This window comes from Arthrobacter sp. TWP1-1, from assembly GCF_049897845.1.
Taxonomy (GTDB): Bacteria; Actinomycetota; Actinomycetes; order Actinomycetales; family Micrococcaceae; genus Specibacter.
This window is the reverse complement of sequence record NZ_JAFCXC010000004.1, coordinates 57672-114395: the sequence shown is the minus strand read 5'-3', so window position 1 is coordinate 114395 and position 56724 is coordinate 57672. Positions and strand designations below refer to the sequence as shown.

50 protein-coding genes, 2 tRNA genes and 1 riboswitch (2 of these 53 running past the window's edge) are annotated in these 56724 nt (G+C 61.7%); of the genes, 22 read left to right on the top strand and 30 right to left on the bottom strand.

Translation table 11 applies throughout. The features are described 5' to 3' along the window. Together ACP7B9_RS09240 and ACP7B9_RS09235 are read right to left on the bottom strand one after the other, a co-directional pair. Positions 1–496, bottom strand: the 5' portion of a protein-coding gene (locus ACP7B9_RS09240; RefSeq protein ID WP_425862707.1) for a GNAT family N-acetyltransferase. 47 nt of this gene lie to the left of the window's left edge; only the first 496 of its 543 coding nucleotides appear in the window; it begins with the start codon at positions 494–496; its stop codon lies beyond the left edge, outside the window. Between the two features lie 9 nt (positions 497–505). Continuing rightward, positions 506–916: a hypothetical protein gene (locus tag ACP7B9_RS09235; RefSeq protein WP_425862706.1), complete on the bottom strand. Its 411-nt coding sequence runs from the start codon at positions 914–916 to the stop codon at positions 506–508. 146 nt (positions 917–1062) lie between these two features. Between ACP7B9_RS09235 and ACP7B9_RS09230 the strand changes: the two genes are divergently transcribed. After that, positions 1063–1422 carry a VOC family protein gene (locus ACP7B9_RS09230; protein WP_425862704.1) on the top strand — a complete coding sequence of 120 codons (360 nt, stop codon included), beginning with the start codon at positions 1063–1065 and terminating at the stop codon, positions 1420–1422. Here ACP7B9_RS09230 and ACP7B9_RS09225 read toward each other — a convergent pair. Both ACP7B9_RS09225 and ACP7B9_RS09220 read right to left on the bottom strand, forming a co-directional pair. Next, positions 1419–2228, bottom strand: a complete 810-nt coding sequence (locus tag ACP7B9_RS09225; protein WP_425862702.1) for a DNA-formamidopyrimidine glycosylase family protein — start codon at positions 2226–2228, stop codon at positions 1419–1421. The genes ACP7B9_RS09230 and ACP7B9_RS09225 overlap by 4 nt on opposite strands. After that, positions 2221–7098 carry an ATP-dependent helicase gene (locus ACP7B9_RS09220; RefSeq protein ID WP_425862701.1) on the bottom strand — a complete coding sequence of 1626 codons (4878 nt, stop codon included), beginning with the start codon at positions 7096–7098 and terminating at the stop codon, positions 2221–2223. The genes ACP7B9_RS09225 and ACP7B9_RS09220 overlap by 8 nt, the downstream gene beginning before the upstream one ends. Positions 7099–7317: 219 nt before the next feature. On the opposite strand from ACP7B9_RS09220, the gene ACP7B9_RS09215 reads away from it, so the two are divergent. Beyond that, complete coding sequence (locus tag ACP7B9_RS09215) at positions 7318–7842, top strand: hypothetical protein (RefSeq protein ID WP_425862699.1); 525 nt, start codon at positions 7318–7320, stop codon at positions 7840–7842. A 13-nt stretch (positions 7843–7855) separates the two neighbouring features. Here the strand turns inward: ACP7B9_RS09215 and ACP7B9_RS09210 are convergent, their stop codons facing one another. From ACP7B9_RS09210 to ACP7B9_RS09190, 5 genes are all read right to left on the bottom strand, one after another. Next, positions 7856–8527, bottom strand: coding sequence for a DUF4232 domain-containing protein (locus tag ACP7B9_RS09210; RefSeq protein ID WP_425862698.1), 672 nt, complete (start codon positions 8525–8527; stop codon positions 7856–7858). A 97-nt stretch (positions 8528–8624) separates the two neighbouring features. Continuing rightward, positions 8625–9341 (bottom strand): YcnI family protein, encoded by a 717-nt coding sequence (locus tag ACP7B9_RS09205; RefSeq protein WP_425862696.1) that lies wholly within the window; start codon positions 9339–9341, stop codon positions 8625–8627. Positions 9342–9409: 68 nt separating this feature from the next. Next, the gene (locus tag ACP7B9_RS09200; RefSeq protein ID WP_425862695.1) at positions 9410–10087 is read right to left on the bottom strand and encodes a hypothetical protein; all 678 of its coding nucleotides are present in this window, start codon (positions 10085–10087) and stop codon (positions 9410–9412) included. Between the two features lie 148 nt (positions 10088–10235). Beyond that, positions 10236–11726: an ATP-binding protein gene (locus ACP7B9_RS09195; protein ID WP_425862693.1), complete on the bottom strand. Its 1491-nt coding sequence runs from the start codon at positions 11724–11726 to the stop codon at positions 10236–10238. Beyond that, complete coding sequence (locus ACP7B9_RS09190) at positions 11717–12454, bottom strand: response regulator transcription factor (RefSeq protein ID WP_425862692.1); 738 nt, start codon at positions 12452–12454, stop codon at positions 11717–11719. The genes ACP7B9_RS09195 and ACP7B9_RS09190 overlap by 10 nt, the downstream gene beginning before the upstream one ends. Positions 12455–12584: 130 nt before the next feature. On the opposite strand from ACP7B9_RS09190, the gene ACP7B9_RS09185 reads away from it, so the two are divergent. Continuing rightward, positions 12585–13388 (top strand): excalibur calcium-binding domain-containing protein, encoded by an 804-nt coding sequence (locus ACP7B9_RS09185; RefSeq protein ID WP_425862690.1) that lies wholly within the window; start codon positions 12585–12587, stop codon positions 13386–13388. Between the two features lie 218 nt (positions 13389–13606). On the opposite strand, the gene ACP7B9_RS09180 is transcribed toward ACP7B9_RS09185, so the two are convergent. Next, positions 13607–13696: transfer RNA gene (locus tag ACP7B9_RS09180), tRNA-Ser, on the bottom strand. 81 nt (positions 13697–13777) lie between these two features. Here ACP7B9_RS09180 and ACP7B9_RS09175 point away from each other — a divergent pair. After that, on the top strand, positions 13778–14965 hold the full coding sequence (locus ACP7B9_RS09175; RefSeq protein ID WP_425862688.1) for a DNA glycosylase AlkZ-like family protein: 1188 nt from the start codon (positions 13778–13780) through the stop codon (positions 14963–14965). A gap of 92 nt (positions 14966–15057) precedes the next feature. Beyond that, on the top strand, positions 15058–15429 hold the full coding sequence (locus ACP7B9_RS09170) for a hypothetical protein (RefSeq protein WP_425862686.1): 372 nt from the start codon (positions 15058–15060) through the stop codon (positions 15427–15429). On the opposite strand, the gene tadA is transcribed toward ACP7B9_RS09170, so the two are convergent. Continuing rightward, entirely contained in the window at positions 15426–15920 is a 495-nt protein-coding gene (tadA, locus tag ACP7B9_RS09165) for a tRNA adenosine(34) deaminase TadA (RefSeq protein ID WP_425862685.1), read from the bottom strand. The two genes, ACP7B9_RS09170 and tadA, sit on opposite strands and share 4 nt — an antisense overlap. Positions 15921–15942: 22 nt before the next feature. Between tadA and upp the strand changes: the two genes are divergently transcribed. Then, complete coding sequence (gene upp / locus ACP7B9_RS09160; RefSeq protein ID WP_425862684.1) at positions 15943–16581, top strand: uracil phosphoribosyltransferase; 639 nt, start codon at positions 15943–15945, stop codon at positions 16579–16581. Between the two features lie 91 nt (positions 16582–16672). On the opposite strand, the gene ACP7B9_RS09155 is transcribed toward upp, so the two are convergent. Next, a complete protein-coding gene (locus ACP7B9_RS09155; protein ID WP_425862683.1) occupies positions 16673–17446 on the bottom strand; it encodes a formylglycine-generating enzyme family protein in 774 nt (257 codons plus the stop codon). A gap of 15 nt (positions 17447–17461) precedes the next feature. Next, the gene (locus tag ACP7B9_RS09150; RefSeq protein WP_425862682.1) at positions 17462–18214 is read right to left on the bottom strand and encodes a hypothetical protein; all 753 of its coding nucleotides are present in this window, start codon (positions 18212–18214) and stop codon (positions 17462–17464) included. A gap of 4 nt (positions 18215–18218) precedes the next feature. After that, a riboswitch (cyclic di-AMP (ydaO/yuaA leader) is annotated at positions 18219–18412 on the bottom strand. A gap of 200 nt (positions 18413–18612) precedes the next feature. Here ACP7B9_RS09150 and ACP7B9_RS09145 point away from each other — a divergent pair. From ACP7B9_RS09145 to ACP7B9_RS09130, 4 genes are all read left to right on the top strand, one after another. Beyond that, positions 18613–19128 (top strand): MarR family winged helix-turn-helix transcriptional regulator, encoded by a 516-nt coding sequence (locus ACP7B9_RS09145; protein ID WP_425862680.1) that lies wholly within the window; start codon positions 18613–18615, stop codon positions 19126–19128. Positions 19129–19137: 9 nt separating this feature from the next. Continuing rightward, positions 19138–20403: an MFS transporter gene (locus ACP7B9_RS09140; RefSeq protein WP_425863129.1), complete on the top strand. Its 1266-nt coding sequence runs from the start codon at positions 19138–19140 to the stop codon at positions 20401–20403. Positions 20404–20994: 591 nt separating this feature from the next. Next, on the top strand, positions 20995–21831 hold the full coding sequence (locus tag ACP7B9_RS09135) for a winged helix-turn-helix domain-containing protein (RefSeq protein ID WP_425862678.1): 837 nt from the start codon (positions 20995–20997) through the stop codon (positions 21829–21831). Between the two features lie 99 nt (positions 21832–21930). Next, positions 21931–22452 carry a SixA phosphatase family protein gene (locus ACP7B9_RS09130; protein ID WP_425862677.1) on the top strand — a complete coding sequence of 174 codons (522 nt, stop codon included), beginning with the start codon at positions 21931–21933 and terminating at the stop codon, positions 22450–22452. Between the two features lie 30 nt (positions 22453–22482). Here the strand turns inward: ACP7B9_RS09130 and ACP7B9_RS09125 are convergent, their stop codons facing one another. The 9 genes from ACP7B9_RS09125 to ACP7B9_RS09085 all read right to left on the bottom strand — a co-directional run bounded on the left by ACP7B9_RS09125 (position 22483) and on the right by ACP7B9_RS09085 (position 33969). Then, positions 22483–24519 carry a YhgE/Pip family protein gene (locus ACP7B9_RS09125; RefSeq protein ID WP_425862676.1) on the bottom strand — a complete coding sequence of 679 codons (2037 nt, stop codon included), beginning with the start codon at positions 24517–24519 and terminating at the stop codon, positions 22483–22485. After that, positions 24516–25412 (bottom strand): ABC transporter ATP-binding protein, encoded by an 897-nt coding sequence (locus ACP7B9_RS09120; RefSeq protein ID WP_425862675.1) that lies wholly within the window; start codon positions 25410–25412, stop codon positions 24516–24518. The genes ACP7B9_RS09125 and ACP7B9_RS09120 overlap by 4 nt, the downstream gene beginning before the upstream one ends. A 205-nt stretch (positions 25413–25617) precedes the next feature. Next, a complete protein-coding gene (locus tag ACP7B9_RS09115; RefSeq protein WP_425862674.1) occupies positions 25618–26304 on the bottom strand; it encodes an N-acetylmannosamine-6-phosphate 2-epimerase in 687 nt (228 codons plus the stop codon). Between the two features lie 27 nt (positions 26305–26331). After that, positions 26332–27264: an ROK family protein gene (locus ACP7B9_RS09110; protein ID WP_425862673.1), complete on the bottom strand. Its 933-nt coding sequence runs from the start codon at positions 27262–27264 to the stop codon at positions 26332–26334. Between the two features lie 89 nt (positions 27265–27353). Then, positions 27354–28283: a dihydrodipicolinate synthase family protein gene (locus tag ACP7B9_RS09105; RefSeq protein WP_425862672.1), complete on the bottom strand. Its 930-nt coding sequence runs from the start codon at positions 28281–28283 to the stop codon at positions 27354–27356. A 79-nt stretch (positions 28284–28362) separates the two neighbouring features. Beyond that, positions 28363–29190 carry an ATP-binding cassette domain-containing protein gene (locus ACP7B9_RS09100; RefSeq protein WP_425862670.1) on the bottom strand — a complete coding sequence of 276 codons (828 nt, stop codon included), beginning with the start codon at positions 29188–29190 and terminating at the stop codon, positions 28363–28365. Beyond that, on the bottom strand, positions 29187–31226 hold the full coding sequence (locus tag ACP7B9_RS09095; protein WP_425862668.1) for a dipeptide/oligopeptide/nickel ABC transporter permease/ATP-binding protein: 2040 nt from the start codon (positions 31224–31226) through the stop codon (positions 29187–29189). Before ACP7B9_RS09095 ends, ACP7B9_RS09100 begins: the two co-directional genes overlap by 4 nt. A 3-nt stretch (positions 31227–31229) precedes the next feature. Continuing rightward, entirely contained in the window at positions 31230–32186 is a 957-nt protein-coding gene (locus tag ACP7B9_RS09090) for an ABC transporter permease (RefSeq protein WP_425862667.1), read from the bottom strand. A gap of 160 nt (positions 32187–32346) precedes the next feature. Continuing rightward, the gene (locus ACP7B9_RS09085; protein WP_425862665.1) at positions 32347–33969 is read right to left on the bottom strand and encodes an ABC transporter substrate-binding protein; all 1623 of its coding nucleotides are present in this window, start codon (positions 33967–33969) and stop codon (positions 32347–32349) included. A 398-nt stretch (positions 33970–34367) separates the two neighbouring features. On the opposite strand from ACP7B9_RS09085, the gene ACP7B9_RS09080 reads away from it, so the two are divergent. Both ACP7B9_RS09080 and ACP7B9_RS09075 read left to right on the top strand, forming a co-directional pair. After that, positions 34368–35120, top strand: a complete 753-nt coding sequence (locus tag ACP7B9_RS09080) for a FadR/GntR family transcriptional regulator (RefSeq protein WP_425862663.1) — start codon at positions 34368–34370, stop codon at positions 35118–35120. Positions 35121–35198: 78 nt separating this feature from the next. Then, positions 35199–35936, top strand: a complete 738-nt coding sequence (locus ACP7B9_RS09075) for an alpha/beta fold hydrolase (RefSeq protein WP_425862662.1) — start codon at positions 35199–35201, stop codon at positions 35934–35936. A gap of 120 nt (positions 35937–36056) precedes the next feature. Here the strand turns inward: ACP7B9_RS09075 and ACP7B9_RS09070 are convergent, their stop codons facing one another. Next, complete coding sequence (locus ACP7B9_RS09070; RefSeq protein ID WP_425862660.1) at positions 36057–37673, bottom strand: glycoside hydrolase family 16 protein; 1617 nt, start codon at positions 37671–37673, stop codon at positions 36057–36059. 477 nt (positions 37674–38150) lie between these two features. Then, positions 38151–38223 (bottom strand) — tRNA-Arg (locus ACP7B9_RS09065). Positions 38224–38520: 297 nt separating this feature from the next. On the opposite strand from ACP7B9_RS09065, the gene ACP7B9_RS09060 reads away from it, so the two are divergent. Beyond that, entirely contained in the window at positions 38521–40350 is a 1830-nt protein-coding gene (locus tag ACP7B9_RS09060) for a phosphoenolpyruvate carboxykinase (GTP) (protein WP_425862658.1), read from the top strand. Positions 40351–40553: 203 nt separating this feature from the next. Here the strand turns inward: ACP7B9_RS09060 and ACP7B9_RS09055 are convergent, their stop codons facing one another. The 4 genes from ACP7B9_RS09055 to ACP7B9_RS09040 form a co-directional block, all read right to left on the bottom strand. Further along, a complete protein-coding gene (locus ACP7B9_RS09055; protein ID WP_425862657.1) occupies positions 40554–41723 on the bottom strand; it encodes a globin domain-containing protein in 1170 nt (389 codons plus the stop codon). Between the two features lie 120 nt (positions 41724–41843). Next, complete coding sequence (locus tag ACP7B9_RS09050; protein WP_425862655.1) at positions 41844–42293, bottom strand: RrF2 family transcriptional regulator; 450 nt, start codon at positions 42291–42293, stop codon at positions 41844–41846. Further along, positions 42293–42784: a hypothetical protein gene (locus tag ACP7B9_RS09045; protein WP_425862653.1), complete on the bottom strand. Its 492-nt coding sequence runs from the start codon at positions 42782–42784 to the stop codon at positions 42293–42295. Before ACP7B9_RS09045 ends, ACP7B9_RS09050 begins: the two co-directional genes overlap by 1 nt. Before the next feature lie 17 nt (positions 42785–42801). Beyond that, entirely contained in the window at positions 42802–44220 is a 1419-nt protein-coding gene (locus tag ACP7B9_RS09040) for a phosphomannomutase/phosphoglucomutase (protein WP_425862652.1), read from the bottom strand. A gap of 137 nt (positions 44221–44357) precedes the next feature. On the opposite strand from ACP7B9_RS09040, the gene ACP7B9_RS09035 reads away from it, so the two are divergent. Continuing rightward, on the top strand, positions 44358–46538 hold the full coding sequence (locus ACP7B9_RS09035; protein ID WP_425863127.1) for a RecQ family ATP-dependent DNA helicase: 2181 nt from the start codon (positions 44358–44360) through the stop codon (positions 46536–46538). 174 nt (positions 46539–46712) lie between these two features. Here ACP7B9_RS09035 and ACP7B9_RS09030 read toward each other — a convergent pair whose 3' ends face one another. Both ACP7B9_RS09030 and ACP7B9_RS09025 read right to left on the bottom strand, forming a co-directional pair. Continuing rightward, a complete protein-coding gene (locus ACP7B9_RS09030; RefSeq protein WP_425862651.1) occupies positions 46713–47468 on the bottom strand; it encodes an SDR family NAD(P)-dependent oxidoreductase in 756 nt (251 codons plus the stop codon). Further along, positions 47469–48368 (bottom strand): fumarylacetoacetate hydrolase family protein, encoded by a 900-nt coding sequence (locus tag ACP7B9_RS09025; protein ID WP_425862649.1) that lies wholly within the window; start codon positions 48366–48368, stop codon positions 47469–47471. Positions 48369–48564: 196 nt separating this feature from the next. On the opposite strand from ACP7B9_RS09025, the gene ACP7B9_RS09020 reads away from it, so the two are divergent. The 8 genes from ACP7B9_RS09020 to ACP7B9_RS08985 all read left to right on the top strand — a co-directional run. Next, entirely contained in the window at positions 48565–49944 is a 1380-nt protein-coding gene (locus ACP7B9_RS09020) for an L-fuconate dehydratase (RefSeq protein WP_425862647.1), read from the top strand. 4 nt (positions 49945–49948) lie between these two features. Beyond that, complete coding sequence (locus tag ACP7B9_RS09015; RefSeq protein WP_425862646.1) at positions 49949–51286, top strand: alpha-L-fucosidase; 1338 nt, start codon at positions 49949–49951, stop codon at positions 51284–51286. Further along, entirely contained in the window at positions 51283–51597 is a 315-nt protein-coding gene (locus ACP7B9_RS09010) for an L-rhamnose mutarotase (protein WP_425862645.1), read from the top strand. Before ACP7B9_RS09015 ends, ACP7B9_RS09010 begins: the two co-directional genes overlap by 4 nt. Then, complete coding sequence (locus tag ACP7B9_RS09005; RefSeq protein ID WP_425862644.1) at positions 51594–52562, top strand: aldo/keto reductase; 969 nt, start codon at positions 51594–51596, stop codon at positions 52560–52562. Before ACP7B9_RS09010 ends, ACP7B9_RS09005 begins: the two co-directional genes overlap by 4 nt. After that, the gene (locus ACP7B9_RS09000; protein ID WP_425862642.1) at positions 52549–53403 is read left to right on the top strand and encodes an amidohydrolase family protein; all 855 of its coding nucleotides are present in this window, start codon (positions 52549–52551) and stop codon (positions 53401–53403) included. The genes ACP7B9_RS09005 and ACP7B9_RS09000 overlap by 14 nt, the downstream gene beginning before the upstream one ends. A 219-nt stretch (positions 53404–53622) precedes the next feature. Further along, entirely contained in the window at positions 53623–55164 is a 1542-nt protein-coding gene (locus ACP7B9_RS08995) for a sugar ABC transporter ATP-binding protein (protein WP_425862640.1), read from the top strand. A 17-nt stretch (positions 55165–55181) separates the two neighbouring features. Further along, positions 55182–56204 carry an ABC transporter permease gene (locus ACP7B9_RS08990; protein ID WP_425862638.1) on the top strand — a complete coding sequence of 341 codons (1023 nt, stop codon included), beginning with the start codon at positions 55182–55184 and terminating at the stop codon, positions 56202–56204. 50 nt (positions 56205–56254) lie between these two features. After that, positions 56255–56724 carry the 5' portion of an ABC transporter substrate-binding protein gene (locus tag ACP7B9_RS08985; RefSeq protein ID WP_425862636.1) on the top strand. The gene runs 499 nt beyond the window's last position, so 470 of the gene's 969 nt are visible here — the first part of the coding sequence; it begins with the start codon at positions 56255–56257; its stop codon lies off the right edge, out of view.

Genomic DNA, 56724 nt, shown 5'->3' with positions numbered 1-56724 from the left:
CCCAATCCTGCCGCAGGATGGCGTACGCGATCGAGGCGACGTGGCCGCCGTCGTTAGTTGGCCAAGCCAAACGGTAATGGGCCTCCTTGAGGAAGCCGGCCCGGATGAAGGTTTTACGCATCGCGATATTGTCTTCACGCGTTTGACCCTCCAAACGCATGGCCTCGGGCATGGAGGTGAAGACCAGGTTGCACAGTGCGCGGACCACAGCCAAGCCAATGCCCTTGCCCCGGGAAGACTCCTCTAGGCGGAGGTCAAAGAGTGGGGCCCCTTCGTCTTGGAGATCTTCCAGGGCGGCCAGCCCAATCCTGATTCCGCCATCCACGACCCAATAGCCCTGGGTGTCCGCGTTCCAGAACCGGCCGTCCTCGATGCTTTTACGAATATCCCGAGCTTCCGGCGCCGCCTGAACATGGAAAGGGAACCGGTTGCTGGATAGGAAAGTAACGACGTCGTCGGTGTCGGCGGGCGTCATGGAGACGAATTCGATGGCCATGTTCGCAGCCTAACTTACGGCCTTCTTCAGCAGCGCAACCACTTCCTTCTGATCGTCGGCAGTCAGCTTGGTGACGGCAAAGGAACTCGGCCAAAAATTGCCCTCGTCAAGATTTGCGTCCGGCTTGAAACCGATGGTTGCGTAGCGAACCTTGAACTTGGCGGCACTTTGAAAGAACACCACGACCTTGCCGTCAGCTTTGGTGTACGCCGGCATTCCATACCAAGTTTTCGCACCCAAACTGGTGTGCTCCTTGACTAGCCCGTGGAGGGTCTCGGCCAGTTCCTTGTCGGTGCCACTCATCTCGGCGATTGCAGCGAGGCATGCTTCCTCGAGATCCGCACCCAACTTTGCCGCCTTGGCTTCGGCAGCGGCTGCGCGCATTGCAGCCTTTTCCTCTTTACTGAAGGTCGTAGTCATGGACTTACCCTTTCGATTCCTTTAGATGAATTGCTCTTGATCACTCACTCTAGGTGGATCCAGAGAAGCGTGCTTCTTTGATCCTGCTCGGCTTGCTCCCTATGACAGGAACAGCTCTGTGACCGGGACACCGGTAGGCTCGCAGAATGATTGGACACGTTGATGAAGTGGTGGTGAATTGCCAGGACCCATCTGGACTGGCGAAGTTCTGGTCAGGGGTTCTTGGTGGCGAACCGGTAGACCGAAATGATGCATGGTCCTACCTGGATGCGCCGGGGTGGACGCGGTTGGCCTTTCAGAAAGTGCCCGAGCCCAAGGTTGGGAGGAATCGTCTCCACATCGATGTCCTGGTGGCCGACGTGCAGGCAGCCACCGTCGCCGCTGTTGCCCTCGGAGCCAGCCAGGTTGGGGCGATCCACGTCGACGCCGTTGGCACTTTTCAGGTCCTCTTGGATCCGGAGGGAAACGAGTGGTGCGTCGTGCGCCCTGCCGAGATGATTCCCTAGGCGCCCTGGCAGTGCGGGCACCAATATATGTCCCGTGGCGCATGTGTTGGGAACGCCGGATCTCCCAAGGTGTCGTGGCGAATCAAGGACCCGCAGCGTTTGCACGGCTTCCTGGCGAGCCCGTACACCCAGGATGCCGCCTCGCCTCGCGCAGGCCCGCCGGTTGTTGACCGGGCGGCCCTGTCCTTGTTCGCCTCGAGGAGACGCTTGGCCAGCCCAATCATCCGTGGCAGTTCTGGAACATCCCGAACCGCCGTGGCTGGATGGACTCCGCCCAGAAAACACAGCTCATTGCGGTAAATATTGCCGATTCCCGCAAGGTTCCGCTGGTCCAGCAACGCCACACCAATGGTGCGCCCGGGCTCGGCCAGCAGCCGGCGTAATGCTTCTTCGGCGTCCCAATCGGGTCCCAGTAAGTCAGGCCCAAGATGTCCGACGGCGTCACCTACCAACGCTTCAGGCAGGACTTCCAGCTTGCCCAAGGAAAACCCGACTGCGGTTGCCAGCTCGGTTTGCAGGACAACCCTGGCCGTGAAAGCGGGGCGCCGCCAGCGTGCCGGCCGTCCGCCAGCCGGTGAAGGGTAAATATCCCAGTGGCCTTCCATGGACAAGTGCGAATGGATGACGTGCCCACCGACGAATATCAGGAGATGCTTCCCTCGCGATTGGACTGATGTCACCCGCTGTCCGCTGAAATCGACGGTGGCATGCGCGGGCACCCGGAAATCACTCGAGGTCAACGTTTTTCCTTCGAGGACAGCGCGCAAGTCCCGGGCTTGGCGCCAAACGGTATCTCCTTCAGGCACGGATCCGTACTCCCCGTGGAGAGCTGTACGCACCGGAGGCCAACAAGGCAGCTGCCAGGGGAGTGGTCAGCACTTCCACGCCGTTGACCTTTTCGATGGCCATCTTGTCGATGGCGCCGCGCTTGACCACCTGGACCAGAGCAGCCGCGGCCAGGGCAACGGCGGTCTCTTCGTCGCTGAAGCACAACAGGGTGCGTCCGCCACGCTCCACATACAGAACCAGAACGCCGTCGACCATCACCACCAAGGCCCCGGCCTTGCGACCAGGCCTGTGCCCGGAATCCAGCGGCGGCCAAGGGAGCGCGGCACCGTAAGGGTTGGCGGGATCGGTGGCCGCCAACGCCAGGGCCTGCGGCGCACGTACCTGCAAGGCGGCGTCCTCGCTAAAGGTTCGCAGACGGTCGACGGTGGCCGACACCGCAAATTGTGCCGCGCCAAGATGCTCGATGAAGTAGCCGCGGCGGCACTTTCCGCCTTCTTCAAGCCGTGCCAGCACCTTGTACATGAGCCCGAATCCGCCTTGAATTCCTTGATTCATGACGGAACCGCGCGTCACCACACCATATCTGTCAAGGAACAGTTCGGCCAAGGCATGGCTGCGCAAGGTGGCCTGTGTGCTCGAAACCGCGTCCGCAGGATCGAGCGGCAGTAGGCTCCAACGCCCTGCCCCCATGGGCGGTGCGCCGCGTTGCACACCAGCTGCACGACCCGCCAAACGGCCGTAGCGCCCCGCACGAGCCGGACGCAGCCTCGAAGGAGGAGCCTTTTGCTTGTGCGCCGTGTGGCCACCCGCCAATAGTGCGCGGACGGGTGAGAACGTGTCATTGCTGACCCGTCCGGCCCACAGCAGGTCCCACAAGGCGGTGGTCAGTTCGTCATCGGAGGCCAGAAGATCGGGCCCATCGGCTGTCATTTCACGCAGCTGATGGAAGAAGTAGGCACCTCCGGTTTCTAGGGCAGAGAGCACCCGTTGGTGGAGTTCGCCCGGCGTGAAGTCAACGGATGGTTGAAGTGTCAGGTCAGCCGAATCCGCAATGTGCAGGCTCAGCCAACCGTCGTTGGAACCCAGAGATCCGGAACCGGAAACCAGTACCTCGCCCGTCGCCGTGAGTTCATCCAGCATGGCAGGGGAGTAATCGGCCACGCGCGCAGCCAACACCAGCGGTTCCCACGCCGACGCCGGAATGGGCACTCCAGCCAACTGGTCAACCACTGTCAGTACGCCGTCCAAACCGCGCAGTGCAGGCGCGTTGGAAGCCGCGGTGATGTGTTGCCATGCGGGTAGGAATCGCCCAAACGTTGCGGCATCCACGGGCTCCACCTCGGCCCGCAGCGCCGCCAGCGACCGGCTGCGCAACTGCCGCAGAACCTGAACATCACACCATTCCGTAGCGCCGTTTTCCGCGCGCTGAGGCAAAAACTCGCCTTCGGTAACGCGCCTGTCTGCGGCCAGCCGTGCCAACCCTGAAAGTACGACGGCGACACCCAGTCCCAGCCGCACGGCGGCTTCCGGCGCGGTGAAGGGGCCGTGGGTTCGGGCATATCGGCCCAGCAGATCGCCCAGTGGATCGGCTACGGGTTCGATGAATGCCAATGGCACCCCCATGGGCAGCGGAATGCCGAGAGCGTCACGCAGGCGGGCCGCATCCTCAATGGCAGCGAAGCGTTCCTCACCGCCCATGTTCACCCGTAGGGCACGGTTCGCCGCCACCAGCTCGGCCAGATGTGCGGCTGTCTCTGCCACATGTTGAGGTGAGGCAACGGCGTCAGGTGCGTGTCCGGCGTCGTCCGGTTCAAGGGCCGCGGAAGGCGCGACGGCGGGGACCAACCTAGCGGCGGCCTCTGAAACCGTGAGGGGCCCCAGCAGGCGCAGCAAATCCGCTACGCCCTCCATTCCGCGGGCGCGACGGTCGGGTGCCAGTCGCTGCAGCTGGGCCTCGGTGGTGGCGATGACGTTGGGGTCAAGGAGCTCGCGGAGCTCTGCCCGGCCCAGCAACTCGTCGAGCAGTGCGGGGTCCAGCGACAGTGCGGCGGCCCGGCGTTCGGCCAGCGGGGAATCGCCCTCGTAGAGGAAACTCGCCACGTAGCCAAAGAGCAGAGAACGGGCAAAGGGAGATGGTTCGCTAGTGGTGGTTTCCACGATGCGCAGCTCGCGCCGCTCAATCGAGGCGGCAATGCCCTTCAGTGCGGGCAGGTCATAGACGTCCTGCAGGCATTCGCGCACCGTCTCCAAGACGATGGGGAACTGCGGGTACTTCCGGGCGACATCCAGCAGCTGGGCCGAGCGCTGGCGCTGCTGCCACAAGGGCGAACGCTTGCCCGGATTCTGCCGGGGAAGCAGCAGTGCCCGGGCAGCGCATTCGCGGAAACGGCTGGCAAAGAGCGCCGATCCGCCCACCTCCGCGGTGACGATGCCGTCCAGCTCGTCCGGATCAAAGAGGAACAGATCCGCGCCGGGAGGTTCATCGTCCATGAGGGGAACGCGCAACACAATGCCGTCGTCGGAGGCCATGGCCGAGCCATCCAGCCCATAGCGTTCGTGCAAGCGTGCGGCAACGGCGAGTGCCCACGGCGCGTGGACCGGCATGCCGAAGGGGCTATGCAACACCACTCGCCAGTCACCCAGCTCATCGTGGAAGCGTTCCACCATGAGCGTCTTGTCATCGGGGACCTGCGTGGTGGCTGCCTTTTGATCATCGAGGTAGCTGAGCAGGTTGTTGGCCGCCCACTCATCCAGTCCAGTGGCCGTGCAACGGGCCAATGCCTTTTTGCGCGGGGCAGCGCTGACTTCACGGATGAAAGCGCCGAGTGCGCGGCCCAGTTCCACGGGGCGGCCCAGGGAATCGCCCTTCCAGAACGGCAGTTTTCCGGGTTGACCGAAGGCGGGGGACACCAGAACTCGGTCAAAGGTGATGTCCTCGATTTTCCAGCTCGTGGCGCCCAAGGCAAAGACGTCGCCCACGCGAGATTCGTAGACCATCTCTTCGTCGAGCTCGCCCACACGCCGGCCACCCTTGTTGGCGGTGCCGGCCGCACCTGGTTCTTCTGAGCCAACGATGAAGACGCCGAACAGTCCCCGGTCAGGAATGGTCCCTCCGGAGGTAACGGCCAAGCGCTGTGCTCCCGGACGGCCCGCGATGGTTCCGGCCGTCCTGTCCCAAATGATGCGCGGGCGCAGTTCGGCGAACTCGTCCGAGGGGTACCGGCCGGCCAGCAAATCAAGGGTGGCGTCAAAGGCCGAGCGCGGCAGCGCCAAAAAGGGTGCACTGCGCCGGACTGTATCAAACCATTCGTCAACGTCCAACGGTTCCAGCGCCGTCGCCGCCACGGTTTGCTGGGCCAAGATGTCCAAGGGATTCGCGGGGATAGACAGCGGCTCAATCTGACCGGCCAGCATGCGTTCAACCGTCACCGCTGAATGCAGCAGATCCGCGCGGTGCTTGGGGAAGAGTAGGCCCTGTGAAATCTCGCCCACCTGGTGTCCGGCACGGCCTACGCGTTGCAGGCCGCTGGCCACCGACGGTGGCGACTCCACCTGGATCACCAGGTCAACGGCCCCCATATCGATGCCCAACTCCAGGCTGGAGGTGGCCACCACGGCACGCAGCCGCCCGGATTTCAGGTCGTCTTCAATGAGCGCCCGCTGCTCCTTTGACACCGAACCGTGGTGTGCCTTGGCGAGCACGTTCGGAGCCCCGGCCGTAGCGCCCGCCTGTGCCATCATCTCGGCGGGGAGCCGATTGACCTTGTTGACAGCGGTCGCCTTGGTCTCGACAAGCTCGACCAGCGGTTGCGACTCGACCAGCGCATTCTCCTCGACCAGCGCGTATTGTTCCAGCCGCTCGAGGTAAATCTCGTTGAGTCGGCCCGTCAGCCGCTCGGCCAGGCGTCGGGAGTTGGCGAAGATGATGGTGGATTTCTTGGCCAGCACCGCGTCAACGATTTTTTCCTCAACATGCGGCCAGATGGAGGCGTTGGGCGCCAGCCCAGAGGCCGGGCCGAGATCGTGTGCGGAGGCGAGCGCGGGCAGTTCCGTCATGTCGGCGACAGGTACCGTGACGGCCAGGTTCCAGGTTTTGGTGCTGGCGGGAGCAACGATGGTGACCGGGGCGTTGCCGCCAAGGAAGCGGGCCACGGTGGAATGGGGCTCAACGGTTGCCGAGAGCCCGATGCGCTGGGCCGGGGTTTCCAGCAGGGCATCGAGCCGTTCCAGCGAGAGCGCCAAATGGGCGCCGCGCTTGGTGCCGGCAACGGCGTGGACCTCGTCGATGATGATGGTATGGACGTCACTGAGGGTCTCGCGCGCCTTGGAGGTCAGCATCAGGTACAGCGATTCGGGCGTGGTGATCAGGATGTCCGGCGGGTGGGTCAGCAACCGGCGGCGTTCATTGGCAGGGGTATCACCAGAACGGACTCCCACACTGACATGCGGCGCCGCGACACCCAGCAGCGCCGCCGTCTGCGTGATGCCAATCAAGGGCGCGCGCAGGTTGCGCTCAACATCCACGCCTAGGGCCTTCAACGGCGAAATGTAGAGGACCCGCGTGCGGGTTTTTGGCGTGCTGGTTTTTGGGCGGGGGCCGGTGGTGAGGCCCGGCAACTGGACAGGATCCGGCGTCGTACCAGAAAGGGATGGGTTGGCCTTGGCGATGAGACCATCAAGGGCCCAGAGGAAGGCGGCCAACGTTTTTCCGGAGCCGGTGGGGGCCACCACCAGTGAGTGTGCACCGCCGGCGATCGCTTCCCAAGCGCCGACTTGAGCGGGGGTGGCGGAGCCGAACGCGCCAAGGAACCATTCGCGCGTGGGTGCGGCGAATTGGCTCATTGCGGTTGCTGGCATTGTTCCCTCCACGGCTCCATCATGCCGCATGCCCCCGACATTGTTGCGACGCGGCGAGGACGACACCGTCTTCGGTCGGTGAGTGTCAGTGGCAGGCGGTAATCTAACGGTAGGAGCGGCAATGGTTGCCGAGGCCGGTCCGGTGTATATCGTGTGCCCGGCTTCTCTCCTGCTGTATTGGTTTATTGGGGGAAAGCAGGCGCTGTGCAGACGCGGCATATTGGGAATAACTGGGTTCCGTTGCTGGGCATGTCTTTTCTCTTTTTGCTGGGCAGTGCCATCAGCATGATGACGCAGCGCGGAAACGGCGCCCCTGCTGGCTTCTTCCTGCTGGGTTCACTGCTGCTTGCGGCGTTGAGCGCGGTCTGGCTGTGGCGTAATCCTTCATGGTGGCTCGCACCCCGGAAGCACTACCTCTATCTTGCTGGCGGCACAGCCGTTGGCATGACGCTCACAGCCCTGATTCCGTTTCTCAATGGTGCCGGGCCATGGTTTATTCTTGGTGCTGCCATCATTGTCTACGGCCACTTTGAGCGGTTGCGCCTGCTGATGACAGTTGGTGGCGCCGCGGCTTTCACGGGCTTGCTAACCATGCTCATCCACGCCGACGTCTGGGGCGGAGCGTTGCAATTGCTGACAGCTGCCTTGCTTGCTTTTGGTTCCAACAAACTTCACGTGCTCCGCCACGGCCGCCGACGCGAGTCACAGGACAGCGACCCCGGATTCATCGGATCCTTTGAGGAATTCGATCCCGAGGAAGCGCTGCGGCCCTAGCCGTTGATGGTGCTTACGGCTGGAATGCGCCGATGGTCAGCAGCTTGATGTCGGCGTTGCTGCACGCAGTCAATTCATGCGGGATTTCCAGGCTGTCGGTTGCGCTCGGCGGGTAGACGAGCACCGCAGCCGCCTGCACGTGCTGGCATTCCTGGTAATTTCCGGCCTGCGTGTAGCGCAGGGTCGCCGTGGTGGTGTCGCCCGGGGCCAGCGTGATTGGCCCGGTTGAGGGAGCCTGTGCATCGCGTTCCGCCGGGGCCCCGATGGGGTCGATGGTTCCGGCCATGACCATGGAAACGCCTGGGTAGCCGTCCACAATGCAAGCAACGTCCGAGCTGTTGGTCAGCACCAGACTCATGAAAACGTTACCTGCCGCGCCACCGCCCGTGTCATCCAAGGTGCCTTTCAACGATGCCGCCGTGCAAAGAGGTGTTGACTCCTGTGTTGCTTGGCTAGTCGCCGGGGCAGTGGTTGGCGCGGACGACGGCGTTGCCTCCGTAGTGCCGGCAACGGCACTTGCGCTGGGGCTCGCCTGTGTGACGGCGGGTGTGGTGGTTTCCGTAGACCGCGGTTGATCCTGGGCGCCGCAGCCCGCCAGCGATGCACCCAGGCCAATCAGGGCAGCAAGTGCGAGGATCTTTCCCGCATGGAGTCGCTTGGACGGGATCCGCTGGTCAGTAGTCATGCCCCCACTTTTGCGTTCATGGTTTCCTGAGTCAACCTCCCCCGCCGCGGGAGCGCCATAAGACGCCCCGCAGCGGTGGTGTTACGCCTTGCTGTCCTTACGCCTTGCGGGTGGTGCGCCAGAAGGCCAAGCCACCAAGGACCAGCCCAGCCAACCCGGCGATCAAGCCGAGCCATGCAGGCCAGGAGGTTCCGGCGTCGTTCGTGGCGGACGTGGCAGAAGAGTCAGAGGAAGTAGTAGCCGTGGAACTATGCGCGCCGTGGGCGTCCTCGGCGATCGCAGCGGTGATGGTCAGCTCAGGGGCCGGAGCTTCGACGGAGTCATGGTCGGCACCTGCGGCCGGGATTTCCTTCCAGTCGGTCTGCCCGGTCTCGCACTTCTGCAATGTGGGGAAGTGAAGGGTGGTTCCGGCGGAATCCGGCAGCTGCAGCGACAGCGTGAAGGTGTCGCGCTGGTGGTCCTCCAACGGTGTCTTGGCTGTGTACGTGATGGACGCGGTGCGCTCGCTGACCTTGCTGCCGTTGGCAAGGGTGATCGGCGTGCTGAGCTTCTCCACCGACTTGCTGATGGTCCAGTTGGGGTTGACGGTGGGCGTGGCGTCGTTGAGCTCATCCGGCAGCGTGATGGTCACGGCCGTGGTGGGCGAACCGTCGCAACCGTGGCCCACGGCAAACGTGACCAGAGAGTACGCTCCGGCAGCGGTTTCTGTGGGTGTCGCGGAGACGTGGGCGGACGCTGCGCCGAGGCCGAGCATCATCAAACCGGCGGTGGTGCCGAGAGCTGCGGTGGTCTTGAGGGTACGGGAAAAACGCATGGGATAAAGCCTTTCGAACATGCAAAAAAGTACAGGGAAGCAGCACCCTGCGACGAGTTCGAAGGGTGCTAAGCGAAGACTGCTGTTCGGAAAGGGGGTCCCCGGCGCGTATCGGGGCGCAGATTGCGCCACGGGAGGCGGGGGAGCGGACGCGGAATGACGCCCAGGCGGGTAGCTTTTGCCGGCAAAACAATGACAAGGACCGCGGCCGCGCACCGGTAAAGCGGGCGCAGCCAGCGAGCGAGGGACCACAGCGCGCTTTCGCCGTAGGCCAGCAGCCCGGCGGCGGCAACCGTTGCCACGACGTGCGCGGCCAGCATCCAGCCAGACATTGCCCCTGAATGGCTGATCGCTTCAAGGCTGGTGACGCCAGGAACGCCCGTGGACGTGGCTTGGGCCAGCAGGGTGGCGGCGTGTGCTTCCGCGGACATGGCGTGGTGGCTCAGCGCTTGGGCCGTCACGTTGTTTGTTCCGGCAGTCTCTGCCAGGTGCGCGCTGTGGGACAAGAAGTCAAAGCCCTTGTGCAGCACAATTTGGCTGCCAGCCAGAAGCGCCACCATGGCGGGCAGAGTCAGCTGGAATTTCGTGGCTACGGTGGAGCACATGATGTGCAGGGCTAAGATGGCCGCCATGATGGGCCAGACAGGTAATGTTCCACCTGCCAAAAGGTGAGCACCGGCCGCGAGGCCAAGGACTGTCGAACCCACCAGCGTGGTTCGGAGCAGCCTAAAGGGAGCGTGTGTCACGGTACTCCCTTCCGCCGTTCGGCCAACTTTCCCATCTTATCGGGGAATTCCCCTGTCTGGCATTCGGGGCGGAAGGCCTTGCGGATTGGCTAGGGGAGCCGTCAGAAGTTTGAGCAGTGTGCCTGGTACTGCCTGGGGCCGGACGTGCCTAATTGGCAGGGGCGCTTGGAAGCCGCACGATGAAGCTGGTGTTTCCGGGGACGCTCGTCACGCTGACCGATCCGCCAAGGGCCTGGACTAGTGCCTGAACAATACTCAAACCGAGTCCAGTGCTTCCTGCTGTTCCCGTCCGGGCCTGATCGGCGCGGGAGAACCTGTCAAAGACGATCCTTTGGAACGCCGGGTCGATGCCCGGACCGTTGTCCGTGATTTCCAGCAGGCACCATCCTCCGGGAGCCTGGGACAGCGATGTATGGACGGCCGTTCCGGCGGGGGTGTGCTTGGCGGCGTTGGACAGCAAGTTCAGCAGGACCTGACGCAGCGCGCCCGCCTCTGCGCTCGTCTCCACGGGTTCGTCGGGGACAGTGAACGTCCACTGGTGATCGGGCGTGGCAATTTGAAGATCGCTAACAGCCTCCATGACAAGGGGGCTGACGTTTACGGTTTTCAACGCGTCTAGTCCCTTAGTCGCTGAGGCCCCGATGGTGGTTTGATTTGCTTCATCCAGCCTGGCGAGCGTCAAGAGGTCGTCCACCAGCCGGCTCATCCGGACCGATTGGTCCTGGACCCGGCCCAAGGCTGTCTGCCCGTCGTCGCTCAGGGGCTCGGTCATGGAGAGCAATTCGGCGTAGCCGCGGATGGCCGTCAGGGGAGTGCGCAATTCGTGGCTGGCGTCAGCCACAAAGCGGCGCAGCTTGGTCTCGCTCTGCTGGCGCGCTTTAAGCGCATGCGAGACGTTATCCAGCATGGCGTTGAACGCGCTGCCAACGTTGCCCACCTCGGTGCCCGGGCGGGCGGCGGCGTCCGGGACGCGCGCACTCAAGGCGACCTCACCGGCGTCGAGCCTTAACGTGGAAACCTGGGTGGCCGTATCCGAAAGTTGGCCGAGGGGACGCAGGCTGCGACGAATGATGACTGTGCCGGCCCAGCCCAGCGCCATGAGTCCGGCCAGCGAAACCAGCACGATCGAGAGCACCAGCGTTGACAGCGTCTGTTCGGTGGCGGCGCGGGGTAGCCCGGTGATCAGGATGCTGCCATCGGGGACGGCCTGCGCCTGCAAGCGGTAATCGCCAAGGGTCAGGTTCTTGTCGGCGAAGCTTCCGTCGGTGGGGAGGGCTGCCAGGACGGTGGCATCGGCGCCGGTCAGCTGTTGCCGGGTTCCGTCGGCGGCAAGAATCCCCGCGTAATGAACGACGTCGTTACTCAAGACCGCGCTCAACTGGCCTGCGCTGGTGGCACGGGCATCGAGGGGATCGCGCTGGGTGGAGGACCCCGTGTAATAGGCGGCTGTGCGAACCGAAGCTTGCTGGACGGCGGTGTCGAGCTGGCTATTGGCCGTGACGCTCAGCGTTGTGTAGGCGACCAGGCCCACCAAGGCACAAATGACGGTCAACAGGGCCAGCATGACCACCACCAGGCGTGTGCTCAGGTGCCAGTTGCCCGGGTTCAAAAATTTCCGCGTTGTGCCAGTCAGGGACATGGCTTGATCACATAGCCTGAGCCACGGACGGTGTGGATCATGGGTTCTCGATCGGCATCGATCTTCTTGCGGAGATAGGAAATGTACAGCTCAACGATGTTGCTTTGGCCGCCGAAATCATAGTTCCAGACGCGGTCAAGGATGCGCGACTTGCTCAGGACGTGGCGGGGGTTTTCCATGAGGAACTTCAGGAGTTCAAATTCGGTGGAGGTCAGAGCGATATCCACACCGGCCCGTTGCACAGCCTTGGTGTCCTTATTCATGGTCAGATCGCCAACGGTCAGGTGCGCGAATTGCGGAGCCGTGACGCCGGAGCGTTGGACGATCCTGTGCAGTCGTAGCAGGACCTCCTTCATGCTGAACGGCTTGCTGACATAGTCGTCGCCGCCGGCCTGAAGCCCTGTCACCTTGTCCGAGACCCCGTCCTTGGCGGTCAGGAAGAGAGCCGGCACTTCGGGGTAGATGGTGCGGATTCTTTGGAGGAGTTCCACTCCGTCCATGCCCGGCATCATGACATCGAGGACCAACACATCGGGGATGAATTCGCGGGCGATCTTCAACGCCTCAAAGCCATCGTGGGCAGTGGCAACTTCCCATCCGGTGATTTCCAGTCCTCGACGCATCAGGTCCGCGAGCTCGGGTTCGTCGTCAACCACTAGGGCGCGGATGGGCTGGCCGTCCGCCCGGGTGAGCTTCGGAAGTGCTGATGCGGGAGTTGGAGGTGCCATGACTTCATTCTCTGTTATTCAACCCGATATTTGCTGGGTGGTTCCCGAGTGTTCTCTGTGGACTAGGCTGTGCGGACACCCACTGGGGTGGTTTTCCCAGACAACAAGCGAAATCCTATTGAGGAACAACATGACAACCAACTTTTCTGCGGGGACCAGTAAGGCAGTTTGGCATCCAACAAAGTCGTTTTGGATCACGGGAACAATCTGGCTCTTGTTTTTGGTGATCGCGCTTGTGACGGGAGGGTTTGCGGCGTGGTTGGTCATGTTCGCACTTTTCGTCATTCTGACGGCTTTATATTCGCTCATCTTTGGACGACGGTCCTGGCTTGGACTTCCGCACCGAAAGGGTGCCGGGGGTGCCGTTGGGATTGGCTTTCTGGTCTTGATTATCGGATCGATCGTCGCTGCGTTAACGTCACCTTCGTCAGGCACCATTGCGCCACTCGCTGACGCGATGGTTGCGGTGACCACGTCAGCGTCGCCGTCGGCGAGTCCGACGCCCACTCCTAAATATGTGCTCAAGAAAGAGTGTTTTGATGACGGCGAGTCAGTCGTGGAAGGAACCGAGACATTGGTCTGCACCGTCGATGACAAGGGCTTGCTGGTGTGGATGTTGAAGAAAGACTCCACGACCTTAATTGCCGAGCGAGCCGAAACAAAACGCGTTGCGGCAGAAAAGATGGCGAAGGAAAAGGCTGCGGTTGAACGAGTTGCCGCCGAAAAGGCTACATCGGATAAAGCTGCCGCTGATGAGGCGGCGCGAATTGTTGCAGAGCAAGCCGCACAGCAGGCGCCCGCGGCTGATGTCTACTATCAGAATTGCACGGAGGCCCGGGCCGCAGGAGCGGCTCCGCTCTACATTGGTCAGCCCGGTTACCGTCCGGGCATGGATGGCGATAGCGACGGCGTTGCCTGTGAGCCCAAGAGGTAGCGAGACCTGGCCCAAGCGGCTGGGCGGAACAGCTGGTCAGGAACGGAATTCGTGGAGTGCGCCGATGTTCATTGATGGCAGCGGCCGCAGCAGCCCAAAGCATGATGATGATCCGCGCCCAGACGGGCAAGTGCAGGAAGAACTCTGAGCTTTCCGTCATCGCGGGCGACCTAGAATAGCGAAAACCCCGTAGATCCAAGGATCTACGGGGTTTTCATTGGCGGTGACGGTGGGATTTGAACCCACGTCAGGCTCTCACCTGAACAACATTTCGAGTGTTGCACCTTCGGCCGCTCGGACACGTCACCAACGCGTCAACCTTACCGGCTCAAAGCCCAACAACAAAAATGAGCCAAGACGCGCGTTCATGAATAGGGCAGGATGAGCACATGGACAGTGCAACGCAACGTGCCTGGAGCTGGCACAAACAAGGTCTGGACGGCTCGCTTTCGGGCAGCAACTCCGCTGAAGTCTTCGCCAGAGCGGGATGGGCGCGTTCGGTCGGTGGAGCCAATCCCTACCTCAGTCTTTTCGCCAGGGCAGGCATTCGCCGAGAACAGGCCGACGCCGATGTTGCCGCCCTGCACATTCATGAACTTCCGACGGCGCGCGGCTGCACCTATGTGCTGGGTGCGGACGATTTCGCCTGGGCGTTGTTGCTCGGTCAAGGGGCAGCCGAGGCGACGGTGAAGGTCCTGGGCAAGCTCGGCGTCGAACGCGGCGAGGTCACAGACCTGGCTGACAAGACACTTCGGGTCCTTCAGGACGCGGGCCAGCCCTTGGACCCGAAGCAGCTCAAGGATCAGCTGGGGGATGCCGTGCGCAGCCTGGGTGAGGAAGGCAAGAAGAAGGGCGCCTCAACCACGCTCCCAACGGTGCTCGGCCTATTGCAAGCAGATGGTCGTATCCGCCGCGTGCCCGTCAATGGCAGGCTGGACCAGCAGCGCTACGCCTACACAACGTGGGGCCTGCCACCGGCAACTGAATCTGCGGACCAGGCCCGTGCGAGGCTGATGGAAAACTATCTGGGCTGGACCGGTGGGGCCACGCTCAAGCAAACCCAATGGTTCACCGCCTTCACAGTGGCTCAAACCAAGGCCGCGCTCGCAGCCACGGGTGCCGTCGAAGCTCCGGCATCGGAGACTCCCGGCCTGTGGATGCTGCCTGCGGACGCGGAAGAATCGGCGAATTTCACGGCGCCTCAGGAAGAACAGATCCAGCTGCTTGCCGGCACCGACTCCCTCTTCCTGCTCCGCCGCAACGCCGCCGACCATTTTGCCGATGAGGACCGGGACCGCCAGCTGCTCAGCGCCAAGCTTGCGCTCCAGGCCGATTTGCCTGACCACCCCATCGTTGATCGCGGCCGCATCATCGGCCTGTGGCAGTACGATCCCGGCACCGAACGCATTGCCCACTGGCTCTTCGACGCCCCGACAAAGGCCGTGACGCAAAGGATTCAAGAAGTGGAGGAATTCATCCGCGAAGACCTGGGTGACTTCCGCTCCTTCAGCCTCGATTCGCCAGCCAGCAGGCAAAAGCGGATCGACGCCATCAATGCGGCGGCGACGTCGAGATGAGAGGGGTGCGGTGGTTGGCAGTGGTTGCTGCAGCCGCACTTGCCGGGGCAAGCATGGTCTCGTGTTCGCAGATTTTCGAGTCTCAACCCTGCATGCCGCCGGAGTTTTCTCTCAGCCAGGATTTGGCGAGCCCCGGCGGAAGTCTCACGGTCAGCGCGGCCGACGCTACTTGCGATCCGCGCTACGGCGAGAACGCCCAAGTTCAGATTGAGATCACGGACGGGTCCGGTGCCAAGGTCGTGGAGGAGCTCGCTCCCATGAACGACGCCGGCGGGTTCAGTGTGCCGCTGGATATTCCAAGTACTGCCGTCCCCGGCCAAGGAACGGTGTCGACCTACCCGTATAACGTGGATTGGTGCGATGACACGGGAAAGAACAACCGGGTCGGTCGTGCCGCGAGCGGATTCGAACGAGTCTCGTGCGCCTCGCGGGCTGTGCCACTGACCATCACGGAGGCGCCTTAGCGGTGCCCGCCGAAAAAGTCCTTGAGCAGCGCCGCGCACTCCTCCTCGCGGACACCCGGAAACACCTCGACCCAGTGGTTGAGCCGGCGTTCACGCAACACATCAAATACCGACCCGGCGGCTCCAGCCTTTTCATCCCACGCACCGAATACGACGCGCGGGATTCGAGCCAGCACAATAGCCCCGGCGCACATGGTGCACGGCTCCAGCGTCACCACTAGCGTGCAATCGGCCAGCCGCCACTCACCCAATTTCGCGGCAGCCTCACGGATCGCGACAACCTCCGCGTGCGCCGTCGGATCTCCATGCGCCTCACGTTCATTGCGGCCCAAACCAAGGATCTCCCCACCGGGTCCAAGTACGACGGCGCCAATCGGCACATCCGCGGTCAGCAAGGCCCGCTGTGCTTCCGAGAGCGCGATGCCCATCCACTGGGCATGAAGTGCCGTGGTGGTGGTCTCGATTCTAGGGAATTTCGGGGAATTGGGCACGGCTCAATGGTAGCTTTTATTCATGCGCGTATTCGTTGCGGATCATCCGCTTATTGCCCACAAGTTGACCGTTCTGCGGGACAAGAACACTCCGTCCCCCATTTTCCGTCAGCTGACCGAGGAACTGGTCACTTTGTTGGCCTATGAGGCGACACGCGAAGTGCGTGTGGAGCCGGTCAACATCGAGACTCCGGTGACCAGCGCTATTGGTACCGGACTGGTCAAGCCCACACCCCTAGTTGTGCCGATCCTACGCGCCGGCCTTGGCATGCTCGAGGGCATGACCCGCCTGCTGCCCACCGCCGAAGTTGGCTTCCTGGGCATGGCACGCAACGAGGAAACCCTCGAAGCCATCACCTACGCAGAGCGCCTGCCCGAGGACCTCACAGGCCGTCAGGTCTACGTGCTGGACCCCATGCTGGCCACCGGCGGCACCCTGATCGAGGCCTTCAAGTTCCTCTTTGATCGCGGCGCAGCTGACATCACCTGCATCTGCCTGCTGGCAGCTCCGGAGGGCCTGGCAAAGCTCGAGGCCGCCCACGGCGATCGCGACAACGTTCACGTTGTTCTGGCGTCCATCGATGAGGGTCTCGACGAGAACTCCTACATTGTTCCGGGTCTTGGCGACGCCGGCGACCGCCTCTACGGCGTCGTGGACTAAAGAATTTAGTAAATGACACCGATTCCGCTTTATGACACCGATATCCCGGTGTCATAAAGCGGAATCGGTGTCATTTTTCGTTGCGAAGACGTTAGAGGCCGCGCAACGGGGTCCAGCCAACGGGCCGAGGCCCCTTGATGGACGCGCGTTCCTTGTCGGCGTCGGCCGACCAGCCCTGCGCGGACAAGGTGCCAGCAACTCCAACGGCTCCGCGGGCAACCCTGAATCCGACATCTTCAAGGAGGGCATCGGGTGCGCTGCCCCGGCGAACGGAGGCGCGTGCGCTCCAGTGGGGATCGTCCCAGCCGGCTCCGCGTAAACTCCTGTAGTCGCCGTAGCGGGCCGTGTCCGCATAATCCCAGCACCACTCCCAAACGTTGCCGATCATATCGAAGAGGCCGTAGTTATTCGCTAACTTGCTGGCAACGAGCTGCGGCCCCGCGACAGCATCTGCGGCCGTCCAGGCAATGTCAGCCAACGGTCCATAGACCGGGGTGGTTGTTCCTGCTTTGGCAGCCCACTCCCACTCGGACTCGGTGGGTAGTCGGTAACCGTCGGAACCAACCTCCCAATGGACCTCACGTCCGTCAACGGTATAGGCAGGCGAGAAACCAGCCACATTTGACGCTGCGTTGCACCACACGATGGCGTCAAACCATGTGAGGGGATGCATAGGCAGGCGAGGCAACGAAGGTGGAGTCCCGGCGTTGTCCATTACTGCGGACCAATCAGCCCGGGTGAGTTGGGTCCGGCCCAAAGAAAACGGGCGCAGCACCACATCGCGGGTGACTGCCGAACGGGCGTCTCGCATGGCGATGGTGCCGCCGGGGATGGGAACTAGGCCCAGAACTTCCTGCCGAACCATGCCCCTCCTTGAAAGTTAGTACCAGTTCACAGCATTTGAGTGCGCCCAGGCGCCGCATGGTGTGGAGTAGGTCTCCGTGATGTAGTTCAAGCCCCACGTAATCTGGGTCTCGTAATTGGTGAGGTAGTCAGCGCCAACGCTGGCCATCTTCTCAGCTGGCAAAGACTGCACGATCCCGTAAGCTCCGCCGTCGGGATTCAACGCACTGGTGCGCCAGTTAGATTCGCGTTCCCACAACTGGGTGAGGCAGCTCATTTCGCCGGCGCCCCAGCCGCGGGCGCTCACTTGTGTCGCGGCGTACGCTTTTGCTGCTGCGGGGTCATCCACAGCAACGGCCGGAGCGGGAGTTGGTGCTGGCGTGGTCGCGACGGGCGTGACCTCAGCGGCAGCGGCCTTGACATCCGTGGTGGCCGAAGCAGGCGCCGAAGCCTTCGTGTCCGAGGTGACGGAGAGACCGGGGAAACTGATGGTCGCATCATCCGAGGCCGAGATCGACGTAGGGGCCGCAGATGTTTCAGCGGCGGAAACGAGGCTAGCGAGGCTCGTATCCGTGGTGTGGCCGACCTGCTGGGCAATGGCGCCTGCAGTCAGGAGCCCACCAACCACGGCCACGGCGGCCACGCACTTTGCGGTCTTGGTGACAGCCGACGATGCGGAACCGGCGGCATGGGTCCCGGTACGGGAGATGCGGGCGGAACTCAGCCCAAAGATCGACTGGCGGCGAACTGATTCTGCGCGGCGACGGCCGCGCTGCGGTGCAGCGGTCATGATGTGATTGCCTCTCTACGCCTGCGAGGTGAGCTGTCGGGAACGGATTAGAGAATCCGGCCAACGCTCGGCATGGCAGTGGATAACACTGCTGCACTGCGTCGGCTTAACCCCAAGGGCTTCCATGCGGAAGGGCCCGTAAAAAGTGGGTCCCCCGTCTCTGCCATGCGTGTGGAGGGAGATGGGCGGCGGCAGAGCTCGGCGAACCGTCCATCGGTGCCAAAAACCGTAAATGGTTGGCGAGCACTTTAGTCAGACTATCCGAACGGTCTAACATTGTCACATTTTGGTAACAACCTTTGTAGCAGGTGAGCGAATCGACATTTACTTAGCAATGCTAACGATCTAGAGTTGAGAGCAGACGATACGAAACTTTTGATGTAGATAGCGCAGCGACGATGACCGAAACTTTCTCCCCTGACCCTTCCCCGCGTAACCCTTCCCCGCAACGTTCGACGACGGACCCTGGCCCGGGTGCCCCACGCAAGACCGCGCGGGGGATCGGCGCTGCCCCATTGGCCGCCGAATTGCGGATCGCGGTGATGCGCACCTCGCGCAGGCTCCGGGCAGAGGCGGCATCGCAGGAGATCAGCCCCGGTCAGTATTCGGTCCTTGCCGCCATCATGGACGGACCCCGAACAGTGGGCCAGCTCGCAGCACGCGAGCAAATTCAAGCACCTTCCATGACACGGATCGTCAATGGGCTGGCCGAGGCCGCATTCGTCAGCAGGGAAGAAAATCCGCAGGACAAACGCCAAGTCCTGGTGCGCGTTACGGATTCGGGAGCGGCAGCCCTCTTACGGGCGCGCTCCAAGCGAACGGAGTGGCTGGCGAGGCGCGTGGCGGCGCTGACTCCCGCACAGCGTGCCACGCTGCACGAGGCGGCCCTGATCTTGCAGGAGATGAGTGCCTAAGTGAATTCAATGTTCCGGGCGTTGCGGGTATTCAATTACAGGCTCTGGGTGACGGGGGCACTGGTCTCCAATATCGGAACGTGGATGCAGCGGGTAGCCCAGGACTGGTTGGTATTGACGGTCCTAACTAACAATTCAGGTACGGCAGCCGGCATCACTACGGGGCTGCAATTTCTGCCAATCGTGTTCCTTGGGCCTTACGCAGGACTGCTGGGCGATCGGGTCAATAAGCGCAAACTCCTGCTGATTACACAGGCCGCCATGGGTTTTTGTGCGCTTTTGTTGGGAATTTTGGTGGTCACCGGGTCTGTACAACTGTGGCATGTTTATGCTTTGGCTCTCCTGCTGGGCGTGGCAAGCGCCTTTGACGCTCCGTCGAGGCAGGCATTTGTCTCCGAAGTCGTCGGGAAAGCGGATGTTCCCAACGCCGTCGCGCTTAACAGTGCCTCGTTCAACCTTGCCCGCCTCGCGGGGCCCGGTGTGGCAGGTCTTGTTATCGCGCTGGTGGGTACGGGGCCGGCATTCTTAATCAACGCAGCCAGCTTTGCAGCCGTCATTTTCTCCCTCTGGCGGATGCGCGTCAACGAACTCATCCCTCCCGTCAGGGTGCCGCGGGCGAAAGGGCAGATCCGAGAGGGGCTCCGCTACATCCGCCAGCGGCCGGACCTGCTGATGATCATGGTGCTGGTCTTCATGGTGGGCACCTTCGGCATGAACTTCCAGATCACCAATGCCTTGATGGCCACGACAGTTTTCCACCTGGGGCCGGGGGAATATGGCCTCTTGGGCTCAGTCATGGCCATCGGAACATTGGCGGCCGCACTCCTTGCGGCCAAGCGAAAGAACATGCGGATGCTGTACATCGTTGGCGGGGCGCTGGCGTTCGGGATAACCGTGGCCGTGGCCGCGATCATGCCCAGCTACTTTTGGTACGCCGTGGCATTGGTGCCCGTGGGATTGGCGTCATTGACGTTCATGAACGCCTGCAACACCACGGTGCAATTGACCACCGATGCCGCCATGCGTGGGCGTGTGCTCGCCGTCTACATGGTGGTTCTGCAAGGCGGGACACCCATTGGGGCTCCGTTAGTGGGCTGGATTGCCACCGAATTTGGCGCGCGTTGGTCACTCGGCCTGGGCGCAGTGGTTGCGCTAGTGGCCGGATTCGTTGCGCTGATCTTGATGAACCGGCGCAATAACGTCCGGCTGCGAGATCAGGTCAGGGATCTGCGCCCATCATTCATGGTGCAGGGGCTGCGCAACGAGGCCAAGTAGTCCGTGGAGAGGGCAGTTACGTCACGCGCATAACGTAAACAACGGGTGACATAGTGGCAAATGCTGGGAGAACGCTGAGTCCAGGAGGGAACTTGCGAGGGCATCATAGGCGTGCTTTTCGGTGGTTTGAACTAATTCATTCAAAAATCGAACCCAATGAAATTTATGACACGCAATAACGTCAGCTGGGTGATTTAGTTCGAAACAATCCGTCATTTGACCGCTGATTGAGAGCAAAAAGACAGCGTGCGGTTCGTCACAAATTAGTACACGATCCCACAATGTGGACGTTTTGAGCCTATGTTACTTGCAAGTTCGCTTTATTACGTAGGAGACTGGCTACGTGAACACCCACTCAGTGAATCCTGCAGCCGCAGCAACTGTCCGCCTCGGAATGACCGGACGGTTTATGTGTGGTTGTCGAATGCAGGCCTAACGCACAACCCTGGATGCCACGCACGGCAATAGTGGCGGATACCAGTCTTGGCCTATGGGCCCGCCCCGATCGAGGGGCATAAATAGTTCTGGAAGCTCAGGACTCATGGAAGCATTCGCGCCGTTGAGTACGGCCATACACACTTAGGTAGTTCAATGTCAGTAGCATCCGGATACGTCCACATCTCAGTCCGCAACGCCGCTAGGGCAGTCGCCCGGAACGCAGGCCCTGCGGCACGCACCTCCCATGTCGATGCCCCCGGCTACGGCAACAGCTACCGCCCGGAGGCAACCACCCCGGCCGCCCGCTTGCGTGCCATTCCCGCAAATGACGTCAACCCCATGACGGCGCCCACCCCCGTCATTGCCGGTGGCGACAGGTTGCGCGGCGTCAGCCCTGACAACGTGGCCCGCGGCTTTGTTCTCTATGTTGGTGTTGACGAGGATACGGCCGCAGCCGCCGGTACTTCCTTGGCCAAGCTCGCGCAGGACATTCGCGCCTACGCCCAGTCCCTGGTCCCGCAGGCCCAGAGCTACGCCGCGGTGGCCATTGCGCCGTCGGACGCTGTGGGAACCGCCCTGGACGTGGTTCGTTCCACTTTCGGCGACCCCACCGTTGCTGCCCGTCCGCGGCAGGAAACGGTCCGCGTGGCTGCTGTAGATCAGCGCCCCACAGGTGTCTTGATCGACCTGGCCCGACGCGAAGTGCACCTCGACGGCGACACCCTGAACCTCACGTTCAAGGAATTCGAGCTGCTGAACTACCTCGTGGAAAACGGCACCCGCACGGTAGGTCGCGACGAACTCCTTGAAGGCCTCTGGAGCAACGCCGACGAAGTCCCCAATGAGCGCACCATCGACGTTCACATCCGCCGCCTACGCTCCAAGCTGGGCCGCCTGGCCAACACCGTGCGCACCGTCCGCGGCGAAGGCTACCGTTTCTACGAGCACCCCGAAGTGGTTGTCTGGGCCGCGCCGGAATACTCCATCTAACGTTGGCGCCGGACTAGTTCTGGCAAGTGCGACGGCGGTAGCCTCACCTCGGTGGGGCAACCGCCGTCGTTCCTCTTTAAACGTCACTAAACTGTGTGAATGAGTGAACACCACATTAAACGGCTGATCCTGATGCGCCACGCCAAGGCGGCCTTCCCGCTGGGCGTGGAAGACCACGACAGGCCGCTGGCCCAACGTGGGCACACCGAAGCGCCGCTGGCCGGCAAATGGCTCGTGGAGAACGCCGTGGTGCCGGACTTTATCCTGTGTTCCTCGGCGCTGCGAACCAGGCAGACCTGCACCTGGGTGTGCCAGCAGCTCGGCGATAAGGCGCCAACTCCCAAGCTGGAATCGGGACTCTATGCCGCCGGGGCTACGTCCATGCTCTCGGTTATCAACCACGTGCCGGAAACCGTCAGCACACTCATGGTGATCAGCCACATGCCCGGCATCCAATCGCTGGCGCTGCGGCTGGCGTCGCGGGATTCGGATCAAGACGCGTACATGGATCTCGCATCCGGATTCCCCACGAGTGCTTTTGCCGTGCTGGAACATAGCGGCGACTGGGCCACCCTTGACGGACAGGACGCCCAGCTCAACAACTTTGTGGTGCCGCGCTAGTTCTTAGGCAGAGGCCTTGCGCTGCGATATTTAGGACTCGATCTCCGGCATGAGCGCCTTCAAGGTCCACGTCTTCTTCTTGGATACGGCGATCCACGCAAACAGCAAACCAAGAACCGTATACCCCAGCAGACCAAGCACGATGGGCAGCAGGGGAGCGAGGTCGGCACCATAGATCAGGTGCCGCATGCCCTCCACCACATGTCCCATGGGCAGGATCTGATGCATGATGTGCAGCGGCTCCGGCGTGGTCTGCCACGGGAACGTTCCGCCGGAGGACACCAGCTGAAGCACCAGCAAGATGAGGGCCACGAACTTACCCGGCGTGCCCAGCAAGGCCACGAGGCCCTGGATCAGGGCCGTGAACGTTATCGATGCCAGCAGCAGCAGCCCCAGCGTCAACCACGGATGGCTCGGCTCAAGGCCCAACCCAAAGTGCACCACGGAGTACAGCACCACGGCCTGCACCGTGGCGACGGTGGCGAACGGAATCCATCCGCCCACCGCGATCTTCCACGACCGTGCGTTGGAGGCCAGCGCCCGGACCGTCAGCGGCCGCATGACCTGGACCAGCATGAGGGCGCCGATCCACAAGGCGAGCACAAGGAAGAAGGGCGCCAGTCCGGAACCGTAGTTGGCTGCCTGGGCCTGAGACACTGAATCTATGCGGACGGGATCGGCAATGACACCGGCGGCGTTTTGCTTGTCCTTGTCGTTGGGATCCGGAACAGTCCCGGCGCCATTGCGTAATTGTGTAGCCAGCTCGGAGGCGCCAGTGAGCAACTTGCTCGAACCAGTCTTCAGATCACCCGCACCGGTATCGAGCTTCGCCGCTCCGGCGGACAACTGGTTTGCCCCGTCCAAGGCAGATTCCTGCCCGCCAGCCAGCGTCCCGGCACCCGTGGTCAACTCCCCGGCCCCGGCATGGGCCTGGCCGATCGCGGAGGTGAGGGCCGGTGTTGCGCCTGCCAACTTGGCGGCACCGTCGGCAACCGCGGCCGCACCATCGGCCAGCTTTTGAACATCCGCGGCGTCGGTCGCCAGCTTGCCCTTCAGCTCCGTAACGCTGGGGCTGGTGGCATCCTTAGCCAACGACGCGCCGATCTTCCCTGCCTGTTCGGGGGTGATGGTCCCGTCGGCAACGAACGTCCCGAGTTTGTCTGTAATGGCAGCCGTTGCGGCGTCGTCGAGCTTGTCGGCCGAGCCGATCGCCTCCTGCACCTTGGTGTTCAGAGTCGCAGTGCCGCCGGAAACGGCCGCGGCCCCGTCTGAGAGTTTCTGTGTGTCACCGGGCAACGTGGACGTCTGGGTTTCCAGCTGGCCCAGCCCCTTGTCTAGGGCTGCGGCACCGGCCTGCAGCTGGTTGGATCCGGTGACGAGCTGGGTCTGTCCGGCCACCAGATCATTCGTGCCGGTCAGGAGGTCTCCCGTGCCGGTTTTCAGCGTCCCGACCCCGCTATCGAGGGTGCCGGCGCCATCGGCCAACTGTTGGGCGCCGTCGGCCGCTTTCACGAGCTGGGCATGGATGGTGCCATAACCGGTCAGCAGCGAGTTGGCTGTTTGCTCGCCCACCTGCTGCGCCACAGACTCGTGGACCTGAGTGGTCACCTTGTCCACGATGGAGGTCAGGAGGTAGTTGTTGGCATCGCTGGTCGTCACGCTCATCATGGCCTGCGTCGCGGAATCAAAGTTCTCCGGTGACGCTAGATTGGCCGAGAAATCCTTCGGGATGGTCAGGGCGAAGGCGAATTGGCCGTCCCTGACCCCGTCGCTGGCTTCCTCGGGTGTATCTACGATCTGCCAATCGAACTTGTGCCCGTCAATGAGTGTTTGGGCCACGTCCTCGCCAACCCGCAGTTCCTTGCCGTCCTTGGTGACTGCACCCTCGTCCTGAACCACGACGGCGGCCTGCAGCTGATCGAGGTTGCCGTACGGATCCCAGTTGGCATAGAGATACACGGCCCCGTAGAGCAAGGGAACCATCACGAGGGCCACGATGGTCACCTTCGGCAGAATCCCGCCGGTCATGCGCTTGAGTTCAGACATCGCCAATCGGAAGACTGTCATCGAATTTCCTCTTCCTGCTGTGTTGAATCATGTTTGCTTCCGTCGTCAATCTCGGATGCGGGAGCGACTGTCCGGTCCGGTTCGGAGACGTCATTATCACTAACGGGCTGAGCGGGGAGTTCGGAGGTTTCGGCGTCGTCCACGGACACGTCCTCATCAGTGTCGTCATCGGTGCCGTCCTCGGGCACAACATCTGGAACAGGCACAGGCCGGAGATCACCGTCGTCGTGGGTAAGGACCCCATTGCCAGCCACTTCCGTGGCGCCAGTCCATTCGTCGGGGATGCGGCCAACGACGCCCACCACCACGAGGGGGCGGAGCGGGGTGTCGGCGTGGACGTCCGGGCCTCGGCCCATCGTGCCGGCAGCGAGCTGCTCCAGGAGGGGCAGCCAAGCGGTAGTATCCGCGGTGTGGCGGTCGGGGGAATCAACCACCACCACGTCCACATCGCGGTTGGTCAGGGCGAGCTCAAGTTGCAGCTGCAGAAGCCGGGCCGGCGCCAGTTCTTCGATCCACTGCCCGAGGATGTCCCGGAAGCCGTGCTTGACCAGCCATGCGGTGGGGCGTGTGCGGTCCCGGAACTTGAACGGAACCAGCGCAAGGTCCTCGGATGCGAGGGACCTGACCGTGAGGTGGTTTTCCGGGGCGTTGACGTCGGGCGCATCAATGATGGCGCTGCGGCGGCGCAAGCCTGCCAGCGACGCGTCATGGCCGAGCGAAACGCTCCCTGTTGAGGGCTTCATGCGTCCGGTCAGTGCCAGCGCCAACGCGGTGCGGCGTTCCTGTCCGTCAGCCTGGATCAAGAGGACCTCGGAACGGCGGGCTTCAAGGGTTGTGGCAGGCAGCAGGGTGTGGCGCCGGCCATCGATATGCAGCTGGTTGGTGGTGAGCATTGACGTTCTTTCATCCGAAGGGGGCAGCCTTAAAATACCAAGAACTGACCGGTCAGTACAAGAAACTTGGGGTGGATCACGTTCCACCTTTCCATATGGACGAGTTCAGCCCAAGGATGCCCCGCGCGCAAAAAGGCGGGTTCCTCGAGATTCAACTCGGAGAACCCGCCTTGTATGCCAGGCAGAAAAGCAGGCTGTGGAGCAGTTACGCGCTCAGTGCGTCCTTGAACCAACCCGTGATGGTTGAGGGGTGTGTGATGGCGGTGCCAACAACCACGGCAAACGCACCGGCGTCCAGGGCTGCACGAGCCTGGGCGGGGGAGTGGATGCGACCCTCGGCGATGAGCGGCTTGCCAAGGTTGGCGGCGGCAATCTCGGCGATGAGCTCAAGGTCGGGACCATCGGTCTTGGGGCGTTCGCCCGTGTAACCGGCCAGCGTGGTGCCGATCAGGTCGGCGCCTGCCTCGGCGGCAGCAACGGCGTCGTCGAAGGAACCACAATCTGCCATGACTAAGGAGTTGGAGTTGGCGTGGATGCCCTCAATGGTCTCGGCCAACGTCAGGCCGTCCGGACGCGGGCGGCGGGTGCCGTCGATGGCGACGATCTGGGCGCCTGCGCTGGCACAGGACAGGGCGTGGCGCAGCGTGGGGGTGATGAAGACGCCGTCGTGCCCGTCCTTCCAGAGGCCGATGACAGGAACCTCTACAGCGGCGCGCGCAAACTGAATGTCGGCGATACCCTGAACGCGGATGGCCCCGGCACCGCCAATGACGGCTGCTGCCGCGATCTGTGCCATGGTGCGCGGATCGCGCATGGGCTCGCCCGGGTAGGCCTGGGCGGAAACAACAAGCTGCCCGGCAAGCTCATCAAGGTTGGTCAATTTCAGCGTCACTGTAACTCCTAGTAAAAATAGAACTAATTATTTCGCAAATACCAAAGAGGCTGCGCCGACTATTGCGGCCGTATTGCCCAAGGTCGCCTTCACAATGCGCACAGAAGCCAGCGGTGCAAGCAGTTCTGCACGCGCGGCAGCCTCCATGGCGTCCCACCAAAGCTCTCCGGCATCAGCCAATCCACCCGAGACTACAACCACTGCTGGATCGAGGATGTTTATCAATCCTCCCACCGCTTGACCGGCCGCGGCTGCCGCGTGGGCAATCACGCGCAGCGCCAGCTCGTCTCCGGCCCGCGCTGAGTCGAATACGGCCCGAGTATCGGGCAGGGAGGCGTTGCCGCCCTCGCGAAGGTAAGCGGCGTGAATGGCCGGTCCGGAGGAGATGGCTTCCACATGTCCGGAATGCCCGCAGGAGCAGGGCAACGGCGTGCCGCGGTGGACCGCGAGCGGTGAGGCGAAGTGGCCCACATGGCCGCCAACAAAGTGGTGACCCAGCAGCGGCTTGCCGTCAACGACAAAGCTGCCGCCCACGCCAGTGCCGAAGGCGACCATCAGGGCGGTCGGAGCGCCTCCGCCTGCGCCGTGCCACGCCTCACCCAGTGCGTGGGCATGCACGTCATTGACGACGGCGGACGGTAGTCCCAGCCGCTGGGTCAGTCCCGCTGTGATCGCCGTTCCGGTCCAGCCAAGGATGGCGTCGGTGGCTGAAATCACGGTGCCTTCGGCTGCATTGATGACGCCGGCGGAGCCTACTCCAATGGCGTCAATAGTGGTGCCCATGGCGGCTGCCCGCTCAATGAGCGATCCGACCATCGCGGCTGTGGCGTCCAAAATGGCCTCGCCGCCGTCGCGGTTCAGGGTGGGGATTTGCTCGGTGAATAGGACCGAGCCGTCCTCGGCCACCACTCCGGCTGCCGTCTTGGTCCCGCCAAGGTCAACGCCAATTACATGCCGCATGAAAGAGTCCTTCAAAGTTCAAAAGTTTGGGTCTGGACAGGCTCGACCACCGGTGGTCGAGCCTGTCCAGACCCGGGATCAAGCGTTTGTTAGATCAGGCCCGTGCGCTCAAGGATGACCTTGATGGCTGCGGTCTCGTCTTCGTCGAGGGAGAGCATGGGGGCGCTCATGACGTTGGTCTTGATAATGCCCATCAGGACCAGGGCGGTCTTGAATGCGCCCAAGCCTGCTGCGTTACCGGACAAACGGCCGGCCTTGGGGGTGTAGACGATGTTGAAGACATCGGCGATGCGGTCCTGCTCGGCTGCCGCACCGGCCCAGTCGCCTGCAACGGAGAGATCGTACAGGCGGCGGTAGGCGGCCGGGTCAACGTTACCCAGACCCGGAACAACACCCTGTGCGCCGCCGAGCAGTGCACCGTCAACAACCACTTCGTGGCCGGTGAAGATATCAAAGTTCGGGATGTCCTTGGCGCCGATGAGCAGCTGGCGGAAGGAAACGTCGTCGCCCGAGGAGTCCTTGACACCGGCGATGACGCCTTCGCGGCCCAGCTCCAGGAGCAGGTCGGTGGGCATCTTGAAGTGGGTGCGGACCGGAACGTCGTAGACGAACAACGGAACATCCACCGAAGCTGCAACGGTGCGGATGTGGCGGCCGTTCTCTTCGGCGTTGCTGATCGCGTAGTACTGGCTGGTGGCCACGATGGCGTCGGCACCCAGGGAAACCATGCGGCGGGCTTCTTCAACAACGCGGTTGGTGGTCTGCTCAACGGCGCCAACCAACAGCGGGACCTGTCCGGCGTTGACGCCGGCAATGGTCTTCAGCACGGTGTCGCGCTCGTCGTTGGTCTGGTGGGTGACTTCGCCCGAGGAACCGTTGACGAACAGGCCGCTCACGCCGCCTTCGATGAGGTGGCGGGTCAGGTTCTCCAACGAGGGGACGTCAATGGCGCCATCAGCTGTACGGGGGGTGCAGACGGGAGGGATGACGCCCTGGAAACGGGAAGCGACGGTAGTCACGTGAATTACTCCAAATTGTATTGATTGAGTAGAAAATTAGGGATGCCACGCGCCTTGGCGGGCGTGGGAGTGCGGGGGACTAGATGTGAAGGAGCGACGGCGCGGCGCCGAGAAGCTTCTTCGTGTAGTCATTGGTGGGGTTGTCGAAGATCTGCTCGGCCGAGCCCTGTTCAACAATCTCGCCGTAGTACATGACGCAAATGCGGTCTGAAACGTAGCGGACAGTCTGGATGTCATGGCTGATGAAGACCATGCCCAGGTTCAATTCCTTCTTCAGATCAGAGAGCAGGTTCAACACCTGGGCGCGGACGGATACGTCCAGCGCGGAGGTAGGTTCATCGGCCACCATGATGTCCGGGCCCAGTGCCAGTGCGCGGGCAATAGCCACACGCTGACGCTGTCCACCGGAAACCTGCGACGGCGTGACCTCGGCTGCCGACTGCGGCAAACCAACCAGCGCCAACAGTTCTGCGACCTTGGCCAGGCGCGATGCGCCATTGCCGATGCCGTGAATCACCAGTGGATCCAGCAGGATGTCCTGGATGGTCATGCGCGGGTTCAGCGCCGTCGAGGGGTCCTGGAAGACCACGGAGACGGAACGACCAAATTCCTTGCGCATGGCGGCGTTGCGCTTGATGGCGGGTTTGCCATGGAACAACACTTCACCCGAGGTGGGTGTCTGCAAGCCGACCAGGACTGATGCCAGCGTTGACTTGCCGCAACCGGATTCGCCAACAATGCCCACTGTCTCGCCGCGGCTGATGGAGAAGTCAACGCCGTTGACTGCCTTCACATAGCTGGGCTTGAACAGGCCGCCGGAACGGGTCCGGTGGTGGACGTGCAGGTCCTTCAGCTCAATAACCGGGGTGGATCCGCCTTCGGCGGGAGCCGCTGTGTGCTTGCTCATGAGGCACCTTCCGTATTTGCCGCAGCGGAAACCGACTGGGCATCTTCGAGTTTGTGGCTGGCCCAGAAGTGATCGGTTGTCACGTCATCACGGGTGATGGGAACAAACGCCAACTTCTGGCTCGGATCAGCGTCGGGACGCTGTGAACGGTTAGCGAACCTGTCGCCGAACGCAAAGTCACGCGGCGAGGGAACCGTGCCGGGAATCTGGTGGAGCCGCACGGCGTCGGACTCGATGGAGAGCACGGCACCGAGCAGGCCACGGGTGTATTCGTGGGTGGGGTGCGTCAGCAGTTCTGCGGCCTGTGCGGATTCCACAACCTGGCCGGCGTACATGACCGTGATCTTGTGAGCCAAGGAGGCCACGAGGGCAAGGTCATGGCTGACGAAGACCATGGCGAAGCCGAGCTGCTCGCGCAGTTCGTTCAGCAGATCAACAACCTGCTTCTGCACTGTCACATCCAAGGCCGTGGTGGGCTCATCGGCCACCACAATCTTCGGTGAACGGGACAGGGCCATGGCGATCAGGACGCGCTGGCGCTGGCCACCGGAAAGCTCGTGCGGGTAGCTCTTAAGCGTACGTACGGGATCGAGCTTGACCAGTTCCAGTAATTCGGCGGGCGTCTTGCGACCGTTGCGGCGGGTCAGCTGCAGCATCTGGTCCTTGATCAACATGGACGGGTTCAGGGAGCTCAACGCATCCTGGTAGACCATGGCGATCTGCTCACCGCGTAGGCCTTCGTAGGCCTTCACGGAGCTGTGCTTGGTGACCGGGTCCAGGAGTTCCTTGCCATCGAACTTGATGGAACCGGTGACCACGGCCGTCTTGGGCAACAAGCCCATGATGGCCAGGGAGGTGATGGACTTGCCGCAACCGGACTCGCCCACGAGGCCCATGGTTTCGCCTTCGCGAACCGTGAAGGAGACGTTCTCCACAATGGGAGTGTTGTCGAACCGGGCTGGGAACCGGATAGAAAGGTTCTTCACTTCCAGAATCACCCGGGCCTCGGCGCCAACCTGATCGAGACGGTCGGTACGGGACTTTTCAACGGCCTGGAGCAGGAGCAGTTCCTTGTCCAGCGCGGCGAAGGGATTTTCAATCGCTGCACGTGCCGCAGCATCAGCCTTGGCGAGCTCGAGAGCGGCAGCTGCCGAACCGTCGTCGTCCTTCACAGGAGCGGCACGCTTCAGCTTCGGGTTGACCATGGCGTCTGTCAGGCCTTCAGCCAGGATGTTCAGCGAGAGCACCGTTAGCAGGATGACCAGACCGGCAAAGGTGGTTGCCCACCAGCCGCCGGAGAGTACAAGGTTACGTCCGTAGGAGATGACGTTGCCCCAGCTGGGATCGGGATCCTGGATGCCGGCGCCCAAGAAGGACAACGAAGCTTCCAGGATGATGGCGTCGGCCACCATGACCGTCGCGAACACGAGCACGGGGGCTGCAGTGTTGCGGACAATGTGCTTGAGCATGATGTAGGTACGGCCGGCACCGATGACACGTTCAGCGCGAACATAGTCCTCGCCGTACTGGGAGAGCACGTTGGCGCGGACCACGCGGGCAAGCTGCGGGGTGTAGATGATGCCGATGGCCAAGATGATGGTCGGAACCGAGTTGCCAAAAGCCGTCAACAAAACGGCGGCAAGGGCGATACCCGGGAATGCCATCAGGATGTCCATGATGCGCATGATGATCTCGTTGGTGGTCTTCGACGAGGTTGCGGCGACGGCACCGAGGGTTGCGCCGACGATGATGGCCAGTGCCACGGCACCGAGGCCGATCATCAAGGACGCTTGGGCGCCGTACATCAGGCGGGAAAGTACATCGCGACCAATGCGGTCGGTTCCAAACCAGTGGCTCCCGTTGGGGGCGGTGGCGGGATCGCCGGTTTCCAGCGGATCGTGAGGTGCAAGCCACGGAGCCAGGATGGCCACAATAACAATGAGGATCAGGAAGATCAGGGCCAGTTTGGAGCCCAGATTCAGGGCCTTGAAGCGCAGGCCTGGCGCGCTTAGCCGTTCGGCAAGTTTGCTTCGCATGACTTAGACCGTCCTGATTCGGGGGTTGATGAGCAAGTAGATAAGGTCAACCAGGATGTTGACGATGACGAACGTCACGGCGATGACCAGAACCACGCCCTGGACCAGGTTGGTGTCCGAGTTCGTGATGCCGTTGAGGATCTGCTGACCCATACCCGGCAGGGAGAAAATCATTTCAATAACGACGGCGCCGCCGAGCAGGTAGCCGATGCGCAGACCCAGCACGGTCACCGGGGTGACAAGGGCGTTACGCAGGACGTTGCGGGAAACCACTGTGGTGTAAGGGACGCCGTTGCCGATGGCCGTACGGACGTAGTCCCTGTCCAATTCCTCAACCATGGAGGTACGGACAACACGGATCAGGGATGCTGAAACGGGAATGGCGAGGGCCAAGGCCGGAAGGGCCATGGAGCTGATCCAGCCGGCGAAGCCTTCATCGGGATCGGCCATGCCGCCGGAGGGGAACCAGGAGTTGTCGCCGAGGGCAAACCACTGGATGAGCAAGATACCCAACCAGAAGGACGGGGTGGCAATGGCGGCAACCGAGAAGACTCGGATGGCCTGGTCAACCCAGGTGTCGCGGTAGAGCGCGGCAAGAACACCGAAGACGAGCGAAATGATGACAGCAATGATCACGCCAACCAGGGTCAGCTGCAAGGTGACGGGGAACGCGCTGGCAATAACCTCAAGGATGGGCTTTTCCGGCGGAAGAGTGTTCCCGAAGTCGCCCGTAATGAGCCGGCCTAGGTACTGAAAATACTGAATGAAGAGGGGATCGTTGAGGCCGTTGACTTGGCGGTACTGCTCCAAAGCCTCAGGCGAGGCTCCTTCACCAAGTGCGGCAACGGCACGGTCGCCTGGCGCGAACTGCAACACGACGAAGACGAGCAGGGTTACACCCAAGATCATCAACGGCAGTGCTGCGAGCCTGCGTCCAAGCAGTCGCAAGAAATTTGCCAATGTACTTACTCCGGTTCTAATTGCAGCTTCTGGTTAGCATGAAACTGTGTGCTGCGTCATAGGAAATATGGTGTGACACCTGAGGGGCTGCGGCCTGGTGGCCACAGCCCCCCGGGTGTGTCATGCAAGGTAAAGCGGTGTGTAAAGCAAAACGGTGAAGCTACTTGGTGCGGCCAACGCCGATGAAGGACATTCCCGTGGTGGGCAGCGGCTGGAAGTCGCTGAGCTGCTTGGAATCCCAAGCGGTAGGCAGCTTGCGGTGGAAGATCGGGTACAAGGGAGCTTCTTCGGCGATGATGTTGACGATCTCGCTGTAGAGCTTCTTGGCGTCTGCCTCGGGAGCGGCCAGGGCTGCGTTGAGCTTGGTCTGGACTTCCTTGTACTCGGCAGTTTCGCTCCAACCGAAGCGGTTCTTGGCCCAGGTGTCTCCGCGGAAGAACCAGCTGAGCAAGATGTCAGCGTCGTTACCGAACACGGACGGGTCGCCGGGGGCTGCGACAACGTCGTAGTTCAGGCCGCCAACCTTCTCCGGTGCGTAGACAGCCGAGGAAGCCAAGGGCTCCAGGGTCGTCGCGACACCAACAGCGTCCCAGTTCTTTTTGATGAGCGGGATAACATCCTTGACCCAAGCGGTATCCGTGCTGGTCAGCGTCAGCTTCAATCCGGTTACGCCGGCTGCGGAGAGCAGCGACTTGGCCTTCTCGGCGTCGAAAGCGTAAACCGTGGAAGCCTTCTGGTAGTTCGCGCTACCTTCCTGGAAGTAGGAAGTGGCTGCAGCGCCGTTGCCCAAGAGAGCCGTCTTGATGATGGCTTCCTTGTCCAGGGCGTAATGCAGAGCCTGACGAACTTCCTTCTTATCGAAGGGAGCCTTGCTCGTGTTGAACATGAGGAACATCAAACCGAAGGACTGAACCGACTCAACGTCGACCTTGCCCTTGAGGGAATCAACATCCAAGTACGGGACATCTTCGATGGCCTGAACGCGGCCGGACTGCATAGCCGTCACGCGAGCCGAAGCATCCGAGAGCAGCAACCAGGTCATGTCCTTAGCCAAGGCGGGCATCGGGCCGTTGTAATCGTCGTTGCGAGCGAAGACAATCTTGTCTTCCTTTGCCGCGGAAACGAACTTGTACGGGCCGGTACCGATCGGCTTGGCGTCGAAGGCCTTCTGGTCTGCCGAGGCGATGGCCTTGGGGACGATCTTGACCACGGAGATGCGCGGGCCAAAGCCGGCGAAGGCGGTCTTGAGCTTGAATTCAACCGTCTTCTCGTCGACAACCTTGACGGAATCAATGAAGAAGATGAACTGTGCGAACAGGGCCTTGTTGGCCGGATCCAGAACTCGCTCGAAGGAGTAGGCGACGTCCTCGGTGGTGACGGCCGTGCCGTCGTGGAACTTGGCGCCGTCGCGGATGGTCACCTGGTAGGTGGTGTCATCGATCTTCTTGGGGTCTTCCTTGGCCAACGCGTTGTACGGTTCACGTGTTGCGGGGTGAAGCTCAACCAAGCCTTCGAAGATGTGCAGGTTGGCGGCCAACGGCGTGGCGCCCGAGGAGCTCATGGGATCGAAACCGGTGGAGAGCGAGTATGAAATACCGGCCTCAATGGAGAGATCCTTGTTGACTGCTGCAGCGGAGCCAGTGGTCTCTGTGCCTTTATCCGAAGATCCGCAGGCTGCCAGTGTTGCGGTGAAAGCGGTTGCTGCTCCAAGGACTCCAGCGGCCTTGAGGAACGTGCGCCGTGAAGCGGGGCTGGAAGGCAGGTTCTGAAGAGTATTGCTCATTCTGTTGACTCACCATTTCGTGTAAAAGTAGTTATCGGATGTAGGACGTCCGATGCTTATGAGGAAACTGTAATCGCGATCACAGCAGTTGGTCAAGTGTGGTGATGGTCTCGATTTGATCTCGGTCACCAGCATGGCTGATCCGTGGCTCCCTGCCCCATGTATGGCCTGATGATTGCGGGATATTCACGCCACGTTTACCTCCGTTGTAGGCAAGTCGTCGGACATCCGATATTCTATGGGTTAGATCACGTTGGCGCGCTTATGGCGGGACGGCACGAAAGTCGCAGTACGAGGGCGTTCGAACTATTAAGGTACACAGAGGCACGCGCCTCTAATAACACCATTAAAGTGAGAAACGCGGAGTCCTTGCGACGCATAATTTCTGAGGAGTCTTGTTGTCCATTTCGACAGTAACGCCGAAGGCACGGTTTAGTGCCCAGGTTCGGCTTCGTGCACTTCAGGCAGACATCATGGAGCTCATTCTGAGCCGTGACCTCGATGCCGGCGATCCGATGCCCACAGAAAGCGAACTCTGCGAGGTACTGGGCGTTGGGCGAAACACCCTGCGCGAATCCTTGAAAGTCTTGCAGGCGCTGGGTGTCATTGAGATTCGTCATGGCTTCGGCATGTTTGTGGCTCCCAGCAACTTTGACGCACTGGCCGACGGGCTGACCTTCCGGGGTCGGCTGTCCCTGCGCCATGAGGGCCTTGAGGCCCTGCAGCTCGTGGACATCCGCCAAGCACTTGAAGCTGGCCTCATGGGTGCCTGCATTGCGGCGGTTACTAAGGAGCACCTGGTCCTCATCGAGGCCGCCGTCGTGAAGATGGACGAACTGGCCGAACGCGGGGAAGGGTTCGCGGAGGCTGATGCGGAATTCCACCGTCTGCTCTTTGAGCCCTTGGGCAACGATCTGCTGATGAACCTCATGAGTGTCTTCTGGAAGGTTTACCGCAAGATCCACCTGCAGGTTGGAACTGGGGGTACTGATCTGATGCATACGGCCGCCGAGCACAGAAGCATCTACGAGGCCGTCGCTGCCCAGGATGCTGCCAAAGCAGCAGCGCTGCTCAACTCCCACTTTGACGGCATCCGCGCCAAGATCAAGCTTTTTGTTGAGTCTGACCAGCCTCACAGCCTCCCGGCCTAGCAGTTTCCGCTGGATCCCCGCGCAGGGGAATGGGAAGCGGAATGGGAAGCAGGATGGGGCGCAGCCGGGTGGCCCAGAGTGAGCGTGCGCAGGGTTTTGGTGGGGAACTATGACGTTGTCTCGACCGATACCGGCAGGGTTTCCGAGCGGACTTTTCTTTTGGTTCACGGCATTGGCATGGGAATTTCCTATTTTGCCCAGCTGAGTCATGAGCTGGAAGGCCATGGGCGGGTTGTGGCCTTGGATCTTCCCGGGTTTGGTGATGCGCCTGAGCCCCTGGATGCGCTCTCGATGGCTCAAATGGTAGCGCTGCTGATCGATTTTGTCGAATTGGAGGGTTTGGGCCGGCCGGTGCTGGTGGGTCACTCCATGGGAACCCAGGTCGTGGCGGAAGCTGCCGCACAGCGCCCGGATCTTTTTCCCGAGTTGGTGCTGGTGGCCCCCACGGTCAACCTCGCAGAACGTACGATTTTCTGGCAGACGTGGCGCATGATGCAGGACCTGCTTGGTGAAAGCCCAGACGTGGTGGCCATCGGTATGCGCAACTATGCCAAGACCGGTCCGCGGTGGTTCATGAAGAAATTGCGCAGCATGATGGATCACTCCGTTGAAGATACTCTGCCCAAGATCCTCGCGCACACCCTGGTGATTCGCGGCAACCGGGACCGTATATGCCCACGCAGCTGGGTTGAGAAAGTGACGTCACTGATCCCGGGAGCCACCATGGTGGAAATTGAGGCACGTGGACACGAGACCATGGTCAAGGACGGGGCCTGTGTAGCTGGCCATATCCTTGACCACGTGGGTGCCATATGATGTTCGCACGGCCGTTGGCCGTCTGCTTCATCCATGACCTGAGACTTGCCTTCGCCGGCGACAGTGATAGTTCAGGCGCGGCGAACGTTGAAGGCTCTGACCCACGTGGCCAGGGTGGAGCTACCGTTTAGCGCCAGGTTGTGACAGCGAAATGGCGTCCTTGGCGAGGGTGAAGGTGACCGGCAGACGCTTCTCGACGGGAACCGTCACGTCCAGCGGATTGACGAAGGTGACGTCGAACTTTTCGTTCCGATCGAACCTCTGGGAGTTCTTGTTGAAACTCCAGCCGTCCGGCAGATCGACTGTTGCGACCGTGGCACGCGGGATCCCTTTTACGCCGTCGGGCGGTAGCACCGCGAGAACAGCCTTAGCGCGGTTGGCAGGCACGGTGGGCGCAGCCTTGCTGCTGGAGCTCAAATCTGTACCCTCCGGAAGGGCCGTGTAGTACAGGGAGTACACGCCGACCGGCAGGGCTGCAATGGACTGCGGGCCGCCCTGACTGCTGGCAAGAAGCCGAACCTCGTTCCGCCCGCCGGCCGCACCTCCGTTGACGAACATTGGAGTGTCGTTGACGGACCAGAAGACCTCATATCCAGCGAAGTCGACGGACACGTGCTCGGCCAAGTCGGCGAGCTCTCCCTGTCGGATGGCGATATCAACAACGCCTTGGAGCTGTGGAAGTGCGGAATAGTATGTGAGGTCGGCAGCCTTCTGCTCGGCCGTTTGGGCATACTGTACCCAGTCGACGACAAGCTCTGTGCCGTCCTCGGCGAGATGGTCTCCCGCGTCCCCGGCCCAGTTACCACCAGTGGCGAGGTTGATCTGTAAGTACATCGGTCGGAGCATGCCGGCGGCCGCAGCTTGGCGGCGCTCGTTTTCCAACGGATCGGGGTCGGTGAACAGGATCGTTTTGTAAACTTGGCCGTCCAGCAGCCATTCGAGCTTTTCCGTTGTCCGGTTGATGCCGAAGACGTGAAATTCGTCGTTGAAGTCTGTGTCGATCACGCTAGTTCCGCCGAGCGTATACGGACGGTAGCTGCCATCGCCGTCCCCATCGCCGAGACGGTAGGCGAAGTGCGGGGTGCCATAGATTTTGCGATTACTGACGTCCGCTTTGGCGGTTTCGCCCTGGCTCGCCCATTCGAGGGTCGGTGCGCCAATCAGTTCGACGACGTCGAGCTCACCGCAGCTCGGCCAGCCAGGCCCCTGCGCCTGGGAGAGTCGACCATCAAGATGGAAGTCGTGCCCAAGCATCCAAATGGCTGGAAAGGCGCCTTTGCCCTTGGGTAGGCGGGCGCGGATTTCGAGCTTGCCGTAGAGGAAGTCCTTCTTGGCATGAGTCCGGATGCTGCCGGAGTTGTACTTGACGAGGCGCGCGTTGGCGCCGTGTCGGGCGGTATTGCGATATTGATCGGCGACTGGCCGGTTCGTGGCGGTGATGACAAGCTGTCCGTCCTGAACGTGGACGTTTTCTGTGCCGCTCGAGTAGTGCTGCTGCTCATTGCCGCGAATGTTGCCGAGTTCGTACTCCCAAAGCTCTTCGTTGAGGGCCGTGCCGTCGAACTGTTCGCTCCACACGAGCTCGTAAGGGCCGTCGGCGCTCGTGCTGTTAGTAGCTGCGAAGGCGCGAGGCGCGGTAGCGCAGGCGAGTACCATCATGCCTGCGGCACCGACAAAGGTGCGACGTCCGAAGCTCAGTCCCGCTCCAATGCGCGTCTGATCGGATGAATTCTCCATAGTGAATCTCCTTCTGTAGTGAGGAAGCGCAGGACCGCAATCGCACCCTTGGGGGGCATTTCTCACAGGATTCAGCCGCCTGTGCCCGCATCGCTGAACGAGTCCTTGAGCTGGTTTTTTTGTGGGGAAATGGATTCGATGGGGTTGAAAAGCAGTGATGCGTGGCAATCTGCCGGTGTATCCGTAACATGCCATACAAAGTTCATAGTCGACGGAGTAAAAACGCTTTAAAACTTGGCAAGTTTGGCTGGTTGCTATCATCAAAGCACATAGCAAATGTGATCGGCAACACTTGATTTTTTTATGACAGAATCGCTCGGCCTGGATTTCTTGGTGCTCGCGGAGTAATCGCGCGGATGGGGGAGTGGTTCCCTTTGGTGCCTGCCCATTCGTGTGGGTGGCAGCTAGTCCCGGGTAAGTGGGGTGTTTGTTAAACGAAAAAGTCCCAAACGCAATGTTTGGGACTTTTTCTTGGAGTGCGCGCGAAGGGACTCGAACCCCCAACCTCCTGATCCGTAGTCAGGTGCTCTATCCATTGAGCTACGCACGCATATTCAGTTACTTTGTTTCTTTGTTTCTTCGTTGACCCTCGGGCCGTGAATAACTATAGCCCAGGTTCGCTGTGGAGTACAAATCCGATAGGCCCTAAATCCCCGTGTTCCGAGACACTAGACCGGTCTACGTGATCTGTCTCACATATGTCACCCATAACAAAAATGGGAAACCGCGGAAATCCGGGGTTCTTGTACCCGTCACCATGACCATGTTCCATATCCGATGCCTGGTGAGGCCCAAATTCGGGTCATAGCATTTAGACACCACCTACCACCCAATGAAGGGACACCCGATGGGCCACGCGCCAGTGCAGGAACACGTCGAGCAGGCAATGACCACCCACGAGGGCTTGGCTGTCTGGGTGGCTGAGGTTGCGGCTCTGACCTTGCCGGATAGCATCCGCTGGGTAGACGGGTCTGCGCAGGAATATGCAGAGCTGACCGATCAGCTGGTTGCTGACGGAACTCTCACGCGTTTGAACCCCGAGCTGTTCCCCAAATCGTTCGCAGCTTTCTCGGACCCCAAAGATGTGGCCCGTGTTGAAGGGCGGACTTTCATCTGCTCCGAGAAGGAGCGCGACGCCGGGTTCACGAACAACTGGATGGAACCAGCCGCCATGAAGGCGATTCTGGATGAGAAGTTTGCTGGCTCCATGCGCGGACGGACCATGTACGTCATCCCCTTCGTCATGGGCCCGCTGGATGCGCAGGACCCCAAGTTTGGCGTGGAGATCACGGACTCCGCCTACGTAGTGGCGTCAATGCGCATCATGGCCAACATCGGCACCGACGTTCTGCGCAAGATCGAAGACACCAACGCATTCTTCGTTCCGGCCCTGCACTCAGTGGGTGCACCTCTGGCGCCGGGCCAGCAGGATGTCGCTTGGCCGTGCAACGACGAGAAGTGGATTGTGCACTTCCCGGAGGAGCGCTCAATCTTCTCCTACGGTTCCGGATACGGCGGAAACGCGCTGCTCGGCAAGAAGTGCTTTGCGCTCCGCATCGCTTCTGTCATGGCTCGCGACGAGGGGTGGCTCGCTGAGCACATGCTGATCCTGAAGCTCACCAGCCCGGAAAACAAGGATTACCACGTAGTCGCAGCATTCCCCTCGGCCTGCGGCAAGACCAACCTTGCGCTGCTTGAGCCAACCATTCCTGGATGGAAGGCCCAGACATTGGGCGATGACATCAACTGGATGCGCTTCGGCAAGGAAGGTGAGCTGCGCGCCATCAACCCGGAGGCTGGCCTCTTTGGTGTGGCTCCCGGCACCGGCTGGTCAACGAACCCGAACGCCATGGCCGCAATCGCCAAGGGTAACTCGATCTTCACCAACGTTGCCTTGACGGACGACGGCGGTGTTTGGTGGGAAGGTATGACGGACGAGGTTCCGGCACACCTGACAGACTGGCAGGGCAACAGCTGGACGCCCGATTTGGACCGTCCGGCCGCGCACCCCAACTCTCGTTTCTGCACACCCATCGACCAGGTGGATATGCTCTCCCCGGACTACTTCTCCCCTGAGGGAGTGGAAATCAACGCCATACTGTTCGGTGGACGTCGCAAGACCACCATTCCCTTGGTGACGCAGGCTCGGGATTGGAGCCATGGAATCTTCATGGGTTCGACGCTTTCCTCGGAGACCACGGCCGCGGCAACGGGTGCCGTAGGTGTGGTTCGCCGCGACCCCATGGCGATGTTGCCGTTCATCGGCTACGACGCCGGCGATTACCTCAAGCACTGGATTGATCTGTCCGCCAAGGGTGACCAGGCGCGTCTGCCGAAGATCTTCCTTGTCAACTGGTTCCGCCGGAACTCCAGCGGTGGCTTCGCCTGGCCAGGATTCGGCGAAAACAGCCGTGTGCTCAAGTGGGTCATCGAGCGCATTGAGGGCACCGCTGCGGCCGTCGAAACCCCCATCGGCTTTATCCCGGCAGAAGGAGCACTGGACCTGAACGGTTTGGAGGTCCCGGCGTCGGACTTGGAAGACGCACTCAAGGTTGATCCCGCCGAATGGCAAGCCGAACTGGCAGGCATTGACGAGTGGTACGAACGCTTCGGCGGCTCGCTTCCGGCGGAAATGGCCGCCGAGCTCAGCAGCCTGAAGGCCCGCTTCGCCGCATAACTGAAAGTATGAAAGGTCTCGAGGGGATCGACCAGCAGGTCGACCCCCTCGAGACCTTTTTCGTGTATGTCCCCCTCAAAACGCTCGCTCGCATACGGGGCACTTATGCCGAACGCTCGCTCACCGGCTGGCTGAATTCCGCGGCTGGTGAGCGAGCGTTCGTCGAAATAGCCCCTCAAGAGAGCGAGCGTTTCTGGTGGCGGCTAGTTCGCGCCGGCCAGCCACAGGTCCGGGCCGAAGACCTCATAGTGGATCTTCGTGGACGGAATGCCCGCCTCGATGGCCTGATTGCGGATGGCTTTCATGAACGGCAATGGTCCGCACACATATATGGACGCATCGGCCGGGAGGTCCAGACCCGCCAGGGACATGAAGCCCTTATGGAAACCATCCGTGGGCTCTTCTAGCCACAGCTGCAACTGCGCCCCGTCAATCGCCGCAACGTCGGTTGTCATTTGATCGCGCAAAGCCCATGCCGCAAGGTTCTTTTCGGCGTGCAGTACCAAAACCTCGCGGTCCACGCCGGTGGTGACCAGCGAACGCAGCGCCGAGGCCGAGGGGGTGCAGCCAATTCCTGCCGTGGCAAACACAACGGGTCCCTCGCCGTCGAGCGTCACATCACCATAAGGATTGGAAAGTTCGACGACGTCCCCCACCTTGATATCGCGGTGCAGCACGGGTGAAACCTCGCCACCGTCGTCGCGCTTGGTGGTGAACACTCGGCGGGTCGTTGATTCAACGTCTGCGCTCAGCGAGTACTGACGGCACTGGAGCAAGCCGTCTGGGAGCGCCACGCGGACGGAAACGAACTGTCCGGGACGGGCGATCGTGACGGCGGTGTCGTCGGCCGGCTCCAAGACAAACGTCATGGAATCCGTGCCAGCCTGGTTCTTCTCGACAATGGTCCACGGCATCCAGATCTTGTCATTGGCCTGGAGCGCATAGAGGCCCTTTTCGATCTTGATCAGCGCGTTGGCCATGAGCCAGTAGACCTCGGTCCACGCCTCGGCAATTTCCGCCGTGATGACATCGGCGAGTTCTTCGGCGATGGCCTCGAAGAGGTACTTGTAGACCACTTGGTACTGGTCCTCGGTGATCCCCAAGGAGGTGTGCTTGTGGGCGATGCGGCTGAGCATCTGCTCGGGAATCAGATCCGGATTGGCAACCAGGGCCGTGGCAAAGCCCGCAATGGAGCCGGCCAGGGCCTTCTGCTGCTCACCGTTGTTTTGGTTGGCGCGGCTGAAGAGGCCGTCGAGGAGTTCCGGGTGGGCAGCAAAGAGCCGGTTGTAAAAGTTCGGGGTAATGGCGCCGAGCCGTGAGCCCACCAATGGGAGGGTGGCAACGATGAGGGGCCGTGATTTTTCCGAAAGCATCTTTACTCCTTGGATCAATGTCGGGGTGACTATCCAAAAGTAGCATTTGAAATGCAACATTTAAGTGACAGATCGACGCCAAGTTCTACGTGCTGTAGAAAATTGGCGGAATGCCGCGGATTAGTTCTCCGGGCGAGTGCTTAACGTCACTGGGACGGGGCCGCTCTGCGGCTTCTTGGTCAGGCTGTCAATCGCCACATCGTCCAGGGATGCGTAAAAAGCTTCCCTCGCGTGGTTGAGCGCGCCGCGGAGTCCGCAGTCGTGGATTAGTGGGCATTCACCGGCGACGGTTTGGCAGGCGGCGACGTCACTGTGATCATCCAAGACGCGCAAAACGCCACCCACCGTGGCATGTCTGCCCGCGGGGGTGATGCGTACGCCACCGCTGCGGCCACGGATCGCCTCAACCAGACCCATCTGCCGCAACTTAAGAACAGCCTTGCTGACATGGTTATAGGGCGTCCCGACGGTCTCGGCGAGCTCGCGCGTCGTGGGTAATTCCTCGCCAGACACCGAGCATAAGACCATCAGGAGCCGCAGGCTCACGTCGGAAAAGCTGTTAATACGCACTAAGCAGGCCAGATAACTTTCTCGCCGGCTTCCAGGAAAGGCTCGCTGAACTCCCAGCCCTCGGCCCCCTGACGGTAGGGGCGCACCGCCGAGACGGCAACGCCGGTGCTGTGCTCGGCCATGACATGAATGGCGTCGGTGGCATCCTCGGGCAAATGGATGTCACACACGACGGCGGCGGCCCGGTTCTGCTCGCGCTGTTGCCCGAGTGCCTCAAACAAGTCAGCAACCATGACATCCGCGTCAAGATCGCTTTCATCCTCGCCATCCACAGTGTTGGGGGCGACGGCGACCATGTTGAGTTCGTCGTCATACGTGATGACTAGGCCGACCGGCAGGAATGCACCGTGGGCCTCCAGCTGCTCGGCGGCAATACCAAAGGCGGTGCCGATCAGCTTGTTCAGATCGTCCTGGACCAGCTTGTCTGTTTCAGACTGTGCTGCAGGTGCCGTCTGGGCCGCCCCTGTTGTTTCTGTTGTCTCGTTTTCCATGGATGCTCCTGCGGGTGCTATTTGCGGATGAGGTCTAGGACGGTGTCGCGCATGTCGGCCATGGTTGTGGCGTTGATGGCTTCGGCGTTCAGGCGCAGGAACGGTTCGGTGTTGGATGCGCGGAGGTTGAACCACCAGTCGCCGTTGTTGGCTGTGAAGGTGAGGCCGTCGAGTTCGTCGATAACGACGTCGTCTCGGGTGTAGGCGTCGCGGACGCGGGCCACGGCGGCCGGGACATCGGAGAGCTGGGAGTTGATCTCGCCGCTGGATACGTAGGGCTCGTATTCGCGGCCCAGATCGGACAGGGGTCCGTCTTGCTCGCCGAGGGCGGCCAGGACGTGCATGGCGGCGAGCATGCCGGTGTCCGCGTTGAAGAAGTCGCGGAAGTAGTAGTGCGCGGAGTGCTCGCCGCCGAAGACGGCGCCTTCTGTGGCCATGGTGGCTTTGATGAAGGAGTGGCCAACGCGGGTGCGTACGGCGCGTGCGCCGTCGTGCTCGATGAGTTCGGGCACGGCGCGGGAGGTGATGAGGTTATGGATCACGGTGGGGCGTTCCTCGCCGGCGGCTTTGGCGCGTGCGATTTCGCGGCGTGCTACCAGTGCGGTGACGGCTGAGGGGGAGACGGGTGCGCCGAGTTCGTCGATGACGAAGCAGCGGTCGGCATCGCCGTCGAAGGCTAGGCCTAGGTCTGCGCCGTGCTTGACGACGGCGGCCTGGAGATCGAGCAGGTTGGCTGGTTCTAGTGGGTTGGCCGGGTGGTTCGGGAAGGTGCCATCGAGTTCGAAGTAGAGCGGGACGATCTCGAAGGGCAGACCCGGTAGGAGGGCGTCGCCGAGGACGGCGGGGGTGGTCATGCCGGCCATGCCGTTTCCGGCGTCGACGACGATCTTCAGGGGGCGGGAGGTGGTGAGGTCAACGAGCTTGCGGAGGAATTCGGCGTAGTCCTTGAGGACATCGGCCTCGCCGATGATGCCTTCACTGTCGGTTGGGGTGGGGAGGCCGTCGTTCAGGTAGGACTGGGCGAGGTCGCGGATCTCGGTGAGTCCGGTCTCTGAGGAGAGGGGGACGGCGCCGGCTTTGGTCATTTTCATGCCGTTGTATTCGGCCGGGTTGTGGCTAGCGGTGAAGACCACGCCTGCGGCGTTGAGGATTCCGGAGGCGAAGTAGAGTTCGTCGGTGGAGATCAGGCCCAGGAGTTTCACGTTCGCGCCGCGGCTCGATGCGCCAGCGGCGAAGGCTTGGGAGAACTCGGGGGAGGAGGGGCGCATGTCGCCGCCTACCAGTACCGTCTGCCCTTTCAGGCCCAGCACCTCTACAAATGCGGCACCCACGGCTTGCACCGAGGCTGAGGTGATGGATGTGCCGACGATCCCGCGAACATCGTAGGCCTTGAAAGAGTCGGACAAATTAACCGGCAAAATATCTTCAGTAGTCACCCCACCATGCTACCGCCGCAGTTCCGCAACGATGCCGCAGCAGTATCTCAGCGGCCTCGCAGGGGGAGTTATCCACAGCTGCGACCATGGCGGCTCGTAAGTTGTCGGTGCTCGCTGGAATACTGGGGGACATGACAATGTACCCAGCGCAAGGCACATCCACCGCCGTTCCGTCCGGTCATTCGGACGGGCAGGGGCTCCCTTCCAGCACCCGGGAGCAGGCCCTCGAGGTACTGCGGGCGCTCGTGGGGCGGCCTGACGCGGTGTTCCACGATGGCCAGTTTGAGGCGATCGAGGCCCTTGTCGACTCCAACCGCAGGGCCTTGGTTGTCCAGCGAACCGGTTGGGGAAAATCGGCTGTTTACTTCGTTGCCTCACTGCTGCTGCGGGCTCGCGGGGCCGGCCCCACGCTGATCGTTTCGCCTTTGTTGGCCCTCATGCGCGATCAGGTGGCTGCCGCCGAGCGCGCCGGGGTTCGGGCCATGGCCATCAACTCGGCTAACGCCACCGAATGGGATTTAGTATCCGCAGCCTTGGCCGCTGATGAGGTGGATGTGCTACTTGTCTCACCCGAGCGGCTGACAAATCCGTCCTTCCGTGAGAACCAGCTGCCGTCGTTGATTCGCCGTACGGGACTCCTCGTGGTCGATGAGGCGCACTGTATTTCGGACTGGGGCCACGATTTCCGCCCCGACTACCGCCGGATCGCTGATCTCATTGCGCAGCTGCCGGCCTCTGTGCCGGTACTGGCCACCACGGCCACAGCCAACTCGCGCGTCGTTGCCGACATCGAGGAGCAGTTGGGTACCGGCGTCTTTACCATTAGGGGCCCGCTGGCACGCAAGTCGCTGCGCTTGGGTGTTTTACGGCTGGCCGATTCCCGCGACAGGCTCGGTTGGCTGCTCACCCACCTGGCCGAGCTGCCCGGCAGCGGCATCATTTATACGTTGACCGTCTCGGCAGCCGAAGACACAGCCCGGCTTTTGGCCGAGGCCGGGCATGTAGTCAAGGCGTACACGGGACGCACCGACACCATGGAGCGCGAATCACTGGAAGAGGCTCTGAAGAACAATCAGGTCAAGGCCTTGGTGGCCACGAGCGCCTTGGGTATGGGGTTCGACAAACCAGACTTGGGGTTCGTTGTTCACTTGGGAGCGCCGTCGTCCCCGGTTGCCTATTACCAACAGGTGGGCCGTGCCGGTCGTGGCAGCGCCAATGCCGACGTCCTCTTGCTGCCCGGAAGCGAGGACGCCGAGATCTGGCGATACTTTGCCACTGCCTCGATGCCGGCCCAGGACAAGGCCATGGCTGTTCTGACGGCCCTGGGGGAATCACCCAAGCCAATGTCCACTCCGGCCTTGGAAGCACGCGTTGACCTGCGGCGCACTCCGCTTGAGCTGTTGTTGAAAGTCCTTGCCGTCGACGGCGCGGTGCGGCGGGTCACCGGCGGCTGGGAGTCCACCGGCCAGCCGTGGACGTATGACGAGGAACGGTACCGGCGCATTGCCCAGGCCCGTGTGGATGAGCAGCAGTCCATGGTCGAGTATGAGCGCATGTCCGGTTGCCGCATGGAGTATTTGGCGGCGGCGCTGGATGACGATACAGCCGAACCCTGCGGCCGATGCGACAACTGCACGGGACGCTGGTTTAATGCCGAAGTTGCCTCGGGAGCTGCAGAGGCCGCGGGCGACTCGTTGCGTCATGCCGGGCTTCCGCTGGACCCGCGGGCCATGTGGCCCACAGGTATGGATCGGCTGGGGGTTCCTGTTAAAGGCAAGTTGAAGGCCGATGAGTTGGTCTCGACAGGGCGTGCCCTGGCTAGGCTCACCGATCTTGGGTGGGGCAATGCGCTGCGGTCAATGTTCGCCGCAGGAGCACCGGATGCGCCGATTGATACCGCGATGGCCCACGCCGTTGTCGCCGTTCTGCGCGAATGGGGGCAGGGCGGTTGGGAAGGCTCCGGACGCCCGGTAGCCGTTGTATCGATGCCCTCGCGCACCAAGCCTGCGCTCTTACAGTCCTTCGCGCAGGCCATCTGCGAGATCGGCCGGTTGCCGTACTTGGGCGAGATGTCCCTCGAGTTTGGTGGCCCCACCGGAGCACGCGGCGGCAATAGTGCGTATCGTCTGGCCGGAGTCTGGGAACGGTTTGCCGTTGGTCCAGAACTTCAGGCTGCGCTCGCCGCCGGACCGTCTGGGCCGATCCTCTTGCTGGACGACCTTGTGGACAGCCGATGGACACTGACCGTGGCAGGCCGCGCCCTGCGTCAGGCCGGTGCGGATCAGGTGCTCCCGCTAGTTTTGGCACAGGCCGGCTAATCCAAATCAAACGCCGCATCACTTTCCGGCGTTTTTTGAGCAACGCGGCACCACTTCCCGGCGATTCTTTAGTACGGCTTCTCTGCCAGTGGAGGAGCATGGGATGGGAGTCACCCCGGAAAGTGATGCGGCGTCTGTGAAAAATGGCCAGAATGTGGTGCGGCGTTGGGGGTGTTATTCGACGGGGCGCAGGCGCAGAGCCTGCATGCCGCCGTCGACCGCTATTGAGGTGCCGGAAGTGGAACCCGAGAGCGGACTGGCCAGATAAGCCACGGCTCCGGCGACTTCCTCTGCCGTAACCAACCGGCCATGCGGCTGGCGCGCATTCAATGCTGCGCGTTCCGCGGCGGGATTGTCGGCCTGGGACAGGAGGCGGCCAACCCACGGGGTATCGGCCGTGCCGGGGTTGACGCAGTTGACGCGGACGCCTTCACGCAAGTGATCGGCCGCCATAGCCTGCGTCAAAGACAGCACTGCGCCCTTTGTCGCCGAGTACAGCGCGCGCTGGGGCAGGCCCGCGGTGGCTGCGATGGAGCAGATGTTCACGATCGCCGCTGCGCTGGACTGACGCAGATGAGGCAGTGCTGCGCGAGAAACCCGCACCATGCCCACTACATTGATGTTCCAGACGCGCGCCCATTCTGCGTCGTCGTTATCTTCTACGGAGCCGATGGCTCCGATGCCGGCGTTATTGACCACGATGTCCACGCCGCCAAAGGCCGCGACGGTGCCATCGATCGCGGCAACGACGGAGGCGTCGTCGGACACGTCGCACGGGAAACCTAGCTGTCCCTCGGGGAGATCCTTCGGGTTCAGGTCTAGAACGGCAACCTGCGCGCCTAAGCCTTGTAATTTAGCGGCGATGGCGGCACCAATGCCTGACGCGCCGCCGGTCACAACAGCTGTGAAGCCTGAAAGTTCCTGGCTCATTTATGCCTCCTGGTTTGTGGTGCCGGCGGTTGTGGCGCCAGCGCGGAAGAATTCTTGGCGCTGGCGGCCCAGCCCGGCAATTTCAACTTCCACAACGTCGCCGTCCTGGATGTAAGGGAAACGCCCGGATAGCGCCACGCCCTCGGGGGTTCCCGTGAGCACCACATCGCCCGCTTCCAGCACCATGTACTGGCTCAGGTGGTGAATGATCGTGGGCACGTCAAAGATCAGATCGGCTGTGTTGGAGTCTTGGCGTGGTTCGCCATTGACCCAGCTCTTGAGCTGGAGATTGTTCGCGTCAGCATCTTCTGCCGGGACAAACCACGGGCCCAACGGGGTGGACTTCGGCAAGGACTTGCCCTTGGTCCACTGGCCTGCGGCACCGGGAATCTGGTATTCGCGCTCGGAAAGGTCATTGGCAATGACATAACCGGCGACGGCGTCGGCGGCTTCTTCGAGGGTGGAGAGGTAGCTGACTTCGCGGCCGATGACCACGCCGAGCTCCACTTCCCAGTCGTACTTGGCGGCTAGCGGCGGGATCGGCGCAGCGTCAAAGGGGCCGGCCACAGTGTTGTTCGGCTTGAGGAAGACCACGGGGATCGTTGGGGGTAGCGCGCCGGATTCTGCTGCGTGGGCCGCGTAGTTCATGCCGATGCAGATGACGTTGTTGGGCCGGGCAATCGGAGAACCGATGCGTAGTTCGGCGGCGTTCTCTAGAACGGGCAAGGTGCCGTTGTTCACCGCGTCGCGCAGCGTGGCAAGTCCGCCGCCGGCGAGGAAGGCGCCGTCGATGGTGGCCGTGACCGGGCTGGCGTCGTAGCTAATTTCGGTTCCGGTGGAGTCGGCGGCAATGACAACGGGAATTTCCCGTCCCAGCTCGCCAAGGCGTGCAATCTTCATGAAATTCTTACCTCTAACGTGCGGTGCGATTTTGGTATGAGAGCCCTCCGCAGGACCCTAACATCTGAGCTTTCGGGTAACTTTACCCAAACCTTACGGCTATTTCGGCTCTATCTCTAATATTGACACGGAAAACATCCGATGTTTAGCTAGGGGTAACTTTTTTAGAACTTCCTTCCTCAACCAGGAGTAGCCCGTGAGCACAATCATTGCCGTCGAGACCAGCGACGTCCGTTTTCCAACGTCGCGTGATCTAGATGGCTCTGACGCCATGAACCCGGACCCGGACTACTCGGCCGCGTACCTGCGGGTTGTGACGGACAGCGGCGATGGGCACGAAGGGCACGGTTTCGTTTTCACCATCGGCCGCGGCAATGATGTTGAGACAGCGGCCATCAAGGCATTGACCCCGTACCTGCTCGGACGCAATACCGAGGAACTCCTCAACGACATGGGTGGCACCTGGCGCGAACTTGCCCATGATTCCCAGCTCCGCTGGCTCGGCCCGGAAAAAGGTGTCATGCACATGGCCATCGGCGCCGTGGTCAACGCGTTATGGGACCTGAAATCCAAGCGTGCAGGTCTGCCGCTGTGGCAGCTGTTGGCAGAAATGAGCCCCGAGGAACTGGTCGACCTGGTCGACTTCCGCTACCTCACCGACGCCCTGACCCGCGAGGATGCCCTGGAGATCCTGCGCAAGGCAGAAGCAGGCCGCGGCGAACGTACTGCCACCTTGTTGTCCGAGGGATACCCGGGCTACACCACCACACCCGGCTGGTTGGGCTACTCCGATGAGAAGCTGACCCGATTGGCCAACGAGGCTGTTGCCAGCGGTTTCAAGCAGATCAAGCTTAAAGTTGGTGCCGACCTTGACGACGATGTCCGCCGCCTGCGTACCGCACGTGCCGCCGTCGGCCCCGACATTAAGATTGCCGTTGACGCCAACCAGCGCTGGGACGTTGCCCAGGCCATCGAGTGGATGAGCCACCTAGCGCCGTTCGACATCGCCTGGATTGAAGAGCCCACGAGCCCGGACGATATCCTCGGCCACGCCGCCATCGCCCGAGGCGTGGCACCCATTCCGGTAGCCACCGGCGAACACGTGCAAAACCGGGTGGTGTTCAAACAGATGTTGCAGGCTAATGCGCTTTCGGTCCTGCAGATCGACGCAGCCCGCGTGGCCGGTGTCAACGAAAACGTTGCGATCCTCCTTCTCGCCGCCAAATTTGGTGTCCGGGTCTGCCCACACGCCGGCGGCGTGGGCCTGTGCGAGGCCGTTCAGCACCTCTCCATGTTTGATTTTGTCGCCGTTTCGGGCCAGAAGGAGGACCGCATGATTGAATTTGTGGACCACCTGCACGAACACTTTGTGGCCCCGATCGACGTTCACGACGGTTGCTACTGGCCGCCGCTGGTTCCGGGTGGTGGAAGCGAGATGCACGCTGCATCTATTGCTGAATACACTTTCCCGGACGGCGCTTTCTGGCTGGCCGACGCGGCCGCCGCAGCCGAAGCAACAGGCGAGGTGGCCGCCGTCGAACATTCCGTTGCCGCACCACAAAAGGATCTGGTCTAACCCCATGCCCGCTCTGCCCACACCCGCCCAAGTCACCATTGAGCATGCGCCCTGGTTCACCCAGGACCGGCTCGGCATGTTTGTGCACTGGGGACTGTATTCTCTGGCGGCCCGGCATGAGTGGGTCATGTACCGGGAGAATATGGAAGTGGGGGAGTACCGCAAGTACTTTGAGCACTTTGATCCTGACCTTTACGATCCGCGTGAGTGGGCGGCCGCGGCGAAGAATGCCGGCATGAAGTACGTGGTTCTGACCACTAAGCACCACGACGGGTTCGCGCTGTGGGATTCCGCGCTCACGGAGTACAAAGCCACGAACACCCCATGCCGGCGGGATCTGCTGACGCCTTATGTTGCGGCGCTGCGCGAGGCCGGGTTGAAGGTTGGGTTCTATCACTCGGTCATCGACTGGCACCACCCGGACTTCACGATCGACGGCAACCACGCCGCGCGGAACAACCCGCAGTGGCAGGAACTGAACAAGACGCGCGACGGCGCCCGGTACCGCGAGTACCTGCACGGTCAGGTGCGCGAGCTGCTGAGCAACTATGGGCAGATCGATTACCTATTCTTTGATTTCTCTTACCCTGATGAGGCCACGGCCAACCCCGACGGCGTAACCACGTTCCGCGGCAAGGGCGCCGAAGAGTGGGGTTCCGTTGCGCTCATGGAGATGATCCGGGAACTCCAGCCTGGGATTATCGTCAACAACAGGCTCAACGTTCCCGGCGACTTCGTGACTCCGGAGCAGTACCAGCCCGCCGGCGCCATGCTTAGCGGTGGCAAGGAAGTCCCGTGGGAGGCGTGCCAAACACTCAACGGCAGCTGGGGCTATGACAGGGACAACCTGGATTACAAGTCCGCCGAGCAGTTGATTCATATGCTCATTGACGGCGTATCCAAGGGCGGCAACCTGCTGCTGAACGTTGGCCCGACGGCTAGGGGTGAGATCGATCCCCGCGCCTCCGCATCTCTCTCCGGAATGGGTGAGTGGATGCGCCTGCACGGCCGCTCTATTTACGGCGCCGGCGCGGCCGGAATCGCCGCCCCGCAGGACGCGCGATTCACGCTGCGCGGGGACCGTTTGTACCTGCACCTGTTCGCGTGGCCGTTCCAGTTCATTCACCTGCCGGGGCTGGCGGGCACAGTGCGCTACGCTCAGTTGCTCAACGACGCCTCGGAAATCGCCATGCTGGTGTTGGAGTCCGGGCAAGCAGCCGGGCATATGACGCCCGCCGGTCAGGCACCCGGAACTTTGACCCTGAAGCTGCCCGTGCAGCGCCCCGGGGTGGCCGTCCCCGTTATTGAGTTGTTCCTCAACCCCGAAAGCGATGCGTCATGAACCAGAAGATTGCCCTGCACACCCGGTTGAAGCCCGGCAAGGAGGCGGAGTACGATTCCGTCCACGCCCGCATCAGCGACGACCTGGACGCAGCATTGCGCGCGGCAGGAGTCACCGGCTGGAACATTTGGCGCAGCGGGCGGGAGCTTTTCCACGTGGTGGAGGTTGCCGACTACCAGGCCATGCGCAAGGAATTAGCGCTCAACCCGGTCAATATCGAATGGCAGGCCGTCATGGCCGAGCTGCTTGAGGTCGAGGACGACTACTCCGGCGCCGATATGGGCTTGGCAAAGGTATGGGAGCTGCCATGAGTCTCCCCGAACTGGGTCGCCTGGGCTTCGGTGCCGCCGGCATCGGTAACCTGTACCGCGCCATGGACGACGACGTTGCTACCGCCACCGTCGCTGCCGGGTGGGACGCGGGCATCAGGTACTTCGACACGGCACCGCACTATGGCATCGGCCTTTCCGAACGCCGCCTCGGCGCATTTTTGGCTACCAAGCCGCGAGAAGAATTTGTCATTTCCACCAAGGTGGGACGCGTCTTGGAAACCGTGGCGAACCCCTCGGGGGCAAGAGATGCCGAGGGCTTCGACGTGCCCGCCGATGTTGTCCGTCGCTGGGATCCCTCCGAAGCCGGGATTCGGCGCAGCATCGAGGATTCCCTGGAGCGCACCGGCCTGGACCGGATCGACATCGCTTATCTGCACGATCCCGATGTTTACGATCTCGAAGCGGGCATCAAACAAGCCCTGCCCGCCCTCGAAAAACTTCGCGCTGAGGGCCTGATCAAGGCCATCGGCGTGGGCGCCAACTCCGCCGACGCGCTGCGCGATTGCGTGGCCGCCGCCGATCTCGACGTGATTATGCTTGCCGGGCGGTACACCTTGTTGGAGCAGCCGGCGGCCGGAGATCTCCTGCCGTTGTGTCTGGAACGCAACGTTGCTGTGGCTAACTGTGGGGTCTACAACTCGGGTCTGTTGGCCCGCACAGTGGTGCCTGACGACGCCCACTACAACTACGCGCCCGCCCCGGCCGGGATCCTTGCCCGGGCTAAGGCACTCGCGGCCTGCTGCGATGAGTTTGGTGTGGAACTTCCCGCCGCGGCGTTGCAATTCGCCCTCACCCACCCGGCCGTGGCCACGGTTGTGGTGGGAGCCTCCAACCCGGGGCAGATCGCTCAAACGGCGGCCCGCATGGCCGCGGAGATTCCGGTCGAATTGTGGGCCGCCCTGGTTTCGCGCGGTTTGTTGGACGAGCGCCTTGTCCACGCCTGACACCGAGGTCCGCATCGACGCGCACGTCCACCTGTGGGAGGTGGGTTCCGGGCAGTATTCCTGGCTGACCCCAGAGCACGGGATCCTGTACGACGATTTCACAGCCGAACAGGCTGGAGAGACGCTGGCGGATGCCGGAGTTGGCCAGGCGATCTTGGTGCAGGCAGATGACACCGCGGCCGACACAGAGATGATGCTGTCCGCCGCGGCCACTCATGACTGGATCGTGGGTGTGGTGGGCTGGCTCCCCTTGGAGGACCCGGCCGCTACGGCGAGGCTGCTGGAAAAGTGGGGCCATCACGCCGCCTTGTGCGGTGTGCGCGCCTTGATTCACAACGATCCCCGCCCACATTTCTTGGCCCTGGACTCCGTTCGTGAGTCGCTGGGATTGGTGGCGCAGGCCGGGTTGGCCTTTGACGTTCCCGACGCTTTTCCTCGGTATCTGGACCAGGTGGTTGACCTGGCTCAGGCGATGCCCGGTCTCCGGGTAGTAGTTGATCACCTGGGTAAACCGCCCAGAGGTGGCAACGCCGAAGAGCTTGAGCGTTGGCAGCGGCAGCTGGCCGCCGTGGCCGCGATGCCGAATACGACGGCGAAACTCTCCGGACTTCATTCCGATAGGAGCGACTATTCCGCGCAGGCACTGGAGCGTGTCTGGGATATAGCGCTTTCGGCTTTTGGTCCCGCCCGGCTCATGTTTGGTGGCGACTGGCCGGTGAGCCTGCTCGGCGGCAGCTACCGGGAAACGGTGGAGATCGCGGAGTCGTTGTTGTCCTCACTGAGCCCCGAGGAGGCCCGGTCCCTGTGGGTTGGGACGGCGCAACGCGTTTATGATCGATAACATTCTTGGAAACATCGGATGTATTTATCGAAAATGCGTGTTTTTGTGGCGTGGGTAACATACCATGATGGAAGTTGATTGCCCCCGCTGACGTAGACGTTGGCGGGAAATAGCCGTATTTTACGTTTTTGATGCAGAAGACAAATGAGTCGGCCGGTCGTATCGGATCTCCTTATAGGTCTGATGTCGGATCAAATGAAGAAGCCTTGAGAGGGCAGTATGAGTAAGAAACTCCTTCGGATCGCCGGGGTAAATAAGAGCTTCCCCGGGGTCAAAGCCCTATCTGACATGCAGTTGGATTTAGGGCACAATGAGGTCCTCGCCCTCGTGGGCGAAAACGGCGCTGGCAAGTCCACCCTCATGAAGCTGTTGTCGGGCATCTACGTTCCCGATTCAGGCACCTTTGAAATTGACGGCCAGGAAGTGGCCATCAACGGAACCAAGCACGCACAAGAACTTGGCATCAGCATCATCCACCAGGAATTTAACCTGATGCAAGACCTTACGGTGGCCCAGAATATTTACATTGGGCGTGAACCCCGCCGGGCCGGCGTCTTCCTGAATGAGCGGGCGCTGAACCGCAAGGCCCGTCTGCTCTTTGACCACATCAACATCGATCTGGACCCCAAGGCGCGAGTGGGCGACCTGACCGTTGCCAAACAGCAGATGGTTGAAATTGCCAAGGCGCTGTCCTACAAGTCGCGCATCTTGATCATGGATGAGCCCACGGCAGCCCTCAACGATGCCGAAGTGGCCACCCTGCATGATTTGATTCGCAACTTTACGAATGAACAAACCGGTGTCATTTACATCTCGCACCGAATGGACGAGCTCAAGGCCATCTCCAACCGCATCACGGTGATCCGCGACGGCGCCTACATCGACACTGTCGACACGGAAAGCACCACGATGCGTGAGGTCATCAACCTCATGGTGGGTCGTGAGATCTCCGGCAACCAGCGTCCGGCGAGCCATGCGCCGTCGGACGAGGTAGTGCTGAAGGTCAGCGGCCTGGAAACCAAGGGCTTCCTGCGCGACATCAACTTCGAGCTACACCGCGGAGAGATCCTTGGCTTTGCTGGCCTCATGGGTGCCGGGCGCACCGAGATTGCTCGCGCCATTGTTGGTGCCGACCGCATCTCTGCCGGAACCATTGAGCTCAATGGAACGGAAGTTTCGATCGGCAACCCCGCCATCGCGGCGAGCATGGGTGTGGGCTACCTGTCCGAGGACCGTAAACACCTGGGCCTGCTGCTCGAGCGAGATGTCAAGGACAACATCGCGCTGAGTTCCCTGAAAATGTTCAGCCGCATGGGTGTGCTCAACGACAAAGCCATGAAGTCAACGGCCGCAACATACATCGACAAGCTGCGCATCAAGACCCCCTCCAGCGCCCAGACGGCCAAAAACCTCTCGGGTGGCAACCAGCAAAAGATTGTCATTGCCAAATGGCTCGTGAAGGACTGCGAGATCTTGATCTTTGACGAACCGACCCGAGGGATCGACGTCGGTGCCAAGGAAGAGATCTACGCGCTCCTGAATGATCTGGTAGCACAGGGCAAATCGATCATCATGATTTCCTCGGAACTGCCGGAGGTTTTGCGTCTGTCCCATCGCATCGCCGTCATGAGCGAGGGGCAGCTCACCGGCTTCCTCTCCAATGCCGAAGCCAGCCAGGAAAACATCATGGAATTGGCAACACAAAACACCACCGGCGCAGTCCTGACACCCCTACCCAGCGCGCAGCGCTCCACCTCGTAAGAAAGTACGGCGAACAGATGACCCTGACAAAGGACGCTGCGCAGGCCGCCAAGGTTGCCAGCAACAAACAATCCGAATTCAACACCCGGCTCCGTGCCAGCTTCCAACAGCTTCTGGCCTTTGCCAGCCTCCTAGCACTGGTCCTATTTTTCTCCGTGGCCAGCTCCAACTTTTACCAGGCCGCAAACCTTTCCAACATCCTGCTTTCCACCGTGGTGACGGGCCTGTTGGCGCTGGGCACCACGTTCGTCATCATCACCGGCGGCATCGACCTGTCCATCGGTACGGGCATGACACTGTGCTCGGTCATGACAGCGGTATTCATGACCCAGCTGGGCATGCCCATGATCGTGGGCGTTCTCTGCGGCGTGCTGTTTGGTGCGCTGATGGGCGGCATCAACGGCTTCCTTGTCGCCTTCATGAAGATCCCCTCCTTCATTGCCACGCTCGCCATGATGATGGTTGCCGCGGGCCTCGCCCTGGTCATCTCGGGCACCAAGCCGATCTACACCAATGAGGTTGCCGGATTCCAGAAGATCTTCGCGCTGGGTAAGTCGATCCCGGGACTGGTCATCCCTAACGCCGTGTTCATCTTGTTCGCGGCCGCCATCATCGCCGGCCTGCTCCTGTCCAAGACCATCCTTGGCCGCTACACCTACTCCATCGGCAGCAACATGCAGGCGACGGCGCTCTCGGGCGTGAACGTCACCAAGTGGACGGTGCTGATCTACACGGTTGCCGGCTGCTTCACAGGCCTGGCCGGTGTCATCGCCACCGCCCGCCTCAACTCAGCCCAGCCAGCGGGAGGGGCAGGCTTGGAGCTTCAGGCGATCGCCGCCGTCGTTATTGGCGGAACCTCACTGGCCGGCGGCAAGGGATCCATCATCGGCACGGTCATTGGTGCGCTGATCATGTCGGTCCTGACTAACGGTTTGTCCATCATGTCCATCCCGCAGGAATGGCAGCAGGTGGCGGTGGGTGTGGTCATCCTGCTCGCCGTGTACCTGGACATGATGCGCCGCAAAAAAGCCACCAACTAACTTTCCCCACCACCAGCTTTTCACCGCGTTTATACAAAGGAGTTAAACCCATGCAAAGAAGAAAATTCCTGGCCTTCGCCTCGGTCGCCGCACTGTCCCTTGGCCTTGCTGCCTGTGACACTGCAGCCGAAGCTCCGGCCGCTAACGGTAAGACCTACATCGCTATTGTTTCCAAGGGCTTCCAGCACCAGTTCTGGCAGTCAGTGAAGCAGGGGGCGGAGAAGGCTGCCAAGGAATTCGACGTCGAGATCTCCTTCGAGGGGCCCGACAAGGAAACCAACGTTCAGCAGCAGATGGACCAGCTGAACAACGCCATGGCCAAGAACCCGCAGGCGCTGGCGCTGGCCGCGCTCGATTCCAAGGCCGCAGAAGGTGTGCTGCAGGATGCCAAGAGCAAGAACATCCCCGTGATCGCTTTCGACTCCGGCGTTGACTCCGATATCCCGATTGCCACGGCGTCCACGGATAACAAGGCCGCCGCTGCCGAGGCCGCCAAGCACATGGCCGAGCTGTTGGGCAA

What these genes read in the sequence shown, in the direction of transcription:
- ACP7B9_RS09205 (WP_425862696.1), bottom strand. Translation starts at nt 9,341, where the DNA reads ATGCGTTTTTCCCGTACCCTCAAGACCACCGCAGCTCTCGGCACCACC.
- ACP7B9_RS09085 (WP_425862665.1), bottom strand. Translation starts at nt 33,969, where the DNA reads ATGAGCAATACTCTTCAGAACCTGCCTTCCAGCCCCGCTTCACGGCGC.
- ACP7B9_RS09170 (WP_425862686.1), top strand. Translation starts at nt 15,058, where the DNA reads ATGCCGCCGGAGTTTTCTCTCAGCCAGGATTTGGCGAGCCCCGGCGGA.
- ACP7B9_RS09185 (WP_425862690.1), top strand. Translation starts at nt 12,585, where the DNA reads ATGACAACCAACTTTTCTGCGGGGACCAGTAAGGCAGTTTGGCATCCA.
- upp (WP_425862684.1), top strand. Translation starts at nt 15,943, where the DNA reads ATGCGCGTATTCGTTGCGGATCATCCGCTTATTGCCCACAAGTTGACC.
- ACP7B9_RS09140 (WP_425863129.1), top strand. Translation starts at nt 19,138, where the DNA reads ATGTTCCGGGCGTTGCGGGTATTCAATTACAGGCTCTGGGTGACGGGG.
- ACP7B9_RS09060 (WP_425862658.1), top strand. Translation starts at nt 38,521, where the DNA reads ATGGGCCACGCGCCAGTGCAGGAACACGTCGAGCAGGCAATGACCACC.
- ACP7B9_RS09125 (WP_425862676.1), bottom strand. Translation starts at nt 24,519, where the DNA reads ATGACAGTCTTCCGATTGGCGATGTCTGAACTCAAGCGCATGACCGGC.
- ACP7B9_RS08995 (WP_425862640.1), top strand. Translation starts at nt 53,623, where the DNA reads ATGAGTAAGAAACTCCTTCGGATCGCCGGGGTAAATAAGAGCTTCCCC.
- ACP7B9_RS09030 (WP_425862651.1), bottom strand. Translation starts at nt 47,468, where the DNA reads ATGAGCCAGGAACTTTCAGGCTTCACAGCTGTTGTGACCGGCGGCGCG.
- ACP7B9_RS09070 (WP_425862660.1), bottom strand. Translation starts at nt 37,673, where the DNA reads ATGGAGAATTCATCCGATCAGACGCGCATTGGAGCGGGACTGAGCTTC.
- ACP7B9_RS09195 (WP_425862693.1), bottom strand. Translation starts at nt 11,726, where the DNA reads ATGTCCCTGACTGGCACAACGCGGAAATTTTTGAACCCGGGCAACTGG.
- ACP7B9_RS09055 (WP_425862657.1), bottom strand. Translation starts at nt 41,723, where the DNA reads ATGCTTTCGGAAAAATCACGGCCCCTCATCGTTGCCACCCTCCCATTG.
- ACP7B9_RS09045 (WP_425862653.1), bottom strand. Translation starts at nt 42,784, where the DNA reads ATGGAAAACGAGACAACAGAAACAACAGGGGCGGCCCAGACGGCACCT.
- ACP7B9_RS09150 (WP_425862682.1), bottom strand. Translation starts at nt 18,214, where the DNA reads ATGACCGCTGCACCGCAGCGCGGCCGTCGCCGCGCAGAATCAGTTCGC.
- ACP7B9_RS09235 (WP_425862706.1), bottom strand. Translation starts at nt 916, where the DNA reads ATGACTACGACCTTCAGTAAAGAGGAAAAGGCTGCAATGCGCGCAGCC.
- ACP7B9_RS09005 (WP_425862644.1), top strand. Translation starts at nt 51,594, where the DNA reads ATGAGTCTCCCCGAACTGGGTCGCCTGGGCTTCGGTGCCGCCGGCATC.
- ACP7B9_RS09155 (WP_425862683.1), bottom strand. Translation starts at nt 17,446, where the DNA reads ATGGTTCGGCAGGAAGTTCTGGGCCTAGTTCCCATCCCCGGCGGCACC.
- ACP7B9_RS09010 (WP_425862645.1), top strand. Translation starts at nt 51,283, where the DNA reads ATGAACCAGAAGATTGCCCTGCACACCCGGTTGAAGCCCGGCAAGGAG.
- ACP7B9_RS09210 (WP_425862698.1), bottom strand. Translation starts at nt 8,527, where the DNA reads ATGACTACTGACCAGCGGATCCCGTCCAAGCGACTCCATGCGGGAAAG.
- ACP7B9_RS09095 (WP_425862668.1), bottom strand. Translation starts at nt 31,226, where the DNA reads ATGCGAAGCAAACTTGCCGAACGGCTAAGCGCGCCAGGCCTGCGCTTC.
- ACP7B9_RS09110 (WP_425862673.1), bottom strand. Translation starts at nt 27,264, where the DNA reads ATGCGGCATGTAATTGGCGTTGACCTTGGCGGGACCAAGACGGCAGCC.
- ACP7B9_RS09190 (WP_425862692.1), bottom strand. Translation starts at nt 12,454, where the DNA reads ATGGCACCTCCAACTCCCGCATCAGCACTTCCGAAGCTCACCCGGGCG.
- ACP7B9_RS09100 (WP_425862670.1), bottom strand. Translation starts at nt 29,190, where the DNA reads ATGAGCAAGCACACAGCGGCTCCCGCCGAAGGCGGATCCACCCCGGTT.
- ACP7B9_RS09135 (WP_425862678.1), top strand. Translation starts at nt 20,995, where the DNA reads ATGTCAGTAGCATCCGGATACGTCCACATCTCAGTCCGCAACGCCGCT.
- ACP7B9_RS09120 (WP_425862675.1), bottom strand. Translation starts at nt 25,412, where the DNA reads ATGCTCACCACCAACCAGCTGCATATCGATGGCCGGCGCCACACCCTG.
- ACP7B9_RS09145 (WP_425862680.1), top strand. Translation starts at nt 18,613, where the DNA reads ATGACCGAAACTTTCTCCCCTGACCCTTCCCCGCGTAACCCTTCCCCG.
- ACP7B9_RS08990 (WP_425862638.1), top strand. Translation starts at nt 55,182, where the DNA reads ATGACCCTGACAAAGGACGCTGCGCAGGCCGCCAAGGTTGCCAGCAAC.
- ACP7B9_RS09025 (WP_425862649.1), bottom strand. Translation starts at nt 48,368, where the DNA reads ATGAAGATTGCACGCCTTGGCGAGCTGGGACGGGAAATTCCCGTTGTC.
- ACP7B9_RS09230 (WP_425862704.1), top strand. Translation starts at nt 1,063, where the DNA reads ATGATTGGACACGTTGATGAAGTGGTGGTGAATTGCCAGGACCCATCT.
- ACP7B9_RS09015 (WP_425862646.1), top strand. Translation starts at nt 49,949, where the DNA reads ATGCCCGCTCTGCCCACACCCGCCCAAGTCACCATTGAGCATGCGCCC.
- ACP7B9_RS09220 (WP_425862701.1), bottom strand. Translation starts at nt 7,098, where the DNA reads ATGCGGCATGATGGAGCCGTGGAGGGAACAATGCCAGCAACCGCAATG.
- ACP7B9_RS09215 (WP_425862699.1), top strand. Translation starts at nt 7,318, where the DNA reads ATGTCTTTTCTCTTTTTGCTGGGCAGTGCCATCAGCATGATGACGCAG.
- ACP7B9_RS09175 (WP_425862688.1), top strand. Translation starts at nt 13,778, where the DNA reads ATGGACAGTGCAACGCAACGTGCCTGGAGCTGGCACAAACAAGGTCTG.
- ACP7B9_RS09035 (WP_425863127.1), top strand. Translation starts at nt 44,358, where the DNA reads ATGTACCCAGCGCAAGGCACATCCACCGCCGTTCCGTCCGGTCATTCG.
- ACP7B9_RS09130 (WP_425862677.1), top strand. Translation starts at nt 21,931, where the DNA reads ATGAGTGAACACCACATTAAACGGCTGATCCTGATGCGCCACGCCAAG.